General features: G+C 41.6%; 62 protein-coding genes and 1 other annotated feature (1 of these 63 only partly in view). Of the genes, 52 read left to right on the forward strand and 10 right to left on the reverse strand.

The features are described 5' to 3' along the window. The first annotated feature begins 164 nt into the window (after positions 1–164). The 3 genes from JX304_RS02700 to JX304_RS02710 all read left to right on the forward strand — a co-directional run bounded on the left by JX304_RS02700 (position 165) and on the right by JX304_RS02710 (position 5,582). Entirely contained in the window at positions 165–2,705 is a 2,541-nt protein-coding gene (locus JX304_RS02700) for a TIR domain-containing protein (RefSeq protein WP_205011153.1), read from the forward strand. Between the two features lie 4 nt (positions 2,706–2,709). Continuing rightward, complete coding sequence (locus JX304_RS02705; RefSeq protein ID WP_205011154.1) at positions 2,710–3,930, forward strand: DNA cytosine methyltransferase; 1,221 nt, start codon at positions 2,710–2,712, stop codon at positions 3,928–3,930. A gap of 77 nt (positions 3,931–4,007) precedes the next feature. Continuing rightward, positions 4,008–5,582, forward strand: coding sequence for a hypothetical protein (locus JX304_RS02710; RefSeq protein WP_205011155.1), 1,575 nt, complete (start codon positions 4,008–4,010; stop codon positions 5,580–5,582). Between the two features lie 69 nt (positions 5,583–5,651). On the opposite strand, the gene JX304_RS02715 is transcribed toward JX304_RS02710, so the two are convergent. Then, positions 5,652–6,266, reverse strand: coding sequence for a TVP38/TMEM64 family protein (locus JX304_RS02715; RefSeq protein WP_205011156.1), 615 nt, complete (start codon positions 6,264–6,266; stop codon positions 5,652–5,654). A gap of 182 nt (positions 6,267–6,448) precedes the next feature. On the opposite strand from JX304_RS02715, the gene JX304_RS02720 reads away from it, so the two are divergent. The 12 genes from JX304_RS02720 to JX304_RS02775 all read left to right on the forward strand — a co-directional run bounded on the left by JX304_RS02720 (position 6,449) and on the right by JX304_RS02775 (position 14,398). Next, positions 6,449–6,976, forward strand: a complete 528-nt coding sequence (locus JX304_RS02720; RefSeq protein WP_045759146.1) for a YqeG family HAD IIIA-type phosphatase — start codon at positions 6,449–6,451, stop codon at positions 6,974–6,976. Positions 6,977–6,978: 2 nt separating this feature from the next. Next, positions 6,979–8,085, forward strand: coding sequence for a ribosome biogenesis GTPase YqeH (yqeH, locus tag JX304_RS02725; RefSeq protein WP_205011157.1), 1,107 nt, complete (start codon positions 6,979–6,981; stop codon positions 8,083–8,085). 224 nt (positions 8,086–8,309) lie between these two features. Further along, positions 8,310–8,621, forward strand: coding sequence for a ribosome assembly RNA-binding protein YhbY (yhbY, locus tag JX304_RS02730; protein WP_205011158.1), 312 nt, complete (start codon positions 8,310–8,312; stop codon positions 8,619–8,621). Between the two features lie 21 nt (positions 8,622–8,642). Continuing rightward, positions 8,643–9,275, forward strand: a complete 633-nt coding sequence (locus JX304_RS02735; RefSeq protein WP_200772166.1) for a nicotinate-nucleotide adenylyltransferase — start codon at positions 8,643–8,645, stop codon at positions 9,273–9,275. Continuing rightward, entirely contained in the window at positions 9,272–9,868 is a 597-nt protein-coding gene (gene yqeK / locus JX304_RS02740; RefSeq protein WP_205011159.1) for a bis(5'-nucleosyl)-tetraphosphatase (symmetrical) YqeK, read from the forward strand. Before JX304_RS02735 ends, yqeK begins: the two co-directional genes overlap by 4 nt. Continuing rightward, positions 9,869–10,369, forward strand: coding sequence for a cysteine hydrolase family protein (locus tag JX304_RS02745; RefSeq protein WP_205011160.1), 501 nt, complete (start codon positions 9,869–9,871; stop codon positions 10,367–10,369). A gap of 14 nt (positions 10,370–10,383) precedes the next feature. Then, a complete protein-coding gene (rsfS, locus tag JX304_RS02750; RefSeq protein ID WP_049472980.1) occupies positions 10,384–10,737 on the forward strand; it encodes a ribosome silencing factor in 354 nt (117 codons plus the stop codon). Positions 10,738–10,933: 196 nt separating this feature from the next. Then, positions 10,934–11,674 (forward strand): class I SAM-dependent DNA methyltransferase, encoded by a 741-nt coding sequence (locus tag JX304_RS02755; protein WP_345770906.1) that lies wholly within the window; start codon positions 10,934–10,936, stop codon positions 11,672–11,674. Positions 11,675–11,680: 6 nt separating this feature from the next. Continuing rightward, complete coding sequence (locus JX304_RS02760; RefSeq protein ID WP_205011162.1) at positions 11,681–12,775, forward strand: nucleotidyltransferase; 1,095 nt, start codon at positions 11,681–11,683, stop codon at positions 12,773–12,775. A gap of 218 nt (positions 12,776–12,993) precedes the next feature. Then, positions 12,994–13,248: a type II toxin-antitoxin system Phd/YefM family antitoxin gene (locus JX304_RS02765; protein WP_205011427.1), complete on the forward strand. Its 255-nt coding sequence runs from the start codon at positions 12,994–12,996 to the stop codon at positions 13,246–13,248. 3 nt (positions 13,249–13,251) lie between these two features. Continuing rightward, positions 13,252–13,506 carry a Txe/YoeB family addiction module toxin gene (locus JX304_RS02770; protein WP_205011163.1) on the forward strand — a complete coding sequence of 85 codons (255 nt, stop codon included), beginning with the start codon at positions 13,252–13,254 and terminating at the stop codon, positions 13,504–13,506. Between the two features lie 175 nt (positions 13,507–13,681). Then, complete coding sequence (locus tag JX304_RS02775) at positions 13,682–14,398, forward strand: YebC/PmpR family DNA-binding transcriptional regulator (protein WP_187540796.1); 717 nt, start codon at positions 13,682–13,684, stop codon at positions 14,396–14,398. Positions 14,399–14,450: 52 nt separating this feature from the next. Here the strand turns inward: JX304_RS02775 and JX304_RS02780 are convergent, their stop codons facing one another. The 4 genes from JX304_RS02780 to JX304_RS02795 are packed head-to-tail and all read right to left on the reverse strand — an operon-like array spanning position 14,451 to position 17,194. Continuing rightward, the gene (locus JX304_RS02780) at positions 14,451–14,753 is read right to left on the reverse strand and encodes a DUF5960 family protein (RefSeq protein ID WP_200772171.1); all 303 of its coding nucleotides are present in this window, start codon (positions 14,751–14,753) and stop codon (positions 14,451–14,453) included. After that, positions 14,734–15,105 carry a hypothetical protein gene (locus tag JX304_RS02785; RefSeq protein ID WP_205011164.1) on the reverse strand — a complete coding sequence of 124 codons (372 nt, stop codon included), beginning with the start codon at positions 15,103–15,105 and terminating at the stop codon, positions 14,734–14,736. The genes JX304_RS02780 and JX304_RS02785 overlap by 20 nt, the downstream gene beginning before the upstream one ends. Then, positions 15,102–16,514, reverse strand: a complete 1,413-nt coding sequence (locus JX304_RS02790; RefSeq protein ID WP_205011165.1) for a Y-family DNA polymerase — start codon at positions 16,512–16,514, stop codon at positions 15,102–15,104. Before JX304_RS02790 ends, JX304_RS02785 begins: the two co-directional genes overlap by 4 nt. Positions 16,515–16,516: 2 nt before the next feature. Then, complete coding sequence (locus JX304_RS02795) at positions 16,517–17,194, reverse strand: XRE family transcriptional regulator (protein WP_205011166.1); 678 nt, start codon at positions 17,192–17,194, stop codon at positions 16,517–16,519. A gap of 159 nt (positions 17,195–17,353) precedes the next feature. Here JX304_RS02795 and asnA point away from each other — a divergent pair, with 159 nt between their 5' ends. The 16 genes from asnA to trpB all read left to right on the forward strand — a co-directional run bounded on the left by asnA (position 17,354) and on the right by trpB (position 31,601). Next, on the forward strand, positions 17,354–18,346 hold the full coding sequence (asnA, locus tag JX304_RS02800; protein ID WP_187540801.1) for an aspartate--ammonia ligase: 993 nt from the start codon (positions 17,354–17,356) through the stop codon (positions 18,344–18,346). Positions 18,347–18,433: 87 nt separating this feature from the next. Next, a complete protein-coding gene (gene rsmD, locus JX304_RS02805) occupies positions 18,434–18,982 on the forward strand; it encodes a 16S rRNA (guanine(966)-N(2))-methyltransferase RsmD (RefSeq protein ID WP_314654058.1) in 549 nt (182 codons plus the stop codon). Then, the gene (coaD, locus tag JX304_RS02810) at positions 18,972–19,460 is read left to right on the forward strand and encodes a pantetheine-phosphate adenylyltransferase (RefSeq protein WP_205011167.1); all 489 of its coding nucleotides are present in this window, start codon (positions 18,972–18,974) and stop codon (positions 19,458–19,460) included. The genes rsmD and coaD overlap by 11 nt, the downstream gene beginning before the upstream one ends. Further along, positions 19,444–20,526: a SepM family pheromone-processing serine protease gene (locus JX304_RS02815; RefSeq protein ID WP_205011168.1), complete on the forward strand. Its 1,083-nt coding sequence runs from the start codon at positions 19,444–19,446 to the stop codon at positions 20,524–20,526. Before coaD ends, JX304_RS02815 begins: the two co-directional genes overlap by 17 nt. A 62-nt stretch (positions 20,527–20,588) precedes the next feature. Next, complete coding sequence (locus tag JX304_RS02820; RefSeq protein WP_239649397.1) at positions 20,589–20,978, forward strand: insulin activator factor; 390 nt, start codon at positions 20,589–20,591, stop codon at positions 20,976–20,978. A gap of 56 nt (positions 20,979–21,034) precedes the next feature. Beyond that, positions 21,035–21,985: a hypothetical protein gene (locus JX304_RS02825; protein WP_205011169.1), complete on the forward strand. Its 951-nt coding sequence runs from the start codon at positions 21,035–21,037 to the stop codon at positions 21,983–21,985. 99 nt (positions 21,986–22,084) lie between these two features. Next, positions 22,085–22,795, forward strand: coding sequence for a thiol-disulfide oxidoreductase-associated membrane protein CcdA2 (ccdA2, locus tag JX304_RS02830; protein ID WP_205011170.1), 711 nt, complete (start codon positions 22,085–22,087; stop codon positions 22,793–22,795). Between the two features lie 26 nt (positions 22,796–22,821). After that, entirely contained in the window at positions 22,822–23,142 is a 321-nt protein-coding gene (locus JX304_RS02835) for a hypothetical protein (protein WP_205011171.1), read from the forward strand. A 335-nt stretch (positions 23,143–23,477) separates the two neighbouring features. Continuing rightward, positions 23,478–24,038, forward strand: a complete 561-nt coding sequence (locus JX304_RS02840; RefSeq protein ID WP_205011428.1) for a redoxin family protein — start codon at positions 23,478–23,480, stop codon at positions 24,036–24,038. 11 nt (positions 24,039–24,049) lie between these two features. Beyond that, positions 24,050–25,171 carry a peptide-methionine (R)-S-oxide reductase MsrB gene (gene msrB / locus JX304_RS02845; protein ID WP_205011172.1) on the forward strand — a complete coding sequence of 374 codons (1,122 nt, stop codon included), beginning with the start codon at positions 24,050–24,052 and terminating at the stop codon, positions 25,169–25,171. 58 nt (positions 25,172–25,229) lie between these two features. Then, positions 25,230–25,964: a response regulator transcription factor gene (locus JX304_RS02850; protein ID WP_205011173.1), complete on the forward strand. Its 735-nt coding sequence runs from the start codon at positions 25,230–25,232 to the stop codon at positions 25,962–25,964. Beyond that, on the forward strand, positions 25,961–27,673 hold the full coding sequence (locus JX304_RS02855; RefSeq protein ID WP_205011174.1) for a cache domain-containing sensor histidine kinase: 1,713 nt from the start codon (positions 25,961–25,963) through the stop codon (positions 27,671–27,673). Before JX304_RS02850 ends, JX304_RS02855 begins: the two co-directional genes overlap by 4 nt. Positions 27,674–27,808: 135 nt before the next feature. Continuing rightward, the gene (locus JX304_RS02860) at positions 27,809–28,384 is read left to right on the forward strand and encodes a YutD family protein (RefSeq protein ID WP_205011175.1); all 576 of its coding nucleotides are present in this window, start codon (positions 27,809–27,811) and stop codon (positions 28,382–28,384) included. A gap of 3 nt (positions 28,385–28,387) precedes the next feature. Then, positions 28,388–29,476 (forward strand): 23S rRNA (adenine(2503)-C(2))-methyltransferase RlmN, encoded by a 1,089-nt coding sequence (gene rlmN / locus JX304_RS02865; protein WP_205011176.1) that lies wholly within the window; start codon positions 28,388–28,390, stop codon positions 29,474–29,476. After that, complete coding sequence (locus tag JX304_RS02870; RefSeq protein WP_205011429.1) at positions 29,463–29,990, forward strand: VanZ family protein; 528 nt, start codon at positions 29,463–29,465, stop codon at positions 29,988–29,990. Before rlmN ends, JX304_RS02870 begins: the two co-directional genes overlap by 14 nt. Before the next feature lie 67 nt (positions 29,991–30,057). Further along, positions 30,058–30,292 (forward strand) — a binding site (T-box leader). A gap of 121 nt (positions 30,293–30,413) precedes the next feature. Then, a complete protein-coding gene (gene trpB / locus JX304_RS02875) occupies positions 30,414–31,601 on the forward strand; it encodes a tryptophan synthase subunit beta (RefSeq protein ID WP_205011177.1) in 1,188 nt (395 codons plus the stop codon). 6 nt (positions 31,602–31,607) lie between these two features. Here trpB and JX304_RS02880 read toward each other — a convergent pair whose 3' ends face one another. Then, positions 31,608–32,267 (reverse strand): prepilin peptidase, encoded by a 660-nt coding sequence (locus tag JX304_RS02880; RefSeq protein WP_205011178.1) that lies wholly within the window; start codon positions 32,265–32,267, stop codon positions 31,608–31,610. Positions 32,268–32,354: 87 nt separating this feature from the next. Between JX304_RS02880 and JX304_RS02885 the strand changes: the two genes are divergently transcribed. From JX304_RS02885 to JX304_RS02895, 3 genes are all read left to right on the forward strand, one after another. After that, positions 32,355–32,573 carry a YqgQ family protein gene (locus JX304_RS02885; protein ID WP_037599246.1) on the forward strand — a complete coding sequence of 73 codons (219 nt, stop codon included), beginning with the start codon at positions 32,355–32,357 and terminating at the stop codon, positions 32,571–32,573. Further along, positions 32,573–32,953: a rhodanese-like domain-containing protein gene (locus JX304_RS02890; protein ID WP_205011179.1), complete on the forward strand. Its 381-nt coding sequence runs from the start codon at positions 32,573–32,575 to the stop codon at positions 32,951–32,953. The genes JX304_RS02885 and JX304_RS02890 overlap by 1 nt, the downstream gene beginning before the upstream one ends. 81 nt (positions 32,954–33,034) lie before the next feature. Continuing rightward, positions 33,035–33,268, forward strand: a complete 234-nt coding sequence (locus JX304_RS02895) for a hypothetical protein (protein ID WP_205011180.1) — start codon at positions 33,035–33,037, stop codon at positions 33,266–33,268. A gap of 135 nt (positions 33,269–33,403) precedes the next feature. Here JX304_RS02895 and JX304_RS02900 read toward each other — a convergent pair whose 3' ends face one another. Further along, positions 33,404–34,129 (reverse strand): pseudouridine synthase, encoded by a 726-nt coding sequence (locus tag JX304_RS02900; protein WP_205011181.1) that lies wholly within the window; start codon positions 34,127–34,129, stop codon positions 33,404–33,406. Between the two features lie 160 nt (positions 34,130–34,289). On the opposite strand from JX304_RS02900, the gene typA reads away from it, so the two are divergent. From typA to JX304_RS02970, 14 genes are all read left to right on the forward strand, one after another. Then, positions 34,290–36,137, forward strand: coding sequence for a translational GTPase TypA (gene typA / locus JX304_RS02905; protein ID WP_003011633.1), 1,848 nt, complete (start codon positions 34,290–34,292; stop codon positions 36,135–36,137). Positions 36,138–36,160: 23 nt separating this feature from the next. After that, positions 36,161–36,409, forward strand: a complete 249-nt coding sequence (locus tag JX304_RS02910; protein ID WP_205011182.1) for a DUF3165 family protein — start codon at positions 36,161–36,163, stop codon at positions 36,407–36,409. A 90-nt stretch (positions 36,410–36,499) separates the two neighbouring features. Then, positions 36,500–37,849, forward strand: a complete 1,350-nt coding sequence (murD, locus tag JX304_RS02915) for a UDP-N-acetylmuramoyl-L-alanine--D-glutamate ligase (protein WP_205011183.1) — start codon at positions 36,500–36,502, stop codon at positions 37,847–37,849. A gap of 1 nt (position 37,850) precedes the next feature. Further along, the gene (locus JX304_RS02920; RefSeq protein WP_205011184.1) at positions 37,851–38,930 is read left to right on the forward strand and encodes a UDP-N-acetylglucosamine--N-acetylmuramyl-(pentapeptide) pyrophosphoryl-undecaprenol N-acetylglucosamine transferase; all 1,080 of its coding nucleotides are present in this window, start codon (positions 37,851–37,853) and stop codon (positions 38,928–38,930) included. After that, a complete protein-coding gene (locus tag JX304_RS02925) occupies positions 38,917–40,137 on the forward strand; it encodes a cell division protein FtsQ/DivIB (RefSeq protein WP_205011185.1) in 1,221 nt (406 codons plus the stop codon). Before JX304_RS02920 ends, JX304_RS02925 begins: the two co-directional genes overlap by 14 nt. 133 nt (positions 40,138–40,270) lie before the next feature. Next, entirely contained in the window at positions 40,271–41,659 is a 1,389-nt protein-coding gene (gene ftsA, locus JX304_RS02930; protein WP_205011186.1) for a cell division protein FtsA, read from the forward strand. A 15-nt stretch (positions 41,660–41,674) separates the two neighbouring features. Further along, a complete protein-coding gene (ftsZ, locus tag JX304_RS02935; RefSeq protein WP_205011187.1) occupies positions 41,675–42,940 on the forward strand; it encodes a cell division protein FtsZ in 1,266 nt (421 codons plus the stop codon). A 2-nt stretch (positions 42,941–42,942) separates the two neighbouring features. Beyond that, complete coding sequence (locus tag JX304_RS02940) at positions 42,943–43,611, forward strand: YggS family pyridoxal phosphate-dependent enzyme (RefSeq protein WP_205011188.1); 669 nt, start codon at positions 42,943–42,945, stop codon at positions 43,609–43,611. 9 nt (positions 43,612–43,620) lie between these two features. After that, complete coding sequence (locus JX304_RS02945; protein ID WP_205011189.1) at positions 43,621–44,250, forward strand: cell division protein SepF; 630 nt, start codon at positions 43,621–43,623, stop codon at positions 44,248–44,250. Positions 44,251–44,268: 18 nt separating this feature from the next. Then, a complete protein-coding gene (locus tag JX304_RS02950) occupies positions 44,269–44,505 on the forward strand; it encodes a YggT family protein (RefSeq protein WP_205011430.1) in 237 nt (78 codons plus the stop codon). 6 nt (positions 44,506–44,511) lie between these two features. Beyond that, positions 44,512–45,303: an RNA-binding protein gene (locus JX304_RS02955; RefSeq protein ID WP_205011190.1), complete on the forward strand. Its 792-nt coding sequence runs from the start codon at positions 44,512–44,514 to the stop codon at positions 45,301–45,303. A gap of 9 nt (positions 45,304–45,312) precedes the next feature. Then, a complete protein-coding gene (locus JX304_RS02960; RefSeq protein ID WP_205011191.1) occupies positions 45,313–46,140 on the forward strand; it encodes a DivIVA domain-containing protein in 828 nt (275 codons plus the stop codon). A 249-nt stretch (positions 46,141–46,389) separates the two neighbouring features. Next, positions 46,390–49,182: an isoleucine--tRNA ligase gene (gene ileS / locus JX304_RS02965; RefSeq protein WP_205011192.1), complete on the forward strand. Its 2,793-nt coding sequence runs from the start codon at positions 46,390–46,392 to the stop codon at positions 49,180–49,182. 200 nt (positions 49,183–49,382) lie between these two features. Beyond that, positions 49,383–49,817 (forward strand): GNAT family N-acetyltransferase, encoded by a 435-nt coding sequence (locus tag JX304_RS02970; protein WP_205011193.1) that lies wholly within the window; start codon positions 49,383–49,385, stop codon positions 49,815–49,817. Positions 49,818–49,898: 81 nt separating this feature from the next. Here the strand turns inward: JX304_RS02970 and JX304_RS02975 are convergent, their stop codons facing one another. The 3 genes from JX304_RS02975 to JX304_RS02985 all read right to left on the reverse strand — a co-directional run bounded on the left by JX304_RS02975 (position 49,899) and on the right by JX304_RS02985 (position 53,236). After that, positions 49,899–50,201 carry a DUF1827 family protein gene (locus tag JX304_RS02975; protein ID WP_205011194.1) on the reverse strand — a complete coding sequence of 101 codons (303 nt, stop codon included), beginning with the start codon at positions 50,199–50,201 and terminating at the stop codon, positions 49,899–49,901. 70 nt (positions 50,202–50,271) lie between these two features. After that, positions 50,272–50,721 (reverse strand): NUDIX hydrolase, encoded by a 450-nt coding sequence (locus tag JX304_RS02980; RefSeq protein ID WP_205011195.1) that lies wholly within the window; start codon positions 50,719–50,721, stop codon positions 50,272–50,274. Between the two features lie 256 nt (positions 50,722–50,977). Further along, entirely contained in the window at positions 50,978–53,236 is a 2,259-nt protein-coding gene (locus JX304_RS02985) for an ATP-dependent Clp protease ATP-binding subunit (protein WP_205011196.1), read from the reverse strand. A gap of 251 nt (positions 53,237–53,487) precedes the next feature. Here JX304_RS02985 and JX304_RS02990 point away from each other — a divergent pair, with 251 nt between their 5' ends. The 4 genes from JX304_RS02990 to JX304_RS03005 all read left to right on the forward strand — a co-directional run. Continuing rightward, positions 53,488–53,718, forward strand: coding sequence for a DUF1797 family protein (locus JX304_RS02990; RefSeq protein ID WP_187540835.1), 231 nt, complete (start codon positions 53,488–53,490; stop codon positions 53,716–53,718). A 167-nt stretch (positions 53,719–53,885) separates the two neighbouring features. Continuing rightward, positions 53,886–54,737 (forward strand): bifunctional methylenetetrahydrofolate dehydrogenase/methenyltetrahydrofolate cyclohydrolase, encoded by an 852-nt coding sequence (locus JX304_RS02995; protein ID WP_205011197.1) that lies wholly within the window; start codon positions 53,886–53,888, stop codon positions 54,735–54,737. A 16-nt stretch (positions 54,738–54,753) separates the two neighbouring features. Further along, complete coding sequence (locus tag JX304_RS03000) at positions 54,754–55,527, forward strand: HAD hydrolase family protein (protein ID WP_205011198.1); 774 nt, start codon at positions 54,754–54,756, stop codon at positions 55,525–55,527. A 52-nt stretch (positions 55,528–55,579) separates the two neighbouring features. Continuing rightward, positions 55,580–55,995, forward strand: partial view of an NAD(P)H-hydrate dehydratase gene (locus tag JX304_RS03005; RefSeq protein ID WP_205011199.1) — the 5' portion only. The gene runs 430 nt beyond the window's last position; only the first 416 of its 846 coding nucleotides appear in the window; its start codon is at positions 55,580–55,582; its stop codon lies off the right edge, out of view.

A 55,995-nucleotide genomic window follows, 5' to 3' on the forward strand; every position in this document is an offset into this window, starting at 1 on the left:
CCTTGCTTTCTCAATTCATATATTTGAACTTTATCTTCATAAGTTAATTTCATTATAAAACACCCCAAAAGTTAGATTTTTTCTGTCTAACTTTTGGGGTGCAGTTCAGAATGCCGTGTTTTTTTGGTATAATGAAAGTAGATTATAAATTATAGGTGGAAAAAATGGTTAAAATTTTTATTGCACATGCTTGGTCAAATGATGAAAATTACAATCAGAAACAATTAGATTTTATACGAAAATTGGAACTTGAATTACAAGACAATAATTTAGAAGTTATTTATGATGGGAATAATGTAGATAAAAAAGGTCTAAATTCATTTATGAGAGAAAACATTAAGAATTGTGACGTTATTTTAGCTATTTGTGATGAAATTTACTTACAAAAATCTGATAATGAAAATACTGGAGTTTACTATGAACTACAGGAAATAACCGAACACAATTTTTTAGATAAAGTAATACCTATAAAAATTGCACAATGTGGACTACCATATCCTTTTGGTTCTCTAGAATATGAATCTTTTCAAAATGAATTTGATAATATGGTAATTGATTCTACTGATGCTCTTAAGAAATTATTTGTTCGGTTATCAAAAAAACTTTCAATGCCTACTCTATGTCCAAATGATTCCTTAAAACCAGATGTAATGGCTAAGATGAACTCTCTGGATTTAATAGCGAATATTTTAAGCGCGGATTCAAAACTGTCAGATTTTTATACCTATCCTGAGTTCAGAATAGATGAAACTAATGGTTTGAAATATGAATCATCAAAAAAATTAATAAAAGAACAGTTCTATTTAAATAAAATTTATATTATTGGTGATAGACAAAGTGGAAAAACTTCATTTGCTAAAAAATTATTTGGTGATATCTATAACAATGACTTTCAACCAGTTCTCTTAGAAAAGAAGGATATTAACTCTCAAAATATTGATAAAGCTGTGAGGAATAAATATATCGATACTTATACTACCACTCACAAAAATGAAAAGAAGAATATAGTCTTAATTGTTGATGATTTTCATAAGATTCCTCAGAGATTTCAAGTAGCGATAAAAAATACTGAAGGCTACGCAGGAGTAGTTTTAATTGTTGATGATATATATGATATTACTTCAAGAGATTTTGCGTTCTCAAGATTTACAATAATGCCATTGAAACCAACGTTAAGGAATGAACTAATAGGTAAAATAATTGATTCTCAACCTGATTCTAAATCCCTAACTAAAAATGATAGATTGAAGAAAATTGATGAAAGTTCTAATTTAATCAATGTTAGTTTAGGTTTAGATAGAGGTTATAGAAATGGTATAATGCCAGCATTTCCTTTGTATATTTTAATCATTTTAGGAGCACATACAAATTCTAGTAGTAGACTCGACTCGCCGATGTCTTCATATGGACATTGTTATCAATTACTAATAGGCTTGGCATTCCAAAGTTGTGGAATTAACAACGATCGTATCGAATCGTATATGAATTTCCTTTCATATTTTTCTATGTATCTATTTAGAAATAAAACGTTCCAGGTTTCAACAAAAGAATTTGAACAATTCTTGAAAGAGTATCAAGCTGACTATACGATTTTTGATTTGGACCAATACATAAATCAATTGAGGGAGACCGGAATAATAAGAAAAAATAACTCATCAAATTATGGTTTTTGCTATGAATATCTATACTACTTCTTTTTGGGTAAATTTTTATCTGAGCATTTTGATGAGTATAAAGAAGAAATTAACTATATCATATCTAATTTGGATATGGAAGAAAATGGTCATATTAGTATTTTTCTTGCACACCATAGTAAAGATTATCGCTTAATTCAGATGTTGGATAGCAGATTGGAATGCACTTTTAGTAATTTTAAAGAAGCTAAATTAAATTCTGAAGAATTAGGAGATTTTGATAAACAAGTTAGAAAGTTGTCAGATAATATAGAGTTCAAAATAGGGAATCACAATGAAGAAAGAAGAAGTCAGTTAGAACGCCAGGATAAATTTGAGGCTAGTTCTTATCAGGAAATAGAGGAAGTACATAAGAATGCGAAAAAAGAAGAATCAAGACAAAACGAAGTAAGATGTGCAATTCAGACTGTAGAAGTTATCGGTGTAATATTAAAAAATAGATATGGCTCAATAAAAAATAAAGATTTTGATAAAATTTTAAAAAATACAGTTGATGCTAATTTGAGACTCCTTACTTCATTTATCAAAATTGTATCAGACCAGGAATTTATATCTTTACTAGAGGAGTTTATCTCAAATGAAATAACTTCTGAAAATGTTGATAGTGTAAAACTAAAAAAAGAAATACATGATATGCTTGTAAGCATGAATTTCGCAACCATATATGCAATTATTCTAAAAACCATTTCCTCAATTGGTTCTGAATATATTTCTCGCTATTTTTCAAAATTATCTAATAATAGTACTCCAAATCCGAGCTATATATTAATTAAGAGGGGATTAGAAATGCAATATGAAAAACAATTTGCAGAAGATGATATTTTAGAAGAATTAAGAGATACAGAAATGTCACACTTAGCTCGAACCATTTTAAATTTATTGGTCGTTAATCATATATCTACTCATTACTTCAATTATAAAGAGAAATCTCGGATAGAAAAAAAGTTTGGATTTCGTCCTAATACGATACTAAAACGAGAACAACAGATAAAATCGTTAGAAAGCAGGTAACTACATGACAAATTCTGTAAGTTCGAACCGACCTGAGAAGTACAACATTGCAGCTTTCTTCTCAGGTGTTGGGGGAATTGAGTTGGGATTTGAACAGACCAACGAGTTCAGAGTGGTGTATGCCAATGAGTTTGATAAGTATGCGCGTCAGACTTATCAGTTAAATCATCCAGATACCTATTTGGATGGTCGCGATATTCACGACGTTCGGCCGGAGGATATTCCGGCTGAGCGCGTGGATGTGATTATGGGAGGTTTCCCTTGCCAGGCCTTTAGTATTGCAGGTTACCGTAAGGGCTTTGATGATGATCGCGGCGATCTTTTCTTTGAGTTGCTTCGCATGATTGAGGGATGCAAACCTCATGCTATCTTCATCGAAAACGTCAAGAATATGGTCGGTCATGACCACGGAAATACCTTTAAGGTTATTCGTGAAGCTTTGACTGAGAACAACTACTTTATCAAGTGGAAGGTTCTCAACGGGAAAGACTACGGAAATATCCCACAAAACCGTGAGAGGATTTACATTGTTGGTTTTGATAACAAAGAAGCCTACGACTTGTTTGAATTCCCAGAGGAAATCAAACTGACAACGACCTTGAGTGATGTTATTGATTTTGGTTCAAAGCCAGATGAGGCTTACTATTATCGAGAAGGCAAGCAAAATTTCTACGCTGATCTAAAGGTTAATGTGACCAGTCAAGATACGGTCTACCAGTGGCGTCGTCAATACGTTCGTGAGAATAAAAACGGTGTTGTCCCAACCTTAACAGCCAATATGGGAACAGGTGGACACAATGTTCCATTGATCCTGACGGATAGTGGTGAGATTCGTAAGTTAACTCCCAAAGAAACCTTTAATGTTCAAGGATATCCTAAATCCTTTAAAATCCCAGAAGAAGTTTCCAATGGTCAGCTCTACAAACAAGCTGGAAATAGCGTAGTTGTTCCTGTGATTAAACGCATTGCAGAGCGAATCGCCTTTGCTCTTAATGAGAGTAATGGACTGTCACAGCTTGATCGCTCCGGAAAATTCGCGATTATCTATACCAAGATGAATGGCCAGTTTGAAGGCCAGTCTTATGTGACAGATTTTGTCTCCACTTATGAGGAGGCGGAGAAGAAGATTGCGTCCTATGAGGATGGTCTTGCCATTTTATCAGATGAAGATTATTTCAGATTGGTAAAAAAACGTGGCAATTTGGAGTTTTACAGTATTATTTAACGAATTATATAAGTAAGAGGACTAGTGAAAATCTAGTCTTCTTTTGATATACTTAAATAAGAAGTGAGGAATGAACGATGTGGGAACACTTAAAAAAAGAACAAAAAGAGAAATATAAGACTCTCATTACCAATTTTGCTAGTCTGAGTGAGGCCTTTTCTCAAAAAGCAGAGGGTGAAGATTCTGATGATCGAGAAAGCTATGTTGCTCCGATTGTCAATTCAAAATTCCAAGAGACTGTTTTCCAAAAAGCTTTTCATGCGGTTGGTGAGGATATTGCTAATACCTCCTATGATGCTTCGGTTGTCGTTGATGAGCAACATAAGTATTTGGTTGGGATTAAATCCTTTGGTTTGGATTCAGGGGATCAAAAGATTGCTCAGTTTAAGAAAGATTCGCAGTCTTGGAATGAGCTGTTGAGTGAAATCCGATTTCAGGCTGATATTTCACCGGACAAGGAAACCGCTGATAATGAAAATCGTGCTCGCTATGAAAAACTGGCTCGTGAGATTGCGACTTTGCGAAATCAACGGATTGAATCCTCAAAAGCTCTCATTAAGGGATTTCATTCTGATTCTAGTCACGTAGAAGCCGTCTATCATGTTTTGATGCCGACTTCGAAAGGACACAAGCCTCAGATCCATGTAGGAGAGACAACTTATCTGCCCGTTGACCTAGACCATCTCAAGATTCTAGGATCTACGACTAAGAACAATCCGACAAATTTCCGTTTTACAGATGGCCAGCATGACTACAAATACACGGCTGCAGATAGTCAGCTCCATATGACCTTTAGGAATAAGGAGATTGTAGTTGACACCTGGGATGTGAATTATGTCGAAGATCCCTTTTATCTTTTTGAACACCTTCATTTACTAACCTCGGAAAAAAGTGATTCGGAGATTCTTGAGTCGGTGTCGTGGGTGATCACAGATAAGCACGGAAATGTAGAAGAAAATTCTGGCTTTAACGCTTTTAATGGTGGTTCAAAGTTAGCCAAGAAAGATCGCTTGCCACGGATTTTAAAGATTCAAGATAAATTTAAAGATCGTCTGGCTCCAGAAGAACTTGCTTTTGTAACCTTCTCTTTGGAAGAAATCCTCTTGAAAAAATGGTCTAGCAAGGAAGAAAAAGCTCATATGAAGTTCATTCGTGAGGACTTGATTTGCTTTGTACACGAGACAGGGAACGAAAAACTCATTAAAGAAATTGAACAGCTAGTCTATCGTCCAGTCAGTGAAGTGTATATCCCTCTTCCAGACTCCAAACATTTCCACGAGGAGCGTCCAGACTTTTTTGGTAAAGGGATCGGCCGGTTTGAGCCAGGTACTAGTAAGCTTGCGCTTCCCAAAGAGGAACGGACCTTTAAGCTACGATTTTTATCATCAGGTGATGTGATTACTGCCTATATCAACCAAGAAGCTGGGAAGGCCATTCAATCAACTGATAAGCAAGAAATCCTTGGCAATTGGATTCTTCGTGGAGTCTTTCAGTTAAAAGATAGAGAGATCCTAACAGGTAAGAAATTGTCTCAGCTAGAAATCAATGGTATCCGTCTTTTCAAATTCAAAAACGGTGAAATTGGCATTGACTTCATCTGGATCGATATGGACAATCCTCCTGCAGACGCGATTGGTTGGGTTGCGAAATAGAGAGTAACAGACTATTCATAGAAATACAAAACCACCACCTCCTAATTGACTAGGGGGTGGTGTCATGCTTTAGACCATTTTCCAGAAATAATCGATGATATAGGTCAGGCCGTAGGTGTAGATGACCAGGGTGATGGGTTTGCAGAGGATGATGATGGTCATGTAGCGTTTGAAGGTCATATTGGTCAGACCTGCCAACATACAGATGAAGTCAGCGGGACTAATGGGCCAGATCATCATAAAGATAAAGAAGCGATCGAACCGCTTGCCCTCATTGAGCCAGCCAACGTACTTGTCGTAGGTCTTCTGACTGACCATTGATTGCACGAACTTGGGTCCGTACATCCTGGAAAGGTAAAAGATAATGGCACAGCCAATCACGATCCCAATGTAATTGTAGATGGTCCCGATAATATGGCCGTAGATGAAGACACCTGCTACAGAGGTGAGGGCGCCTGGAATAATAGGGACCACTGTCTGAAGGATCTGAAGAAAGATAAAGAGAGGGGGGCCAAAGATGCCTGCTTGGAGAATAAAAGCTGACAAAGTTTCCTTGGATTGAAGAATGCCAGCAAAGTAGGCCCAGATACAAAAGGCCAAGGTCCCAAGAGCTCCAATGATGGAGGACCAATTAATGATGCGCTGGAGAAGAGGAGACACTTCTTTTAAGGTTGTTTGTTTCATAAAAAATTCCGAGTTCTTTTTCTTCTACTATATCATGTTTTTGGAACTTTGTAAGGATTTTGTCTATTTTTTGAGCAGTGAAATTGACCTGATAGGAGTCTGTCGTTGTTTTAGTCGTGAAGCGAGTGCAAAATGGGTCTTTTTATGCTACAATGAAAGGAGTATAAAAAATGGAGAAAAACGTGTCAATCGAAAATTACAAACCAGATTTTGCGGTGGAAGCGGCCTATGATCTCACCGTTGCAGACTTGAAAAAACAGGGGATTAAGGCGGTCCTTGTGGATTTGGATAATACCTTGATTGCTTGGAACAATCCGGATGGTACCCCTGAGATGCGCCAGTGGTTGCATGACCTTCGTGATGGGGGGATCCGGGTTATCGTGGTGTCTAATAATAGTCCCAAACGGGTCAAACGCGCGGTTGAGAAATTTGATATTGACTATGAAGCGTGGTCGCTCAAGCCTTTTACTTTTGGGATTGATCGAGCTCTCAAACGTTTCCACTATGAGAAAAATGAAGTGGTCATGGTCGGGGATCAATTGATGACGGATATCCGGGCTGCCCATCGTGCAGGCATTCGCTCGATTTTGGTCAAGCCTTTGGTTGAGCATGACTCCATCAAGACCCAGATCAACCGGGCGCGTGAACGCCGTGTGATGAAGCAAATGGCCGAAAAATATGGTCCAATTGTATATAAAAAAGGAATTTAAGAATGGAAGAATTATTCTGTATTGGCTGTGGAGCGCCCATTCAGACAGAAAACAAAGAGGGGCTAGGCTATACCCCCCAATCAGCTCTTGAAAAGGGCTTGGAAACAGGCGAAGTCTATTGCCAACGCTGTTTCCGTCTCCGTCACTATAATGAAATCACAGATGTGCATCTGACGGATGATGATTTCCTGAAATTGCTACACGAGGTAGGAGATAGTGACGCTCTCGTGGTCAATGTAGTCGATATTTTTGACTTTAATGGATCCGTCATTCCTGGCTTGCCTCGTTTTGTCGCAGGAAATGATGTGCTTTTGGTCGGAAATAAAAAAGACATCTTGCCCAAGTCTGTCAAGGATAGCAAGGTGACCCACTGGTTGATGGAGCGGGCCCACGAAGAAGGGATGCGTCCTGTCGATGTGGTCCTCACCTCTGCCCAAAACAAGAGTGCGATCAAGGACTTGATGGAAAAGATTGAACAGTATCGCAAAGGCCGTGACGTCTATGTGGTGGGGGTGACCAATGTTGGGAAATCAACCCTCATCAATGCCATCATCCAAGAAATCACTGGGAATAAGGATATCATCACGACTTCTCGCTTCCCAGGGACGACACTGGATAAGATTGAAATCCCACTGGATGATGGATCCTACATCTACGATACACCAGGGATTATCCATCGCCACCAGATGGCTCACTACTTGACGGCTAAAAACCTCAAGTATGTCAGCCCTAAAAAGGAAATCAAGCCCAAGACCTACCAACTCAATCCAGAGCAAACCCTCTTCTTGGGTGGCTTGGGACGCTTTGACTTTATCAAGGGAGAAAAGCAAGGTTTCACCGCCTTCTTTGATAACGAACTCAAGCTTCATCGGACCAAACTCGAAGGAGCGACCGCCTTTTATGATAAGCATGTCGGTGGCTTACTAACACCTCCTAACAGCAAGGAAAAAGAAGATTTTCCGTCTTTGGTTGAGCATGTATTCACGATTAAGGACAAGACAGATCTCGTCATCTCCGGACTCGGCTGGATCCGCGTCAATGGGGGAGCAAAAGTAGCTGTGTGGGCACCAGAAGGCGTCGCCGTCGTCACTCGCAAAGCTATTATTTAAAAATATGAAATAGAATGAATTGAAGAGCGAACGAAGTGAGCTCAAATAGGGATCGTTATTGCCGTGGTGTAGTTGCCAATCGATCGATTGGCAAGGGCAAAATGGAGACCAAGGCTCCATTTTGAGGTAAGGAAATCCATTTTTCAAAGATGAGATCTTTGAAAAATTAGTTCCGGCCGTCCCCACCACTTAAAATAACGATCAAAAAATAAGGAAGTAAAAACATGACATTAACATCCAAACAACGGGCTTTCCTCAATAGCCAAGCCCATAGCCTCAAACCCATTATCCAAATTGGGAAAAATGGGCTTAATGACCAAATCAAAACCAGTGTTCGTCAAGCGCTTGATGCTCGCGAACTGATCAAGGTCACCCTTCTTCAAAATACGGATGAGAATATCCATGAAGTAGCAGAAATCTTGGAAGAAGAAATCGGTGTGGAAACGGTCCAAAAGATTGGTCGGATTCTCATCTTGTATAAACAATCAAGCAAAAAAGAAAATCGGAAGATTTCAGCGAAGGTAAAAGAAATTTAAGACATCGAGGAGAGCAAACCTATGGCAATTGAACTATTGACTCCCTTTACCAAGGTAGAGTTAGAGCCAGAGATCAAAAACAAGAAACGCAAACAAGTTGGTATTTTGGGTGGGAATTTCAATCCGGTCCACAATGCCCATTTGGTCGTTGCGGATCAAGTGCGCCAACAATTAGGGTTAGATAAGGTGCTCTTGATGCCTGAGTATTTACCACCGCATGTCGATGCCAAGGGGACGATTGCAGAGCACCATCGCCTTAAGATGCTGGAATTAGCCATTGAAGGCATTGAAGGTCTGGAAATCGAGACGATCGAGCTAGAACGCAAAGGAATTTCCTATACCTACGACACCATGCTCTTGCTCAATGAACGCGATCCAGACACAGATTATTACTTTATTATTGGTGCAGATATGGTGGATTATTTACCCAAATGGCACCGCATCGATGAATTGGTGGAGATTGTGCAATTTGTCGGGGTACAGCGACCACGCTATAAGGCGGGGACTTCTTATCCGGTGATCTGGGTGGACGTTCCTCTAATGGACATCTCCTCTAGTATGGTGCGTGATTTTGTAGCCAAAGGCCGGACGCCGAATTTTATGTTGCCAAAACCAGTCTTGGACTACATCAAGAAAGAAGGATTGTATCAATGACCTATGAAAATTACCTCGGCTTTTCTCGTGAGGTCTTGCTTGAAAAAATGCACCAAATTCTGCCAGAAAAGCGGCTAACTCACTGTTTAGGGGTCGAGAAGGCTGCGCGTGACTTGGCCAAACGCTATGGGGCTGATGAAGAGCAGGCTGGCCTAGCAGGTCTCTTACATGACTATGCCAAGAAATTATCGGATCAGGAATTTCTAGACTTGATCGATCGTTATGAGTTGGATCCAGCATTAAAAAACTGGGGCAACAATGTCTGGCATGGGATGGTCGGGATTTACAAGATCCAAGAAGATCTCGGATTGACAGATCCAGCCATTCTTCGCAGTATTGAGATTCACACAGTGGGGAGTGGACAGATGTCAACCTTGGACAAGATTGTCTATGTGGCAGATTATATTGAACACAATCGGGATTTCCCAGGGGTAGATCAAGCGCGTGAAATCGCTCAAGTCTCCTTGGATCGTGCCGTGGCCTATGAGACGGCTCGTACAGTCGAACACCTGTCTCACCAAGGATTGCCGATTTATCCCCAAACCCTTGAAACCTACAATGCCTTTGTGAAGTATTTGAAAGAGGAGCAGTGAGTGAAAACAGCTTTAATCATTATTGATGTTCAAAATATCCTCGTGGAAACAGGTTTTGAGACAGAAAAACTCTTAGAGAAGATTGCTTATTTACAAGAACAGGCTAGAAAACAGCAGATTGAAATCATTTACATACAGCATATTGAAACGCCAGAGGCTTTAACTTCAGAAGATTGGCAGTTATCGCCCCTGTTGAAGAGACAGGCAGATGAGAAGGTGTTTCAGAAGCGATACAATAGCATGTTTAAAGAGACAGTATTAAAAGAATACTTGGATCAACAAGGGATTGAACAACTGGTTCTGTGTGGCATGCAGACAGAATATTGTGTCGATACATCCGTCAAAGTGGGATTTGAATACGGCTATCAGCTGGTCGTTCCAGAAGGAGCTGTCACAACCTTTGATGGAGAGGATATCCCAGCAGAAACGCTTAATGAATTTTATGAAAATATTTGGGCAGGACGTTTTGCGGATGTCTTAGATTACAAATCAATTTTTTAAGGAAAGAGGATTAAATGAAAGAAAAAGAACTACTTGAACTTGTTGTTAAAGCTGCTGATGAAAAGCGTGCAGAAGATATTGTGGCTTTGGATGTTCAAAGCTTGACCAGCGTGACAGATTACTTTGTCATCGCAAGCTCTATGAATAGCCGCCAATTGGAGGCGATCGCTGAAAACATTCGCGAGAAGGTCATCGAAGCTGGTGGCAATGCCAGCCACGTCGAAGGTGACTCAGCAGGAGGTTGGGTCCTTCTTGACTTAGGTGGTGTGGTGGTCCATGTCTTCTCAGAAGAAATGCGTGCCCACTATAACCTAGAAAAGCTATGGCACGAAGCAAGTGCTGTCGATCTTTCAGCAGCCTTAGCATAAGTAGGTAAACTCAGTTGGTAGCAACTGAGTTTTGTTGGTTAAATTGAAATTCTATGGAAAGAAAGGATAGGGCCTCGTGTTAAGTTAAGTTGGTAACGGAACACGAGCTAAAAGCTGTGAGAAAAAGAGTAACTTCCTTTGTATCTAGGAAGTTTCCTATTTTTTCTTTGCTTTTAACGCTCTTTGTATCATGAATATGGCGACTTATGAAACGTTTGCGGCGGTCTATGATGCGGTCATGGATGACAGTCTGTATGATTTGTGGACGGATTTTTCCCTCCGTCATCTCCCAAAGAAAAAAGATAAGAAAAAATTACTGGAATTGGCATGTGGGACAGGGATTCAGTCTGTCCGCTTTTCCCAAGCTGGCTTTGACGTAACAGGATTAGACTTGAGTGCTGATATGCTGAAAATTGCTGAAAAAAGAGCGGCTTCAGCCAAGCAAAAGATTGATTTTATCGAGGGCAATATGCTGGACTTGTCGCAAGCGGGTACCTACAATTTTGTGACCTGCTACTCTGATTCCATCTGCTATATGCAGGACGAGGTGGAAGTGGGAGATGTCTTCAAAGAAGTCTATAACGCTCTGAATGAAGATGGTATCTTTATTTTTGATGTCCATTCGACCTACCAGACGGATGGGGTTTTCCCAGGCTATTCTTACCATGAAAATGCAGAAGACTTTGCTATGCTCTGGGATACCTATGAGGATGCAGCCCCTCACTCGATCGTCCATGAGCTGACCTTCTTTGTCCAAGAAGAGGATGGCAGCTTTAGTCGGCACGATGAAGTCCATGAGGAGCGCACCTATGAAGTTTTAACCTATGACATTTTGCTGGAGCAGGCTGGTTTTAAATCTTTCAAATTGTACGCGGACTTTGAAGATAAAGAGCCAACAAAGACCAGCAAACGATGGTTTTTTGTAGCACAGAAGTAGGCCAGCATGACAGTTACAGGAATTATTGCAGAATTTAATCCTTTTCACAATGGGCACAAGTACCTATTGGAACAAGCAGAGGGCTTGAAGATTGTTGCCATGTCCGGCAATTTTGTCCAACGTGGCGAGCCTGCCATTGTAGACAAGTGGACACGGACCCAGATGGCTTTGGAAAATGGAGCAGACCTGGTGGTCGAACTCCCCTTTCTCGTGGCTGTTCAGTCGGCGGATCATTTTGCCAAGGGAGCGGTGGAGACCTTGGCTCGTCTGGGAATTGATCAATTGACCTTTGGGACAGAAGAGATCTTAGATTACCAAGCGATTGCGACTGTTTATTCGGATAAAGAAGCGGAAATGGCAGCTTTCCTGCGAAGTCTTCCTGACGATTTATCCTATCCACAAAAGACCCAAAAAATGTGGGAAACCTTTGCTGGAGTGGAGTTCACAGGGGATACTCCCAATCATATTCTAGGGCTGGCTTATGCCAAGGCTTGTGCTGGGAAGGGGATTGCGCTCAAGCCTATTCAACGTCAAGGTGCGGGCTACTATTCAGAAGAAAAAGAAGTGGCTTATGCTTCTGCGACTAGTCTACGGCTACACAAGGAAGATCAGGACTTTGTCGCTAAATTCATGCCCAATAGTCAACTCTTTCAGTCAGCTCCGCAGGTGTCTTGGGAAGATTATGACCAACTGCTTCGTTATCAAATCCTAACCCATCCGGATCTGACACAGATTTTTCAAGTCAATGAAGAGCTGGCTAATCGGCTAAAAGATGCAGTTCGAAGTGTTGGCTCTGTGGAAGACTTGGTGGAGAAAGTCGCAACCAAGCGCTATACCAAGGCGCGTGTGCGCCGCATTTTAACTTATATTTTAGTAAGTGCGAGAGAAGAAATCTTGCCGACCGCTATCCATGTCTTGGGTTTCACTGAAAAAGGACAGTCCCACCTCAAGTCACTAAAAGGTCAAGTGGACTTGGTAACGCGGATTGGTAAGGAACCTTGGGATGTTTTGAGCCAGCAAGCGGATCAGGTGTATCAGCTAGGCCATCCCCAATTGCCAGAGCAGATCTGGGGTCAGGTGCCCGTGAGAGTGGAAGAATAAATGGTCTTACGTAAAATTTTCTCTGCCTACATTCACGTAAGGCAAGAACGTTATGATGTACGGAAACAGTGTTTATCTACTGTCTAAAAAATCTTTTTAGACAGTAGATTTTTTTTTTTACGAATAATTAGGTGGAGAGGGATAAACTTGTACAAGTTCCTGACAAGTTTATCTTTTTCATGTATAATAAAAGAAAAGAGGTAGAATGAGGTATGGTAATGGAAGCAGTCGTTTATTCAACATTCCGCAATCATTTGAAGGATTATATGAAGAAGGTGAACGATGAGTTTGAGCCTTTGACGGTCGTGAATAAGAATCCAGATGAAGATATTGTGGTCATCTCTAAGAGCGAGTGGGATAGCATTCAAGAAACCCTGCGAGTAGCCCAGAACAAGGAATTGTCGGATAAGGTCTTGCGGGGCATGGCAGAAGTCCGAGTTGGCCAGGTTCAACTCCATGAGATTGAAGGGTAACGGATGTTACTCAAGTTTACAGAAGATGCTTGGAAGGATTATTGTTACTGGCAAAGTCTGGACAAAAAAACACTGAAGCGAATCAATAGCCTGATTAAGGAGATTCAAAGGGATCCATTTGCAGGGATTGGCAAACCTGAGCCCTTGAAATATGACTTCCAAGGAGCATGGTCAAGACGGATTGATGCAGAGAATCGCCTGATTTATATGCTAGATGAGTCAGGTATCGCTTTTCTCTCTTTTAAAGATCATTATTAAGTCTTTAAAAGAGGAGATTTTTGATGGTTAGAATAGCTATTTTAAAGTATCCCACTCATAGAAAATTCCCATAAATTCTCCCCATTAATAATAGAAAAATCTAGTCCAAGTCTTATGATTTGTGATATAATATAAAAGATTGAAAATAATTTGAAAAAATTTAAGGAGAATCCTCATGGGACGTAAATGGGCCAATATTGTTGCCAAAAAAACTGCCAAAGATGGTGCCAACTCAAAAGTATATGCTAAATTTGGTGTTGAGATCTATGTAGCTGCTAAAAAGGGTGAACCAGATCCAGAATCAAATACTGCTTTGAAATTTGTTATCGACCGTGCGAAACAAGCGCAAGTACCAAAACACGTGATTGACAAAGCGATCGATAAGGCAAAAGGGAACACCGATGAAACCTTTACAGAAGGGCGTTACGAAGGCTTCGGACCAAATGGTTCAATGTTGATCGTTGATACCTTGACGTCAAACGTCAACCGTACAGCTGCTAACGTAAGATCTGCTTTTGGTAAAAACGGCGGAAACATGGGCGCTTCAGGGTCTGTATCTTACCTATTTGATAACAAAGGTGTTATCGTCTTTGCTGGTGATGATGCCGACGCCATCTTTGAGCAGTTGCTAGAAGCTGATGTCGACGTGGATGATGTTGAAGCTGAAGAAGGAACCATCACAGTCTACACTGCTCCAACTGATCTTCACAAAGCCATCGTTGCTTTGCGTGAATCAGGTGTGGAAGAATTCCAAGTTACTGAACTGGCGATGATTCCTCAATCAGAAGTTGAGTTGTCAGGTGAAGATTTGGAAACTTTTGAAAAACTTTACAGCGTTCTTGAAGATGATGAGGACGTTCAAAAAATCTACACAAACGTGGATGGATTCTAATCACTCGTACGGACTGTAGTGAATAGAAAAAATTAAGAAAAAGGATAGCTTCTCAGATCAAGCTATCCTTTTTTTGTAAGAAATGTCCTGTATAAGTGTAAATACGGGTCAGGGGTGATTGGGAAAGAGTGGAAACCTTAAAGTAGAAATAATGGTCTCGATGATCTCGACTTTTAGTATGGTGAAGACGAAAATAGTTTCGCTGGCCTGCGGCCATAGAGTGGAGGATATCGTCTTCTAAAAAGACGAGTGGTGTAGAAGTAGCGGCCCACTTGTAAAAGTCCATCTCAAATTGGTGGTAATTCTCCGAAAAATAATCAAATTGTAATTCGTGTTTAGTCTGAATAGGTTTCATAGGCTGTTTCCTCAGCTTCAATAAAAATGATAGAGGTCAGAAAGAGTCGGTGGTAGTGGTCCTCGCTTTTGAGAAGAAGCTCAGAAGCAGATAAGGTGTGAATCGAACCTGTGTAGGTTGAAAATTGATTGCTTTCTAGAGTCGTGATCGAGATCGTCGTTTGTTGTTGGAAGGCCTGCTCAAGGAGCTGGATCTGCTCAGAAAGAGGAAGAACGTTGAGTTGATTGCGGTTGATTTCTTTTGTCTGAAGGGCAGTTGTGTGCTCAGATAAAAAGAAGCCGGCCCATTTGGCCATGCCACGGTCTTGAAATTCGCGTGCGGATTGATAAGGGAGATAAGAACGGTCGATCATGTTAATCCATCTAAGCCTCCTGCGGAATGTCCGCCTGTTAGTTTACTGCGTGCAATGGCGCGTGAGTTTTCTAGTAGTGAGGAGCCTTTCTGAAGAGAGGTAAAGCCAAATTGGTCCCGAATGCGACCAATTGTCTGCTGGAGTTTTTCCTCTTTTTCCAGGGCTACTGGGTCATCAAAGAGAGAAAAAAGTTGGAGGGACTCCTCGACCAATTCTCCATAAAAAACGCCAATCTGCCGAATGGCTCCGCCTTCATACTTGGAGCGAAAGAGTCGTAGAACCGTATCGGATAAAACCTTGGTAGATTGGGTAGGTTCAATCTTTTGCTGGCAATGAATGGACGGAAGCCCCTCAATTTTGGAGTAGGAGGCATGAATGGAGACTAGCTGGGTCTTCTTTTTTTTCCGTCGCAAGCGGATAGCCACCTGTTCAGCCATCTCTCGAAACACCAGTTCAATATCGGCTTGTAGATGGTAGTCATAGGGCAAGATTTGAGAGTTGCCAATGCCTCGTGATTTCGGACGATAAGGCTTGTGGACATTGCTTTCATCAATGCCATGAGCATGGAACCAAAGTTGAAGCCCCATGACTCCGAATTCTTTCTTTAAGAGATCGGGATGAGCCTGGGCCAGTTCAGCAATCGACGTGATCCCGATCCTTTGCAATCGTTTTTCAGTGCGACGTCCAATGCCCCAAAAATCAGTAAGATGGGGCAGTTTCCAAACCTTGCTTTCTACATCTTCATAAGACCAATTGGCCCTCATATTTCGGCAATGCTTGGCTTCATTGTCCAGGGCTAGCTTGGCAAGAAGGGGATTGGCGTTGCTGAGGCCAATGGTAGAATAGATTCCAGTTTCCTGCCAGATTCTTTTTTGGATTCTGGCAGAAAGAAGGTCTAGTTTTTCCTTTCGCGAGAGGGAGGAATCTGGAATAAAATAATTTAAGGAAGAAGTCAGATCGATAAAGCCTTCGTCAATCGAGTAAGGGAAAATATCATCCGGTGCCGCAAACTCTTGAAAAACCTTCTGAATTTCCATATTGACCTGAATGTAGGTATTCATGCGTGGCGGCACAATCAGGGTCCTCTTGGCCCAGGATTCAATGTAAGCAATAAAGCCTGGATCCATCGGCAATCCTTGTTTTTTTGCGACGTAGCTATTGAATTTTCTGGTCTTGAGATCAAAAGGCAGGTCGTAGCTCCGGCTCACATTCTTCTTGCCAAAGACTTGTTTGAAAACGGGAGAGCTGGCCAAAATCAGACCAGCAGAATTGTCGCTCCGGCTCATGACGCAAAGAGAAGTCGTCAAGGGGTTGAGCCCCAGACGGACACATTCACAACTAGCATAAAAACTTTTCATATCCACAAAAGCAATATCAGAATGAGGCTCACGTGAATAATCAAACAGCATACTTACACCTCAAGCGGTAGGAAATGCCCGACCACAATGCCGACAATTTTTGGCTCGTCCTCATAAGGAGCGAATAAATCATCGTAGTCAGGGTTAATGGATTCTAAGCGCAAGCCTTCAGCCTCCCGATAGACTTTCTTGATGTAAGTTTTTCCATTCCACATGAGGGCATAGACCGCCCCATCGTAGTCAAAACCGGTCTGCTTCATGAGGGCAACAGAGCCGTTAGGATAGAGAGGTTCCATCGAATTTCCAGATACCCAAGAGGCAAAGTCGTGTTGGATTTCTTGGTCGAAATAGACGGTTTCATAGTCGGTCTCATTGTCATAAAAGGTATGTCCCAAACCAGCCGCCAACTCAATCGAAAGAACCTTATAAGCCGTCAAGGAAACCACTTTTTGCTGCTGTTCCAATAACTGGCTGGCTAACTGGTCGACTTTCTTTTGGTGAGGTGGGGTTAATAAAGGGTAGGTGTAGAGTGCGGAGTCTTTGTTAACAAAGTAATCCTCTTTAACGGAGAGGCGCTTGGCCAACCTCCTGAGATTTTTTTCGTGTGGCTCCGCTAAGCCATTCTCCCAACTAGAGTAAGTCTTGCGAGAAATCTTGAGATCCTCATAGACATCAGCTTGGGTCAAGCTTTTTTCTAGGCGTCTTTCTTTTAGTTTTTTTGCATCAAACATGTCAGTTCTCCTATGTAACGTTTTAAAAGTTACATATAGTTTATCAAAAACGAAACCTTTTTGCAAGAGAAAAATTCAGTTGAAAACGAATGAAAAGACTTGATTTTGATTGAAAAAAGAGTATAATCAATTCTAAAATGTCTATAAATGAGGAACTATATGAAAAAAAGTTTTATCCATCAACAAAAAGAAATTTCGTTTGTTAAAACGACCTTTACACAATATTTAAAAGATAAATTGGACATCATTGAAGTCCAAGGGCCAATTTTGAGTAAGGTCGGAGACGGGATGCAGGATAACCTTTCTGGGATTGAACATCCGGTATCTGTAAAGGTCCTTCAAATTCCTGATGAGACTTATGAAGTCGTGCATTCACTTGCAAAATGGAAACGCCATACCTTGGCGCGTTTTGGTTTTGGAGAAGGCGAAGGCCTCTTCGTCCATATGAAGGCTCTTCGTCCAGATGAAGATTCACTAGACGCCATTCACTCCGTTTATGTGGATCAATGGGACTGGGAAAAAGTCATTCCAAATGGTCAACGCAACATCGCCTACCTCAAAGAAACGGTTGAAAAAATCTACAAGGCAATTCGCTTAACAGAACTAGCAGTAGAAGCGCGTTATGATATTGAATCAGTTCTTCCAAAACAAATTACCTTCGTTCACACAGAAGAATTGGTGGAACGCTATCCAGATTTAACTCCAAAAGAGCGTGAAAATGCCATTGCCAAAGAGTTTGGAGCTGTCTTTTTGATTGGGATTGGTGGAGAGCTTGCAGATGGCAAGCCACACGATGGACGTGCACCTGACTACGATGACTGGACAACCGAATCTGAAAATGGCTACAAGGGATTGAATGGTGATATTCTCGTCTGGAACGACGTTTTAGGTTCCGCCTTTGAGATATCTTCAATGGGAATCCGTGTCGATGAGGAAACCCTTCGTCGCCAAGTAGCCATCACAGGGGACGAGGATCGTCTTCAATTAGAGTGGCACAAAGCTTTATTAAATGGTCTCTTCCCACTTACGATCGGTGGAGGGATCGGACAATCTCGTTTGGCTATGTTCTTACTTCGTAAGAAACATATCGGTGAAGTCCAAACCAGTGTCTGGCCTCAATCTGTCCGCGATGAATATGAAAATATCCTATAAGCAAAGAATGAGTCGAGCAAAGCGCTCGGCTCTTTTATATGTCGCTTGACCATATTAAATCGCAATTTTCTGATTTTTTTTGGTATAATGGTCCCTATGAAAATAGTATCTGGAACCTATGGGGGACGTCCCCTCAAAACACTTGAAGGAAAAACAACCAGGCCGACTTCGGATAAGGTCAGAGGGGCCATGTTCAATATGATTGGTCCTTACTTTGATGGTGGAAGAGTGCTGGATCTCTATGCAGGCAGTGGTGGCCTTTCTATCGAGGCAGTCTCTCGAGGCATGTCAGAGGCCGTTCTAGTGGAAAGAGATCGTCGAGCGCAGGAAATTGTGGCAGCTAATATTGCCATGACCAAGGAAAAGGAACGGTTTCAACTGCTAAAAATGGAGGCCAAGCAAGCCTTGGGGCTTCTAACGGGCACCTTTGATTTGGTGTTTTTGGACCCTCCTTATGCCAAGGAAGAGATTGTCCGCGATATCGAAACCTTGTGCGAGCGTCAACTCTTGTCAGAGGATATCCTAATTGTGTGCGAAACCGATAAACATGTAGAACTTCCTGAGGAAATCGGACAAGTGGGAATCTGGAAAGAAAAAATCTATGGAATTAGTAAGGTAACAGTATATGTCAGATAGAACTGGATTGTTTACAGGATCGTTTGATCCGATTACCATTGGGCATGTGCAATTGATCGAGCGGGCTAGTCGCTTGTTTGACCGTGTCTATGTCGGAATTTTTTATAATTCGGAAAAAGTCGGGCTCTTTTCCATTGAGCAGCGCGTGCGCATGGTGAAAGGGGCCTTGGCTCATTTGGAAAATGTTGAAATTGTGACGTCAACTCAAGAATTGGCTGTGACAGTGGCGCGCAATCTTGGTGTCTTCACCTTGATCCGAGGCTTGCGCAATGCACAGGATTTGGTTTACGAAGCCAATATGGATTATTTTAATCACCAGTTGGCACCTGAATTGGAGACCATGTATCTCTATGCCCAGCCTCCTTATCAGGCCATTAGTTCCACCCGTATTCGAGAGTTGCTGGCTTTTCAGCAGGATATCTCACCGTATGTACCAGAGAGTGTAATGGAGGAAATCAAAGATGACGCAAGCGAATAAACCAAGCTTGACCCCTAAAAAGAAAAAAGGACGGTTAAAAGAATACCGATGGCCGATTGCAGGAGTTCTTTTCTTGCTCCTCTTGCTAGCTGCTTTTGTGATTCGCCTTCCCTATTATATTGAGATGCCGGGCACGGCCGAAGACATTCGGACAGTCATGACCGTCGATGGAAAAGCGGATACCAAGTCAGGAACCTATGATTTTGTGACCGTAGCAGTAAAAGAAGCAACTCCGGCTGATTTGATCTATGCTTGGGCGACACCTTTTACAGATATCTACTCTGCCAAGGATATGACCGGTGGTAGTTCGAGTCAAGAATTCACGCGAATCAACCAATTTTATATGGAAACCTCGCAAAATATGGCCATCTACCAAGGATTGAAGACAGCTGGCAAAGAAACCCAGATGGACTTTCTTGGTGTTTACGTCATGCAGGTGGCAGATGACTCGACCTTTAAAGGAGTCTTGAATATTGCGGATACCGTAACCGGAGTGAATGGCAAGACCTTTAAGAGTTCCAAAGAATTGATTGACTATGTTGGGTCTCAAAAAATTGGCGATCCTGTTTCGGTGACCTATATTGAGGATGGACAAACCAAGACCGCGGATGGGAAGATCATCAAATTAACCAACGGGAAAAACGGAATCGGGATTAGCCTGATCGACCGGACGGAAGCCAAAGGCGATGTTCCTGTCCAGTTTGCGACAGCTGGCATCGGTGGCCCAAGTGCCGGTATGATGTTTAGCCTAGCCATCTACACCCAAGTAGCGGATCCAGATCTTCGTCAGGGACGCCATATTGCAGGGACAGGAACCATTAACCAAGATGGAACGATTGGCGATATCGGTGGGATTGACAAGAAAGTCGTCGCAGCCGATAAAGAAGGAGCAGAAATTTTCTTTGCCCCTAATAACCCTGTTTCCAAAGAAGAAAAGAAAGCTAATCCAAAGGCTAAATCAAACTATGAAACCGCTAAAGATGCAGCGAAACAAATCCATTCGAAGATGAAAATCGTACCCGTCAAAACCCTTCAAGACGCTATTGATTATTTGAAGAAAAAGTAGAGTAGTCTACTGGACAAGTGATAAAGTGAGGGAGAATAAATTTCTCATTTTTATGAAGGATTATGGATCAAGAAAGTGATGAGTTTATGAAATCGTATAATATGTTGCTAATGAATGGGATTATTGGGATTTTAGGAGCGATCGTAATCAGCTATGCCTCTTTTCAACGGTGGGAGTGGACTTTCGTTCATGCTGTTCCTGAGCTGGTTGAGAAAGGCGATTGGGGATTGATAATCAATACAATCAGTCTCTTGTATCTTGTTATCTCTATACTTGCAATGGCCAACTATAATGAAAATCCAAAAGTAAATAAGAAAAGTCATAAAATTCTCTTCGTTGCTTCTATAGTTGGTTTCGTTCCTTTTGTATCGTCTTTAACTAGTGTGCTAGCAATCATTTCAAGTTTGTTATATCTATTCGATTATCAACAGTTATCAAATGAAAAGGAGTAGGCTTTGAAAAAGGTATTTGGTGATGTGAAGTAAAAGAAAAATAGGAGAAACGCATAATGCGAAATAAAAATAAGGCTAGGTTGCTCATATTCCTAATTATACTTGTTATTGGTAGTATAATATTTTTAAAATATAAAAATTCCTCAGAGAAAATTTATAGAAATGAAACTCCTTCAAAAATTAGGGAAATAAAATTATTGGACAATGATAAATTTGTTTTTGTAGCTGTAGATAACTATTTAGACGGTGTTATTTTATTTGGTCAGAATTATATTACAACTTTTTCTTCGCATACACTTGATACTACTAATTTTGAAAAAACTCCACCAATTGGTAATGAAGAATATTTTCAAATTAATAGTTATAGTGTACATGATAAAGAAAAAATTGTTAAATTTAATTTATATGAATTACTTGGGAAAAATAATTTATACCGTTCTGTTCATAATTTTCCTTATAGGTATTTACAAAATGACGATGATTACCTAACACTGGATTTGGAGAAACTAAATAGGTACGATATAACAGGTCATGATATTAGATCGGTATTAGTTTCTGCTAGCGGAAAGAAATATAAAGATATTTCTGAAAGTGAAATGGAGAAAATCGACAAAGAACAACGACTTTATTTTAGTCAAAAATATGATTGGGATAGGGGAGGAATATCTGAGCAAATTAATGATAATCTAGCAAAATATCATCTTTCACTATCTAAAAATTTTATATACCCGATGAATGATGAACCATCTAAAATTAATGTTAGTGGATCTAACTTTGCTAAATTATTTCCAGAAGTAGAAAAAAATATAAACTATCTAAATCGAATTTATTTCCGTCCGAAACAATACAATGAACGCGAATGGTTTGATAAAATCATTCATTGGTTTGCGCCGGAAGGTCAAGAAGTCATGGAATTGTATGCCACAGACGAAACAAGCGGAGAGAAAACACAAATTCACTCGTATGACGAGTTCGTAGCGTGGATAAAGGCCCATCCAAAGAATTAATCACCTTCTAATCAAATTCAAGTTTTTGCTTATCAATCTCTCTATTTTTAGAGGGATTTTTTCTTTATACTGGTATCAGAAAGAAAGGGAGGTAGTGAAATGATTCAAACCAGTTTGTTTTCCATTTCAGTATTCTTAGCGGGAGTTCTATCCTTTTTCTCCCCATGTATTTTGCCACTGATGCCAGTCTATGTAGGGATTCTATTGGATTCTGAACGTGTGAAAACTGTTCGGATTTTTGGAAGAGAAATTTCTTGGTATGGCTTGGTGAAGACTCTTTGTTTTATCGCAGGTCTATCAACTGTTTTCCTGATTCTAGGTTATGGTGCAGGTGCCCTTGGTCAGGTACTCTATGCTCCCTGGTTCCGTTACCTACTAGGAGGGATTGTGATCCTCTTAGGGATTCACCAAATGGAAGTGATCAATCTGAGACAACTCCAAAAGCAAAAGACCCTCCAACTCAAAAAGAATCGGGAGCGCAATGAATTCTTCAATGCTTTTCTGATAGGGGTCACCTTCAGTTTTGGTTGGACCCCTTGTGTCGGACCAGTTCTGAGTTCTGTTCTAGCCATTGCCGCTTCTGGAGGAGATGGTGCATTACAAGGCGCTTTCCTGATGCTGGTCTATACATTAGGCTTGGCGCTCCCCTTCTTAGTCTTGGCTCTGGCTTCTAGCTGGGTTCTACAACATTTTGCTAAACTCAAGCCCCACATGGGAACCTTGAAAAAAATTGGTGGTGCCCTCATCATCTTGATGGGTATCTTGCTGATGCTGGGAAATCTTAATAGCCTCGCATCCCTGTTTCACTAATCTTAAATGATTAAAGGAGAAAAATCATGAAAAAAATTCTTGCACTTTCCATTGCTACACTTAGCATCGTCACTTTAGCAGCTTGTTCTGGACAGAAATCAGATTCAGATATGAAAAAAATGGACAATAGTAGCATGATGAAGAAGGACGATATGAAGAAGGATGACATGAAGGATTCGTCCATGTCCGATGATAAAATGAAAAAAGAGGACAAGAAAGATTCATCTATGATGTCCGATAGCAGTTCTGAAATGAAAGACGATATGAAAAAAGATGAGATGAACTCTAGCGACTCTGGTATGAAGGAGGATAAGAGCAACTCATCGGAAATGAAATCAGACAACTAATGAAAGAAGAGAGAGGTCATCTGAGGATGACTCAGATTGAAGACAACGTCATCTTAGAAACTTTCCTTAGGTGAGGACGGACGTCAGCGAACTTCGAAGAAGTTCCATGACTTAGTTTTGGACCTGAAGTTCCAAAACTCCCGGGTGTTAGAAACATTTATGTTCCTAACACTTTTCTCACAGCGGAAAGTTTCAGTGTGTATTTCAATGTACCTAATATGCTTTCTCATTCTATGTTTATAGCACTACTTAGGTTGTTTTATGTTAAAAAACAGTTTGTCTGCATTATAAGTTATATGAGGATGACTTTCTCCTTGTTTAAAGAGGTGATAATGATGAAAAAATTAGCTTTAGTAGCTACTGGATTTGTATGCGCTGGACTTCTGGGCGCTTGTTCGAGCCAAGGAATGGCCACTTCCAATAAGGACATGAGCCAACAAACAGCCAAAGCTGGGGCTAGGCAACCATCTGGCAAGAAAGTGAAGGAGTTTAGCCTGCAAGGAGTGGATGGCAAGACCTACCGCTTATCTGATTACAAAGGGAAGAAAGTTTACCTCAAATTTTGGGCTTCCTGGTGCTCTATTTGCCTGTCGACATTAGAGGATACCAATGAGTTAGCAAAAGAAGAGGCAGGTAAGGATTACGTGGTTTTGTCCGTTGTAGCTCCAACCTTTAATGGTGAAAAATTAGCAGCAGATTTCAAAAACTGGTATCAGTCTTTGGATTACAAGGATTTCCCGGTCTTACTGGATAATAAAGGAGAGCTACTCAAAGAATATGGGATTCGGTCTTATCCATCGGCACTCTTTATCAATAGTGATGGGACTTTATCGAAGAGTCATATTGGCTATATGAATAAAGAGGATATCCTCAAGACCCTAGAGAACATGCAGTAAGGAGATAGACAATGGAAACAAAATGGAAAGTGTTTGCTATCCTTCTCATTGGCTTATTATCGATTGGTTTCTTTTTCTTTAGTAAGGGATCAAATGGAATGGATCAATCAGAAACAAGCACTGAGATGATTAAAAAAGCATCGATGAGTCAGACTCCAGTAGTCAAAAAGGAAACAAATGAAAAGGTTGATCCAAAGGATCAGCGCGAAATTTATTTGGCTGGTGGTTGCTTCTGGGGCGTAGAGGAATATTTCTCCCGTGTTCCAGGTGTGATTGATGCTGTATCAGGCTACGCCAATGGGAAGGGAGATACAACCAAGTATGAATTGGTCCCTCAAACAGGCCATGCTGAAACAGTTCACATCACTTACAATGTCAAGAAGGTATCTCTGAAAGAATTGCTCCTGCACTATTTCCGAATTATCGACCCCACATCGAAGAATCGTCAAGGAAATGATCAAGGGACTCAATACCGAACAGGTGTCTATTATGTCTCCCAAGAAGACCTTCCAACCATTAACCAAGTTTTTGAAGAAGAAGCAAAAAAATACGACAAACCGTTAGCAGTGGAAAAAGAGCCACTGACCAATTTCATTAAGGCTGAAGACTACCACCAGGATTATCTAAAGAAACATCCAAATGGGTACTGTCATATCGATATCAATCAAGCTTCTTATCCAGTGATTGATGCTAGTCGCTACTCTAAACCGAGTGATGAGGAGATCAAAAAGAAGTTATCTCCCGAAGAGTATGCAGTGACACAAAAAAATGATACCGAACGAGCCTTCTCCAATCGTTACTGGGATCAATTTGATGCTGGTATTTATGTAGATGTCGTGACCGGTGAGCCCCTCTTTTCCTCTAAGGATAAATTTGATTCTGGCTGTGGTTGGCCAAGTTTCAGTCGGCCAATTAGTCCTGATGTGGCGATTTATAAGGAGGATAAGAGTTTCAATATGACTCGGACAGAAGTTCGGAGCCGTGTGGGAAATTCTCATCTAGGCCATGTTTTTACCGATGGTCCCAAGGAAAAAGGAGGTCTTCGCTATTGTATCAATAGTTTGTCTATTACCTTCATTCCCAAAGCAGAAATGAAAGAAAAGGGCTACGGTTATTTATTGGACTATGTATGAGACAATTCAGTCTATAATTTGCTATAATAAGTATAGCAAAAACAAGTAGGTGAAAGACATGTATGCGATCATGATTGTGGAAGATGAAGAGTTGATTCGGCAGGGTCTGACTTCCTTAGTCGACTATGAACAGTTTGGAATGACCGTCATTAACCAGGCAGAAAATGGGCGTGAGGCTTGGGAGAAGTTTCAAGAGCAACCAGCTGACATCCTTCTAACCGATATCAATATGCCACAAATGAATGGCTTGGATCTGGCCCATCTCGTTAAAGAGCAATCTCCATCTTGTCATATCATTTTTTTGACAGGTTATGATGACTTTGAGTTTGCGAGGAAAGCCATCAAGTTAGGTGCAGATGATTATTTGCTGAAGCCTTTCTCAAAAGATGATATTGAAGAGATGTTAGCCAAGGTGAAAGGAAAGCTAGACAAAGAGCGAAGGAAGGTGCAAGTCGAAGATTTGGTCAGCCATGGTTATTCAACAGAGTTGGAAGAAGCCATTCATGCTCGTTTAGCAGATCCTCAGTTAACCCTAAAGGATTTAGCCTATCAACTTGGTTTCAGTGCCTCGTATCTAAGTGTATTGATCAAGAAAAAATTGGGACTTCCTTTTCAAGAGTATCTCATCCAAGAGCGAATGAAAAAGGCTCAACTCTTGCTTCTCACGACAGATCTAAAGATTTATGAGATCGCCGATCAGGTTGGTTTTGAAGATATGAACTATTTTTCTCAACGCTTTAAGCAGGTTGTCGGGGTGACGCCAAGACAGTACAAAAAAGGAGATCATGAATGAAACGATATCCCTTGCTGATCCAGCTGGTCCTCTACTTTTTTCTCTTCATTCTCTTGCTTTTTGGTCTCATCGGTAGTCTCTATTATCAAACGAGTTCAGGAACCATTCGCCAGCTAACGGAGCGGACGACCAGAAATAGTATCGATCAAAGTAGTCAGTTCATCACTTCCTATCTAAAAAAATTAAAGCAAACCACGACGGTTCTTAGTAAAGAAGAGGCTGTTCGCCAATTTGCCCAAGACAAGAGCGCGAATCAAGAAACGGTTCAGCACTTGATGCGAACGATGATTGAAACGGATCCGGACTTGGTCTCTGCGGTCTTGGTGACCAAGGATGGACGTCTGGTTGCGACGGATTCCAAAATCAGCATGCAGACTTCATCAGACATGATGAATGAAAGCTGGTATCAAGAGGCAATTAAGGAAAGAGCCATGCCAGTTTTGACGCCAGCTCGAAAGGAATCCTTGACCTCGGAAAAAGAAAAATGGGTGGTTTCTATTACCCAAGAAGTGGTCGATCAGGCTGGCCAAAATCTCGGAGTCGTACGCTTGGATATTGGCTATGATAGCCTTCAGGCTTATTTGGATCACCTTCAGCTAGGAAAACAAGGTTTTAGTTTTATCATCAATCAAAAGCATGAGTTTGTCTACCATCCTAAAAAAGCGGTCTATTCCTCCAGCCAAGAGATGCAGGCCATGCAGCCCTATATTGCTGTGACAGATGGCTATGCTAAAGGAGGACAGAATTTTATCTATCAGGTTCCGATTCCAGATAGTGATTGGACCTTGATTGGAGTAGCTTCACTTGAAGGACTTCAGATGCTTCAGTCGCAACTCCTATACTCTTTCATTGGTCTAGGATTACTGGCCTTGCTCATGTGCTTAATAGGGATCGGCTTTGTTTTGCGTTTGTGGATCAAACCCTTACGAGACCTTCAGACCATCATTTTGAGGATTGGAGCAGGAGATGCACACTTGAGGGCTACAGCCAAAGGATCTCCAGAATTAGTCGACCTCGCTCAAGCGTTTAATACCATGTTGGACCAAATCGATAACCTCATGCAACAGGTAAAGGAAGAGGAGCAGAACGCACGGCGTTACGAGCTGCGGGCACTTTCGGCTCAGATTAATCCGCATTTTCTCTACAATACCTTGGATACGATTGTCTGGATGGCGGAGTTTAATGATAGTCGGCGCGTGGTTAACATCACCAAGTCTCTGGCCCAATATTTTCGACTGGCTCTCAACCAAGGCCAGGAGCAAATCCTACTGAGAGATGAAATTGACCATGTCCGCCAGTATCTTTTTATTCAAAAACAACGTTATGGTGAAAAGCTCAATTATGAAATTATAGAAGATGAACGGTTGGGTGATTATCAGCTCCCCAAATTAGTGCTTCAACCCTTAGTGGAAAATGCGATTTACCATGGTATTAAAGAGATCGATCGGCCAGGTCTTATTCGAGTGACAACTGAAGTCAGTGGAGACTCTGCCTGCGTATCGATTTTTGACAATGGACAAGGCTTTGATTTATCCGGATCAACAGACCAAACCCTTCTTCGTTTAGGAGGTGTTGGCTTGAAAAATGTGGACCAACGATTGCGTCTCCAATTTGGTGAAGCCTATCATATGGAGATTGATTCTAAGGCCAATAGCTATACGAAAATCATACTTTATTTGCCCCTTTCATCTGGCGATGAATCTTCATAGAGACAAAGATTGCCTTCTTTGTCTCTTTTTGCTGTCAAAGGAATTTCAACTCTTTTCTAGTCAAATCTGACGCAAGTCATCAAATTTATGATAAAATAAAGTGTTACAGTAAATAGATTTTGATGAAGGAACACTATGCGAAAAGAGATTGACCCCGAATTATATAATTACAATAAATTTCCTGGACCTGTGTTTCGTCAGGTGGGAGACCAGATCCTTTCAGAAAACCTCACCTTTGAGCTCTTGCAAAATGAGAAGGAAGCATTTGATGCGACCGTTTTTGGTCAACGATTTTCTGAGATTTTAACCAAGTTCGATTATATTGTTGGTGATTGGAGTAACGAGCAATTACGTTTGCGTGGCTTCTATAAGGAAGATCGCGATGTCGCAACGATGGATAAGCTGAGTCGCCTAGACGATTATCTATTGGAATATTGTAGCTATGGTTGTGCTTATTTTGTCCTTGAAAATAAGGAGCCTCATCGTGCCTCCTTTGATAAAAAGTCACCAGGCAGAAAAACTCATACGGAAGAAAGAGAACCCAAAAAACGTTCGCGCAATCGTAAGCAACGAGATCGTTTCCAAAAACGAGAACGAGACAAGAGCCAGCCATCAAAGAATTCGAAAAAAACAAGATCATCTGGTGAAAACAAAAACTCTAGCAAGCCAGATACCAAACACCGTTTTGTGATTCGACAGAAAGAGGAGTAAAAAATGAAACCATCCATCTATAGCTTAACGCGCCAAGAAATGATTGACTGGGCGTTAGAAAACGGCGAAAAGAAATTCCGAGCAGCCCAAATCTGGGAATGGCTCTATCGCAAACGCGTCCAGTCTTTCGAAGAAATGACCAACCTTTCTAAGGACTTAATTACAAAGTTAAATGATCAATTCGTTGTCAACCCACTCAAGCAACGGATCGTACAAGAGTCAGCAGATGGTACGGTCAAGTATCTTTTTGAATTGCCAGATGGTATGCTGATTGAGACGGTCTTGATGCGCCAGCACTATGGTTTATCTGTCTGTGTGACCACACAGGTAGGTTGCAATATTGGTTGTACCTTCTGTGCTTCAGGTTTGATCAAAAAACAACGCGATTTGAACAATGGCGAAATCGTATCCCAAATCATGTTGGTCCAAAAATACTTTGACGAACGGGGCCAAGATGAACGGGTCAGCCATATCGTTGTCATGGGGATCGGAGAACCATTTGATAACTACAACAATGTCTTGAAATTTATCCGGACGGTTAATGATGACAAGGGACTAGCGATTGGAGCTCGTCATATTACCGTATCAACTTCTGGTTTGGCCCATAAAATTCGCGACTTTGCAAATGAAGGTGTGCAGGTCAATTTGGCAGTGTCTCTTCATGCGCCAAACAACGAACTTCGTTCAAGTATTATGAAAATCAACCGGGCTTTCCCAATTGAAAAATTGTTTGCGGCGATTGAATACTATATCGAGACCACCAACCGTCGGGTGACCTTTGAGTATATCATGCTCAATGAAGTCAACGATGGTGTGGAGCAAGCCTTGGAATTAGCAGAATTGCTCAAGAATATCAAAAAATTGTCTTATGTCAACTTGATTCCTTATAACCCAGTTACGGAACACGACCAATACAGTCGTAGTCCAAAAGAGCGGGTGATGGCCTTCTATGATACCTTGAAAAAACATGGTGTCAACTGTGTAGTCCGCCAAGAACACGGGACAGATATTGATGCGGCTTGTGGCCAATTGCGTTCCAATACGATGAAACGAGATCGGGAGAAAGCGATTGTTGAACATGCGCAACCTTAGACAAGGGCTAATGGATCATACAGAACCAACGAAAAGAGGAAGAAAACTGTTACTATGTGGCAGTTTCTTCTATTTTTTCCTCTTGTGTCTGATGTGTTTTTTGCCCCAACAGCCTGAGCCAGGTATGGAAACACCCGGTATTCAACGTTTTGGACGGATTGTCGTGTTATTGATTCCTCTTAATTCGCTGATGAATCTCGGCCAGATCACGAGTGTCCTCCAACTGATCAAGGTGATTCTCCAAAACGTAGCCAATGTCTTTTTGTTAAGCCCACTGGTCTTTCAACTTCTCTGGCTATGGCCCTGGTTGAGGAGTCGCAAACGGGTCTTGTTCTTCGGCTTTTTCATGAGCTTGTGGATTGAATGCAGCCAAGTGCTCTTAGATCTTTTGTTTGATGCCAATCGTGTCTTTGAGCTAGATGATTTGTGGACCAATACCTTAGGAGCTTACTTGGCTTATCTAGTATTTCAGTATTGCAGAGCACGATTGCTAGTAAAAAATGGGGAAATGTAAAATCCGAACATTTAAGTTGCTTTTTAAAATTTTTGTTGACAAAATCAGAAGCGGGAGCTATAATAGCTTCAAGACATCAGAAAAGTAGGGATTTTTCTCACTTCCAGGGAGCTTGTGGTGATTGCGAACAAGCAGTGGTGAATCTTGAAATGGGCTGATGCGTTTATGATGATGAATTTGAAACAATAAAAATTCGGTGAGCACACCTTATCGTGCACCCTGTTGTTAGACAGGTTAGAGATGTAGGAAAATAATAGCTTCCTACAATTGAGGTGGCACCGCGGTATCGAATCGTCCTCATACAGATTTTTCTGTGTGAGGTTTTTTGTATCTCAAAGGAACCCAGTGAGACTGCAGCTCAAAGGGTCAGCGAGAGAAAAAGATCATAAACAGGATTGAAGATATAGAAAAGAGGACACAATCATGACAGAAACAAAAGGCTATTTCGGACAATTTGGTGGATCTTTCGTACCAGAACCCATTCAAAACTTGCTGGATCAATTAGAAGCAACGTTTGAACAGTACAAAGATGATCCTGAATTTATCGCAGAATACAAACATTACCTAAAAGATTACTCTGGTCGTGAAACGCCCCTCTACTTTGCAGAAAGTTTGACAGACCATTTAGGTGGGGCAAAAATTTATTTGAAGCGCGAAGACTTGAATCACCTAGGTTCGCACAAATTGAATAACGTCTTGGGGCAAATCCTCTTGGCTAAACACATGGGCAAAACGCGCGTGATTGCTGAAACAGGAGCTGGTCAACATGGTGTGGCTACAGCAGCTGCCGCAGCTAAGTTCGGCATGGCCTGTGATGTCTACATGGGAGCAGAAGACGTGGAGCGTCAACGTCTCAATGTCTTCCGTATGGAAATGATGGGGGCAACCGTTCATGCGGTTGAAACAGGAACCAAGACCTTGAAAGACGCCGTTGATGCTGCTTTTGGAGCATGGATGGCAGACCTCGATGCCTTTTACGTTTTGGGTTCTGCTGTTGGACCTCACCCTTACCCAACTATTGTGCATGAATTCCAAAAAGTGATCAGTGAAGAGTCTAAACGCCAAATCTTGGAAAAAGAAGGACGTTTGCCAGACTATGTGATTGCCTGTGTCGGTGGTGGCTCCAATGCCATCGGTGCCTTTTCTGAATATGTCGCAGAAGAGGAAGTCGGTTTGATTGGGGTAGAAGCAGCTGGTCATGGCTTGGATACTGATCAGCACGCCGCTACCATGACCAAAGGGACTGTAGGAGTTGTCGATGGTATGAAGACTTATGCTGTCTTTGGAGAAGATGGAAAAGTAGCGCCAGTTTACTCGATTTCTGCTGGTTTGGACTACCCAGGGGTTGGTCCAGAGCATGCTTTCTTTAAAGATTCTGGTCGTGTTGAATATGTAGCAGCGACAGATGATGAAGCAGTAGAAGCTCTTCTTCTTCTCAGTAAGACAGAAGGGATCATCCCAGCCATCGAAAGTTCACACGCCATTGCAGAAGCTGTGAAACGTGCTCCACAATTGGATAAAGACAAGATCATCATCATCAACGTTTCCGGACGTGGAGACAAGGACGTGGCAGCTATTGCAGATTATTTAGAAGCCAAAGCTGCAAAATAAGAAGGCTTATTTGCTAAACATTGTAAACAGCAGTAGAGCATGATAACTGAGAAAGAGACAGGGAACAAAAGGAATCCGGTCTCTTTCTTTTTTGAGGGCAAAGAAGAGAATGCCTAAGATAGATGCGATCTGGATGAGAATGAGGATCTTGGCAGAAGAAAAGCTGAGTGAGAAGGTGGCGAGTAAGAGAAAATCCCCCGCTCCCATTCCAATAAAGAAAAAGTGGGCACCGATCGCAAGGAGTACAAAGACCAGCATGAGGAGATTACTACCGGATAAAAAGAGGACTAAGGCATGGAGACAACACCAGATGACCAAGGGGTATTCCATAAAGCGTAGGTCATAGATGGCTAAAACAGCAGATCCGAGTAATGTCAGAAGTTGAGGCAGAGAAAGAAAACCATTGGCACAGGCTAAGAAGATCAGGCCACTCCAGATCTCAAAAAGGCAGTACCAAAATGGGTAGGTCTGATGACAATAGCGACAGCGAAAACGATGCAGTAGTTGCGAGATAATGGGGATGAGATCCCAAACTCCAAGGACGTGCTGGCAGCGATCGCAATGACTGCGAGGAGTGAGAATGGATTGGTTTGGGAAACGATCGACCACTAGTCCCAAAAAAGAGGCGAAACAAGTACCGATGGTAAAAAAATAAAAGTTGATCATACTTATTTATTCGTAAACAAATCGAAAAATGTCATCATTTACTTGAAAATCTTGTAAAGCCTTTCTAAATTTGATACAATAATGAACATGAAAAACCTGTATGATGTTCAACAATTTTTAAAACGTTTTGGAATCATCATTTATGTGGGGAAGCGCCTCTATGACATCGAATTGATGAAAATTGAGCTTCAACGTCTTTATGATGCAGGCCTGATGGAGCGGCTCGATTATTTAGAAGCCGAAACAGTTTTAAGAAGAGAGCACAAGCAAGAATTAGAATTTTTGAAAAAGAGTGAGGTAGAGTGATGGGAAATATCATTGTTTGGTTGGCTATTTTAGGAGTAGTTGGATGGATGGCATTTAATTATTTCCGCATCCGTAAAGCTGCTAAATTTGTGGACAATTCCGCTTTTGAAGAGTTGATTCGTAAAGGGCAGTTGATTGACTTGCGAGAGCCAGCTGAGTTTCATGCAAAGCATATTTTAGGAGCGCGCAACATTCCTTCTACTCAGTTGAAGTTGAGCCTTGCGGCCTTGCGCAAAGACAAACCGATTTTGCTCTATGAGAATAGCCGTAGTTCGCGTGTAACCAATGCGGCTCTCTATCTCAAGAAAAAAGGTTATACAGACATTTATGTCTTATCTTATGGTCTTGATTCTTGGAATGGTAAGGTAAAGTCCAGTTAATAGGATGTAAAAAAGTTGCCATATAATAGTTCTATTTATAACTGACTTTTTATGGTATAAATTATAAGGGAGTTTGTGAACATGCAAGAAAAGAATAAAGCCTCACTTGTTTTGAGTATCCTATCTATCATGTTTGTCTTTGGATTTCCAGTGTTAAGTATTATTTGTGGTGTTTTAGGTTTGGCCTTGGCTAGTTTATATCAAAAAGAATCTGGACTAGACTATACGACAGAAATAATTCTCTCCATTATAGGGATTTTCCTTTCTGTAGTTTTCTGTATAGTATTTATCTCACAACTCTCAGGAATAAATTAAAATAAAAAGAGGCTGGGACAAAAGTCCCAGCCTCTTAATTGTTTTTGGATTGTCTAACAAGACGCAGTGGTTGAGTGGGGACGACGAAATCGAATTCTAACGAATTACCGATTTCTGTCCCACTCTCTTTTTATATTACCAATTGTATTCTAGATAGTTTTTAACAATCTGTAATTCATCTTGGTTCAAAGGCCGGTATTGACCCTCTGCTAGTTCTGCATCTAATGTAAAATCCCCGAACTGAATTCGCTTTAGGGCAGTGACCTTGACACCGACAGAGAGGAACATTTTCTTGACCTGATGAAACTTCCCTTCAGAGATGGTGATGGTGGCTCTGCTTAGACTGGGGCTTGAAACTTGAATCTCCAGTTGAGCAGGTTTACAGCTAGTTCCATCTAAAAAGATAATCCCATCTTTGAACTTTTGGATATGTTCTGATGAGAGCGGTCCATTGACTTCAACTTGATAAGTTTTATCCACATGATATTGAGGATGAAGAAGTTGAAAACCAAGGGGCCCATTATCTGTTAAGAGAAGAAGACCCGTCGTATCTCGATCCAGTCGACCAATTGCATAGAGTTGGTCTGACTGGAGATGTTGAGGTAGTATGTCCATGACTGTTAGCAGTTCCTTGTCCTTACTTGCTGTCACGACACCATTTGGCTTATGGAGCATGAGGTAGATGTGCTCATATCCTTCGATTATTCTATCTTTGAAAATTAGCTCTTGCAACCCTGTATCAACATTCTGTGCAAGGGAATAAGCTGGAAGTCCATCTACCAAAATTTCTTTTTTTAGAAGAGCCTGTTTCATGCCTTTTCGACTAACTTTTTCTTGGGCTAATATTTTATCTAATCGCATACCAGCTTATCTTATCATAAGTCGGTGCTTTTGAAAAGAAAAGGGAAGAAGTGGATTTTCTATTGAAAACATTTACAACTAGCTGAACTGTGTTTTTTAAACAGGACTGTGGTATAATTGTTCAGTTAGAAATATTATTTAAAATTATATAGAGGAAATCATGACAAAATTAAGAGAAGATATTCGTAACGTTGCGATCATTGCCCACGTTGACCATGGGAAAACAACCTTGGTAGACGAATTGTTGAAACAATCGCACACCTTGGATGAACGTAAAGAATTGCAAGAACGTGCAATGGACTCAAACGATCTTGAAAAAGAACGTGGGATCACTATCCTTGCTAAAAATACAGCCGTTGCTTATAACGGAACTCGAATCAATATCATGGACACACCAGGACACGCGGACTTCGGTGGAGAAGTGGAACGGATCATGAAAATGGTTGACGGTGTTGTTTTGGTCGTAGATGCTTACGAAGGGACTATGCCACAGACTCGTTTCGTATTGAAAAAAGCCTTGGAACAAGACCTTGTGCCAATCGTTGTTGTCAATAAAATCGACAAACCATCTGCTCGTCCAGAAGAAGTTGTAGATGAAGTTCTTGAACTGTTCATCGAATTGGGTGCGGATGACGACCAATTGGAATTCCCAGTTGTTTATGCATCAGCAATCAACGGAACTTCTTCACTTTCAGATGATCCAGCTGATCAAGAGCACACAATGGCACCGATCTTTGATACCATCATTGATCACATCCCAGCTCCAGTTGATAACTCAGATGAGCCTCTTCAATTCCAAGTATCCCTGCTTGATTACAACGACTTCGTTGGACGGATCGGTATCGGACGTGTCTTCCGTGGTACTGTAAAAGTTGGGGACCAAGTTACCCTTTCTAAATTGGATGGAACGACTAAGAACTTCCGTGTTACCAAACTCTTTGGTTTCTTTGGTTTGGAACGTCGTGAGATTCAAGAAGCGAAAGCTGGTGACTTGATTGCTATCTCTGGTATGGAAGATATCTTCGTTGGAGAAACGATCACACCGACAGATGCAGTTGAAGCTCTTCCAATCCTTCACATCGATGAACCCACACTTCAAATGACCTTCTTGGTGAATAACTCACCATTTGCTGGTCGCGAAGGAAAATGGGTAACCTCTCGTAAAGTCGAAGAACGCTTGCAAGCGGAATTGCAAACAGACGTCTCTCTTCGTGTTGACCCGACGGACTCACCTGATAAATGGACAGTTTCAGGACGTGGGGAATTGCACTTGTCTATCTTGATCGAAACCATGCGTCGTGAAGGATACGAATTGCAAGTGTCTCGTCCAGAAGTTATTATCAAGGAAATTGATGGTGTCAAATGTGAACCATTTGAGCGCGTGCAAATCGACACACCAGAAGAATACCAAGGATCAGTTATCCAAAGCCTTTCTGAACGTAAAGGTGAAATGTTAGATATGATCGCAACTGGTAACGGTCAAACTCGTTTGGTCTTCCTTGTTCCAGCGCGTGGGTTGATTGGATACTCAACAGAGTTCTTGTCAATGACACGTGGTTACGGAATCATGAACCACACCTTTGACCAATACTTGCCAGTGATTCCAGGAGAAATTGGTGGACGTCACCGTGGTGCTCTTGTTTCCATCGATAACGGAAAAGCAACGACATACTCGATCATGTCTATTGAAGAACGTGGTACGATCTTTGTCAATCCAGGTACAGAAGTTTACGAAGGAATGATCATTGGAGAAAACTCTCGTGAGAACGACTTGACTGTCAACATTACGAAAGCAAAACAAATGACCAACGTTCGTTCAGCTACCAAGGACCAAACAGCGGTTATCAAGACTCCTCGTATCTTGACCTTGGAAGAATCTCTTGAGTTCTTGAACGACGATGAGTACATGGAAGTAACACCTGAATCTATCCGTTTGCGTAAACAAATCTTGAACAAAGCAGAACGCGAAAAAGCAAATAAAAAGAAAAAATCAGCGGCTGCTGAATAATACGAAAAGAAAGGAGAAACAAAATGGTCTATTTTATCTTAGGGATTTTGATTCTCCTTTTTTACCTTTTTATGACCCCAATGAGTATTCGTGGTACCTTAAACAGTGTCACAATGGTGGTCTTGATCGTCTCCATTATCGTACTGACTTGTCTGGCCATTTTTCAGATATTCCAACTACCGTCTGAGTTTTTTGTCGGTGCCTTTCTTGCCTTTGTTGGCTACTTGGCTTTGGTGGATATTTCCAAAATGACGACCAAACAGAAAAAATAAACGGTGACGTGATTTTTAAAGCCCTTTGGGCTTTTTAATTTTGCTAAAAAAAGGTAAAATAGAGAGTGATAAAAATGGAGCGAAGAAATCATGAAATTTGTGAAACAATTTGAAAATAAAAAGGTTCTTGTATTAGGTTTGGCTAAGTCAGGTGAGTCAGCTGCCCGTTTGTTGGATCGCTTAGGAGCGATTGTGACCGTCAATGATGGCAAACCTTTTGAAGAAAATCCAGCAGCACAAAGTTTACTGGAAGAAGGGATTAAAGTTGTGACAGGAGGTCACCCTCTGGAGTTGTTGGATGAAGACTTTGCAGTTATGGTCAAAAATCCTGGAATTCCTTATACGAATCCGATGGTCGAAAAAGCACTTGAAAAGGGTATTCCAGTCCTTACTGAAGTGGAATTGGCCTATCTGATTTCGGATGCACCAATTATTGGGATTACAGGATCAAACGGAAAAACGACGACGACAACCATGATTGGAGAAGTTTTAACAGCAGCTGGTCAAGGTGGCTTATTGTCTGGAAATATTGGATTTCCAGCTAGTCAAGTTGCCCAAACGGCAACAGAAAAGGATGTTCTGGTCATGGAATTGTCTTCTTTCCAATTGATGGGCATTGAAGCCTTCCATCCAGAGATTGCGGTCATTACCAACCTCATGCCAACCCATATCGACTACCATGGTTCTTTTGAAAATTATGTAGCTGCCAAATGGAATCTTCAAAAGAATATGATAGAAAAAGATGTCATTGTATTAAACTTCAACCAAGACCTGGCTAAGGAATTGGCGACCAAAACCAAGGCAAGGGTCCTTCCATTTTCTACAATCGAAAAAGTGGACGGTGCTTATTTGGAAGATGGACTTCTCAAGTTTAAGGGAGAAGCTGTCATGCGTGCGGATGAACTGGGGGTTCCAGGAAGCCACAATGTAGAAAATGCCTTGGCAACGATTGCTGTTGCAAAAGTTCGGGGAGTAGAGAATGAAGTTATTAGAGAAACCTTGTCAGCCTTCGGGGGTGTCAAACACCGTCTTCAATATGTGGATGAGATTCAAGGTGTCAAATTCTACAATGACAGTAAATCGACCAATATTTTAGCGACACAAAAAGCTCTTTCTGGTTTTGATAACAGCAAGGTTATCTTGATTGCAGGGGGGCTCGATCGTGGCAATGAGTTTGACGACTTAGTGCCGGATATTACCGGCTTGAAGGAAATGGTGATTTTAGGCGAGTCGGCACCTCGAGTGAAACGGGCGGCTGATAAAGCGGGAGTGACTTATACTGATGCGACAAATGTGGCTGATGCCACAAAGAAAGCCTTCGAATTAGCGAGTCCTGGAGATGTTGTTCTCCTAAGTCCTGCCAATGCCAGCTGGGATATGTATCCGAATTTTGAAGTGCGTGGGGATGAATTCCTTGCTACAGTAAAAGGTTTGAAATAAGATGAAAAAAATAATGTTTACTGGTGGAGGTACGGTTGGGCATGTGACCCTTAACCTTCTCTTAATTCCAAAATTTATCGAAGATGGATGGGAAGTCCATTACATAGGCGACAAAAAAGGGATTGAATACCAAGAGATCAAAAAGTCTGGATTAGAGGTACGATTCCATTCGATTGCTACCGGGAAATTGCGTCGCTATTTCTCATTCCAAAATATGATGGATGTCTTCAAAGTGGCTTGGGGCACTCTCCAATCCATTGCGATTATGCTTCGTGTACGTCCACAAGTTCTTTTTTCCAAAGGAGGCTTTGTTTCCGTACCACCAGTAATTGCAGCTCGCCTTACTCGTGTCCCTGTTTATATCCATGAGTCCGATCTGTCTATGGGATTGGCCAATAAAATTGCTTATAAATTTGCTACCAAGATGTACACGACTTTTGAGCAAGCACATGGTTTGACAAAGAGTGAGCATATCGGTGCGGTAACCAAGGTCACAGATCATATTCCGGCAACTTCCCAAGTTTTAGAAGAAAAAACAAAAGGTTTCCGAAAAGAGTTGCCGACCCTTCTCTTTGTCGGAGGATCAGCCGGTGCGCGTGTCTTTAATGAATTTGTGACAGAGCATCAAGCAGAGCTCTTGCAGCACTACAATATCATCAATTTGACGGGCGATTCAACATTGAATCAGGCTGAGGGTGGCTTGTATCGAGTGGATTATGTAACCGATCAGTATTTGCCCATGCTCCAAAAGGCGGATTTAGTGGTGACAAGAGGCGGGGCCAATACCTTATTTGAACTCTTGGCTATGAATAAACTCCATTTGATTGTACCACTTGGAAAAGAAGCCAGTCGTGGCGATCAGATTGAAAATGCCCAATATTTTGTGGATAAAGGTTATGCAGAGCAATTGCAGGAAGATCAATTGACCCTCGAAACCTTTAATGAAACCATTCAAGAAATGTTGAAGCAGAGTCAAGTCTACCACCAAGCAATGGAAAAATCGACAGAACTCCTTTCACTAGACGATTTTTATGGCCTGCTTCAAAAAGATATCAGTAAGGGAAAAGATGACGGACGATAAAAAAACACCAACGGATGACAAAATTACAGAATTGTCAGCCTGGCAAAAAAGAAACAAAGAATATTTAGAAAAAAAGGCGCTTGAAAAAGCGGAAGAAGCTGAAACAGAGGAAACTGAAAGCAAAGAAGCACAAGAAGACGAAGATCTTTCAGAAAATGAATCGGCTTCTATCTCAGAGGAAGAATCTGAAGAAGAAATAGAAGATTCTGAAGAGGAAAATGAATCTGAGGTCGAAGAGGATCCAGATGCGGATGGAGAAAGTTCAGAAAGAGAAGAGAACGGTCCGGCTGTAGAGGAGCTAGATCCTTCAGAGAAGCAAGAGAAAAAGCCTTCGTTTTTTGAACGCTTAAAGACGAAAAAAATAAAGAAGGAACCAACAGTGGCAAAACGCCATATCTATCGTGCCCTTCCGGTTATCGGAATCAGCTCGATTGTCGCCCTTCTCTCGATCTATTTTTTAAGTCCCTTGTCTACACAGAAAGTGATTGAATTTTCAGGGAATAAAGCGGTTGACCAGCAAAAATTGTATGAAAAAAGCCGTATTAAAGAAGAAGATTATACTCTGACGACCTTCCTTCATAAGTCGGTCTATGAACAAAACATAAAAACAGCTAGTCCATGGATCAAAGAAGTGCACATGCATTATCAATTTCCAGTGACCTTTAAAGTTAATGTAGTGGAACACAAAGTGGTTGCTTATTATGTGACGGGAGAAGACCACTATCCAGTATTGGAAAATGGAGAAGTAGTTGAGACAGTAACGCCTGCTTCGGACTTACCATCCTCCTATATTAGCTTGAAATTCTCAAATAGGGAATTAGTCAGACAATTCGTCCAAGAAATGAAATCCATTTCGTCTTCTATTACGGATAAAATTGTTTCGGTTGATTTAACCCCAAGTAAAGTTACCAAGGATCTGGTCACTTTGACCATGAAAAATGGTAATAAAATCTTGGTCCCTGTTTCCCAAATTACCCGCAAGCTTCCTTATTATAAAGCTATTAGTAAGCAATTAGACGATGATTCCACCATTGATATGGAGGCTGGAGTCTTCAGCTATAGTGAACAATCCATCGCAGATGCCAAAGAGCAAGCTGAAAAAGAAAAGGCTGAAAGTACAGAAAAGCAAGAAGAACATTCTGAGGAAGCAAGCCAAGAACAGAATCCAGAAAGAGAAAATTCTTCTGGGAATGAGCAAAGCCCATAAATTATCTCAAATAATTGAAGAAAAAATGTCCATTTTAGGCTTCTTTGTGATATAATGAAGTTTGGATAGTTCCAACTAAAAGGGCTATAAATAGATGTAAAGTGAAAACAAATAAAGAGAGAGGACTGGTGTAATGGCTAGAGACGGCTTTTTTACAGGTTTAGATATCGGTACTAGTTCAATAAAAGTATTGGTGGCAGAACATGTCAATGGAGAAATGAATGTAATTGGAGTCAGCAATGCAAAAAGTGCTGGCGTCAAAGATGGAATTATAGTAGATATCGAAGCTGCTTCAAATGCAATTAAAACTGCAATCAGCCAAGCTGAAGAAAAAGCAGGGATTTCCATCAATCTAGTCAATGTTGGGTTGCCTGCAAACTTACTACAAATCGAAGCAACTCAAGGAATGATTCCAGTCACAAGTGATTCAAAAGAAATCACAGATGCAGATGTTGAAAATGTTGTCAAATCTGCACTCACAAAAAGCATGACACCGGATCGTGAAGTAATCACCTTCATTCCTGAAGAATTCACAGTAGATGGTTTCCAAGGAATCCGCGATCCACGTGGAATGATGGGAATTCGACTTGAAATGCGTGGCCTTCTTTATACAGGACCTCGTACAATCTTGCACAATTTGCGTAAAACAGTTGAACGTGCAGGCTTACAAGTAGAAAACATCATTATTTCCCCACTTGCGATGATCAAAACAGTCTTGAACGAAGGCGAACGTGAATTCGGAGCAACAGTCATTGATATGGGTGGTGGCCAAACAACGGTGGCATCTGTTCGTAGCCAAGAACTTCAATTTACAAATATCTATCAAGAAGGTGGCGATTACGTTACCAAAGATATTTCTAAAGTTTTGAAGACTTCTCAAAAATTGGCAGAAGGCTTGAAGTTCAACTACGGTGAAGCCTATGTGCCATCTGCTGGAAACGAAGTATTCCATGTAGAAGTTATTGGTGAAGTTGAGCCAGTTGAAGTGACTGAGAAGTACTTAGCTGAAATCATTTCAGCACGCATCAAACACATCTTTGAGCAAATTAAGCAAGACCTTGAGAGAAGACATTTGTTGGATCTTCCTGGTGGTATTGTGATTATCGGTGGAGGCGCAATCCTTCCTGGTGTTGAAGAATTGGCTCAAGAAGTCTTTGGTGTAAATGTGAAATTGTTTGTGCCAAATCAAATTGGAATTCGCAATCCAGCTTTTGCCCATGTGATTAGTTTGTCTGAATATGCAGGCAATTTGACAGACGTGGATATTATTGCTCAAGCTGCGGTTCATGGAGACGAAGTCTTGCGTCAACAACCGATTCAATTTGATCGTCCTGTGCAACCACAAGTACAACCACAACCTGCTGCTCCAGCACAACCGGTAGTACCTGCATACAATGCTGAGAAGATTGAATCTCCAGTGGATGCACAAGAAATTCCAGCAGCAAGCAATGATCACAAACAAGAACCAAAAACTACATTCACAGACCGAATGAAAAATTTGATCGGTAATATGTTTGATTAAGGAGTGTAAGTATTTATGACATTTTCATTTGACACAGCAGCCGCACAAGGTGCAGTAATTAAAGTAATCGGTGTCGGTGGCGGTGGTGGTAACGCCATCAATCGTATGATTGACGAAGGCGTTGCCGGTGTAGAATTCATCGCAGCTAATACAGATGTTCAAGCACTTTCAAGTGCAAAAGCTGAAACAGTTATCCAATTGGGTCCAAAATTGACTCGTGGATTGGGTGCTGGAGGTCAACCTGAAGTTGGTCGTAAGGCAGCTGAAGAAAGCGAAGAAGTGTTAACAGAAGCTTTGCAAGGTGCAGACATGGTCTTCATCACTGCAGGGATGGGTGGAGGATCTGGTACAGGTGCTGCACCAGTCATCGCTCGTATTGCTAAAGCAGTTGGTGCTTTGACAGTAGCAGTTGTTACTCGTCCATTCGGGTTTGAAGGTTCAAAACGTGGGAACTTCGCTATTGAAGGGATCAATGAACTTCGCGAACATGTAGATACATTGTTGATTATTTCTAATAACAACTTGCTTGAAATTGTGGACAAGAAGACACCGCTTCTTGAAGCGTTGAGTGAAGCTGACAACGTTCTTCGTCAAGGTGTTCAAGGGATCACTGACTTGATCACAAGTCCTGGATTGATCAACCTTGACTTTGCAGACGTGAAGACTGTTATGGAAAACAAAGGAAATGCCCTCATGGGTATTGGTGTTGGTAGCGGTGAAGAACGCGTTATCGAAGCAGCTCGTAAAGCAATTTACTCTCCACTTCTTGAAACTACCATTGACGGTGCAGAAGACGTGATCGTCAACGTAACAGGTGGTTTGGATATGACTTTGATCGAAGCTGAAGAAGCTTCAGAAATTGTGAACCAAGCTGCAGGTCACGGAGTGAACATCTGGTTGGGTACATCTATTGATGAATCTCTTAAAGATGAAATCCGCGTGACAGTTGTTGCAACTGGTGTCCGTCAAGACAAGGTAGAACGCGTCAGCGGAATTGCTTCCTCACACCGTCCTTATAAAACAGGACCACGTGAACAACGCCCTCAAGCTGCACCATTTGACCGTGAATTTGATTTGAAACAAGATGTTGAATTGCCAACAACTCCAAGTCGTCCAGCGGTAGAACCAAACCGTGGCTCAGCCTTTGGTGATTGGGATATTCGTCGTGAGAATATCGTTCGCCAAACTGAACCAACATCAACACATCAAGTTGATCGTTACGTAGATTCATCTTCAGATGATGATGAATTGGAAACACCACCATTCTTCCGGAATCGTTAATCATGAATCTGGAACAGAATGCTGATCTTGTACGGCAACAAGTAGAAACAGCAAGAAACAAAGCTAACCGTCAAGATCAAGTTAATGTGATAGCTGTCACTAAGTATGTAGATGTTGCAACAACAGAAGCACTGGTGAAAACAGGTATCCAACATATTGGTGAAAATCGTGTTGAAAAATTCCTAGAAAAGTATCAAGCTCTAAAAGACTATGATCTCACTTGGCACTTGATTGGGAGCCTCCAACGGCGGAAAGTAAAAGACGTGATCAATCTCGTCGATTACTTTCATGCCTTGGATTCGGTGAAGCTAGCTCAGGAAATTCAAAAGCGAGCAGAACACCCGATCAAGTGTTTCCTCCAAGTGAACATTTCTGGTGAAGAAAGTAAGCATGGATTTGCATCCGATGAAGTGGATGATGTTTTAGCAGAAATCGCACAGCTGGACAAAATTGAAATTGTTGGTTTAATGACGATGGCTCCTTTTGAGGCTAGTCAAGAAGAGTTGCAGGATATTTTTTCAAAAACTCACCAACTTCAGAAACAACTAGAAAAGAAACAATTAAAAAATATGCCTTTTTCAGAACTGAGTATGGGTATGAGTCGTGACTTTGCAGTAGCCGTTGCGAACGGAGCGACTTATGTTAGAATTGGGACATCATTTTTTAAATAGGAAAGAACTATGTCATTAAAAGATAAATTTAACAACTTTATTGACTACTTCACAGAAGACGGTGAAGAAGTAGAAGTTCGCGAAGCAAAAGCAGCTGGGGCGGAAACACAACCAGTTCCACAGCCACAGCCAACTCCTCAAGTGACTTCTCCACGTCCACAGATTAGTCAAAAAGAACCGGTAAAACCAAAACCGACTCCTGTCGCACCTGTTACAACACCTGTATCTACAGTTGCTGTGAAGGAACCTGTTTCAACAACGAAAAATACATCTGAAAATATTACTCGCTTGCATGAACGTCAACGTGAATTGGCTGCTAATCGTGCAAATACAGATGAAAAGATTACCATTGATGTACGCTATCCCCGTAAATATGAGGAAGCGACTGAAATTGTCGATCTATTACTATCTAATGAGAGTATCTTGATTGATTTCCAATATATGACGGAGGTACAAGCCCGTCGTTGTTTGGATTATTTGGATGGGGCTCGTTATGTTTTGGCAGGAAATCTTCGCCGTGTTGCAAGTACCATGTACTTGTTGACTCCAATTAATGTAGTCGTTAATGTGGAAGATATTCGCCTTCCAAATGATGTGGAAGTGACAGAATTCGACTATGATATGAAACGTAATCGCTAAGATGATTATCTTTCAAATATCATTCAAATCTATTCCATCATTCTTGTCATCTATGCCTTACTTTCTTGGTTCCCTGGGGCACCTCAGAGTACTCTTGGACAAATGGTTCACCGCCTAGTTGAACCATTTTTGAGCCTTTTTAGAAAGTTACCTTTGCAGGTTGGAAGCTTGGATTTTACGGTTCTTGTAGCACTCTTGGTCTTGAACCTAATGAATCAGCTATTGGCCCGGTTGTTTCTATTTTTGATTGGTTAGAATACGATGGGACAAAAAGAGATTTATCAACATTTCAATCGAGAAGATCACGAATTTATTGATCGATGTATTGAATTGTCAGAAAGAGTAATTGAACGCTATTCTGTTGAAGTGACGGGTTTTTTAAACCCTCATCAGGTCGCTATTTTACGAAATGTTGCGGCAAGCTACCAATTACAGGTCTTTGCTTCCAGTGATGAACAGAAAATGGAGTATGCCAAGGTCATTGTGGCTCCGGATTATTATCAATTGGATCCAAGTGACTTTGATCTGGCCTTAATAGAGATGGGCTATGCTTCCAAATTTCATCACTTGACCCATTCCCAGGTTCTGGGGACCATTGTTCACCAATTAGGAGTGGAGCGCAAGTCTTTTGGAGATATTCTAACGAGTGAAGGAAGGATCCAAGTATTTGTTGAACAGCGTTTTGTTCCCTATTTCATGGATCACATCCAGAAAATTTCTCGTGTCCCTGTTAAGCTGAGGGAAGTTCCTCTATCTGAACAGGTTGTTGTAGAGGAAGAAATCCATCAAAGAGATATTCTAGTGTCAAGTTTTCGTTTAGACAAGGTGATTGCTGGGACCTTCAAGCTTTCGCGCTCACAAGCCAGTCAGTTGATTAGTTCTGGCTTGGTGAAAGTCAATTATGCGACAACTTCCAATGTTAGCTATACTGTAGGTTTGAATGATTTAGTCAGTGTTCGACGCTTTGGGCGTCTTAAAATTGTTTCTGAAAATGGTATTTCAAAGAGTGGAAAATATAAAGTAACTGTTGAAGTACTCTTAAGTAAAAAATGAGGAGGAGTTATGGCTCTTACTGCTTTAGAAATTAAAGATAAAACTTTTGGCGTTAAATTTAGAGGGTATGATGCGAACGAAGTAGAGGAATTTCTAGATATCGTTGTTCGCGATTATGAAGATCTTGTTCGTTTAAATCATGATCAAGAAGCAAAAATTCAAGCTCTTGAAGAACGCTTAAACTATTTTGATGAAATGAAAGATTCATTGAGTCAATCTGTTTTGATTGCACAAGATACTGCTGAACGTGTGAAACAAGCCGCTAACGAACGTTCTGAAAATATTGTTCGTCAAGCTGAACAAGATGCACAACATTTAGTAGATGAAGCAAAACAAAAAGCAAATGAAATCCTTCGTCATGCAACGGATAATGCCAAGAAGGTTGCTGTTGAAACAGAGGAGTTGAAGAACAAGACACGCGTCTTCCATCAACGTTTGAAATCAACAATCGAAAGCCAATTGAGCATTATCGATACGCCTGAATGGGATGAAATTCTTCGCCCAACAGCTATGTATATTCAAACCAGTGATGAAGCTTTCCGTGAAATTGTTGAGAAAGCTTTGGGGGAATCTGTTCACCATCATCAAGCAGAAGATGATAACATTGACTTAACGCGTCAATTCTCTCCAGCTGAAATCGAAGAATTGCAAAAACGCATTGAAGCAGCTAACTTAGAATTGGGTGCGACACAAGCGTTTGAAGGTTTGAATGAAAAAGTTCAATCCGCTTTAGAAGAAGCAGAGCACGCTCGTCATGAAAATGAGGAAGTCGTTGAGGTTGAGGAAACTGTTCAACCTGAAGATGATGCAAATCGTGAATCTGTCAATATTTTATAATTTTGTAAAAACAGGTCCATTAATGATAGGTCTAGCGAGCAGATGATGGTGGAAGATCTGCACTCCCTCTTAATGGATGATCCTTTTACAGTATTCGTTCTGAACTCTTAAGTAAGAACGGACGTTTCCCTCGTTACGGGATGAGAGGAGAAGATCGCACGCGACTTCTCAAACAAAGGTGGTACCACGAGCAATCGTCCTTTTTTGGATGCTCGTGTTTTTTTATTTTTAACGTAATAAGGAGAGAAAATGAAACTCAAAGAAACATTGAATCTAGGAAAGACAGCCTTCCCAATGCGGGCTGGACTTCCAACCAAAGAGCCTGTTTGGCAAAAGGAATGGGAAGATGCAAAATTGTATCAACGTCGTCAAGAATTAAATGAAGGAAAACCGCATTTTACACTTCATGATGGCCCTCCATACGCAAACGGAAATATCCACGTAGGACATGCTATGAACAAGATTTCAAAAGATATCATTGTTCGTTCTAAGTCTATGTCAGGCTTTTACGCTCCTTATATTCCAGGTTGGGATACCCATGGTTTGCCAATTGAGCAAGTCTTGGCGAAACAAGGCGTGAAACGCAAAGAAATTGAACGCTCTGAATACCTTAAAATGTGTCGGGAGTACGCTCTTTCTCAAGTCGATAAACAAAGGGAAGACTTTAAACGCTTGGGTGTTTCAGGGGATTGGGACCATCCATATGTCACCTTAACACCTGATTATGAAGCGGCTCAAATTCGTGTCTTTGGACAAATGGCCAACAAAGGCTATATTTACCGTGGTGCGAAACCTGTATACTGGTCTTGGTCTTCTGAATCCGCTCTTGCTGAAGCAGAAATTGAATACCACGATTTGGTTTCCACTTCTCTTTACTATGGGAATAAAGTTAAGGACGGGAGAGGTGTTCTAGATACAGATACTTACATCGTTGTCTGGACAACCACCCCATTTACCATCACAGCTTCTCGTGGTTTGACAGTAGGTGCTGATTTTGACTATGTTGTCGTGAAACCTGCTGGTTCTGATCGTAAATACGTAGTGGCTTCTGAGTTATTGCCAAGCTTGTCTGAGAAATTTGGTTGGGAAGGTCCAGAAGTTCTTGCAACCTACCAAGGGAAAGAATTAAACCAGATCGTAACCGAACACCCATGGGATGCAGCAGTTGACGAATTGGTGATTCTTGGAGACCACGTTACCCTTGATTCAGGTACTGGTATTGTCCATACAGCTCCTGGTTTTGGTGAGGATGACTACAATGTCGGTATCGCAAATGGTCTTGAAGTTGCTGTTACGGTCAATGAACGTGGGATCATGATGGAGAATGCTGGCCCTGACTTTGCTGGTCAGTTCTATGACAAAGTTGTTCCGACAGTTATTGAAAAACTTGGAGACCTCCTTCTTGCCAAAGAAGACATTTCTCACTCCTACCCATTTGACTGGCGAACTAAGAAGCCAATTATCTGGCGTGCGGTTCCACAGTGGTTTGCCTCTGTATCGAAATTCCGTCAAGAAATTTTGGATGAAATTGAAAAAGTGAAATTCCATTCAGAATGGGGGAAAGTCCGTCTATACAACATGATTCGTGACCGTGGTGACTGGGTCATCTCTCGTCAACGTGCTTGGGGTGTTCCACTCCCAATCTTCTACGCAGAAGACGGGACACCGATCATGACAGCTGAAACCATCGAACATGTGGCTCAGCTCTTTGAAGAGTATGGATCGGTTATCTGGTGGGAACGGGATGCCAAGGATCTTCTTCCAGAAGGCTTCACTCATCCAGGTTCACCAAATGGAGAATTCACAAAAGAAACAGACATCATGGACGTCTGGTTTGACTCTGGTTCATCATGGAATGGAGTAGTGGTTAATCGTCCAGAACTTAAATACCCAGCAGATCTTTACCTTGAAGGTTCTGACCAATACCGTGGTTGGTTCAACTCATCTTTGATCACTTCTGTAGCCAACCATGGTGTAGCGCCTTACAAGCAAATCTTGTCTCAAGGTTTTGCCTTGGATGGGAAAGGTGAGAAGATGTCGAAATCTCTTGGAAATACGATTGCTCCAAGTGATGTTGAAAAGCAATTTGGTGCTGAAATCTTGCGTCTCTGGGTTACTAGTGTTGATTCGACAAACGATGTTCGTATTTCCATGGATATCTTAAGCCAAGTGTCTGAAACTTACCGGAAGATTCGGAATACCCTTCGTTTCTTGATTGCCAACACTTCTGACTTTAATCCAGCTGAGGATACAGTCACTTATGATGAGCTTCGTTCAGTGGATAAATACATGACGATTCGCTTCAATCAACTTGTGAAAACGATTCGTGATGCCTATGAAAACTTTGAGTTCTTGACCATCTACAAGGCCCTTGTAAACTTTATCAATGTGGACTTGTCAGCCTTCTACCTTGATTTTGCCAAAGATGTGGTCTATATTGAGAGTGCGAAATCTCTAGAACGCCGTCAAATGCAGACAGTCTTCTATGATATTTTGGTGAAAATCACCAAACTCTTGACACCAATTCTACCGCATACTGCTGAAGAAATCTGGTCTTATCTTGAGTTTGAAGCAGAAGACTATGTGCAATTGTCAGAATTACCAGAAGCAGAAACGTTTGCGAATCAAGAAGAAATCTTAGATACTTGGTCAGCCTTCATGACCTTCCGTGGACAAGCTCAAAAAGCCTTGGAAGAAGCGCGTAATGAAAAAGTCATCGGTAAATCTCTTGAAGCTCACTTGACAGTTTATCCAAATGAAGTTGTGAAAACACTTCTAGGGGCTGTTGATAGCAATGTTGCTCAACTCTTGATTGTTTCTGAATTGACCATCGCAGAAGGACCAGCTCCAGAAGGTGCAGTGACCTTTGAAGATGTTGCCTTCACAGTCGAACGTGCAGCTGGTGAAGTGTGTGACCGTTGCCGTCGCATCGATCCAACTACAGCAGAACGTCACTACCACGCAACAATCTGCGACCACTGTGCAAGCATCGTCGAAGAGAACTTTGCGGACGCAGTCGCAGAAGGATTTGAAGCGAAATAATAAGAAGTGAAAAATCGAGAGTGGGACAGAAATCGGTAATTCATTAGAATTCGATTTCGTCGTCCCACCTCCGCACAGTTGAGTAGGGCTCTAAAAGCTGATGAAATCAGCGTAGTAGAGCCCACTCAACCACTGCGTCTTACTCGACAATCCAAAGACAATTGAGAGTCTCCTTGCGACTTTTCAATAAAGAGGAAGTTATGTGGTACCAGAAAGAATTTAAGGAACTAGAACTGAAAGAGTTTTACGAGATCGTTCAGCTGCGATTAGAGACCTTTGTCGTGGAACAAACTAGGATCTACAATGATCTCGATGATGTTGATTATCGATCTATCCATCTTTTTCATCAAGATGAGGAAGGACGCGTAGATGCCTATGCACGTATCTTTGAGACAGGGGCTACGATTCATTTTGGTCGAGTGGCTGTAGCCAAAGACAGTCGTGGCCAAGGACTGGGAAAAGACATGGTAGAGCAGATTTTGGACCTGTGTGAACAGAGATTTCCTGGACGGTCCATTGAAATTGAGGCTCAAGAACAGGTGGTTGGCTTGTACGAAAAATTAGGTTTTCAAACGGTGAGCGAGCCCTTTATCTTGGCTTCTACCCCTCACGTAAAAATGATCTTTCAGAAATAAAGAATCCTTTCATCTCATAATCGAGGTGAAAGGATTTTTTTTGGAAAAAGATACTAAAGAAAAAAGTAAGGCAAATTGGCCTTACTTAGTAATTGGAAAGGAAATTTCAATGAGTTTATCGGTGTAGAGGGTCTTGATAGCGGATTGATCAATGACTTTGAGATCAATTTTGCGTTTTAAAAAGAACTCACGAATTTTTTCAACTTCTGTTTCACGGATAGCACGGTGTTTGTTGCTGATCAACAATTCATAATGGGTTGGGGCCTGAGTAAACACAACATCGGTATTGCCCGCGGAATAAACCTCAACGAGCAAGGCATCCGTGCTGGCAAGTTGGCTTTTCACCAATGCAGCATGACTATTTGTGGTATTAATGAGCTTCATATGAGTTCCTCCTAACCTCTATCTTCATTTATTATAGCACTTTTTTATGGTTTACGAAAGAAGAAGTTTCTTAGTTTTTGTGGGAAATTTTCCATTGCTTGATGCCCCATTTATGACTGCCACGTTTGAGTTTTTCCATCGCTTCATCAATTGGAAACCAAGAGAGATTGTTAAAATCTTCCAGGGGTTTTTGAGCTTCTGTATAATCTACCACTTCATAAATATAGGCTGGATTGTAGTAGTAGGTATCTCGGTGACTTGAATAGAAATACTCGTCCGCTTGGCCATAATACTTCCCTAAAACAGCAGTAAAACCTAGCTCTTCGATCAGTTCTCGCTTCAGAGCCTCTAGGTGGTTTTCGCCGGCTTCAATCTCTCCACCTGGTAAGAACCAAGCACCATTTGGGGCTTGAACGAGGATGATCTGATCCTTGTTCTTATTGGGGATAACAGCGTAGACACCGTAACGATTGACGTAGGTTACATCTTCTTTTTTTTCACCAAAACTTGGTATGGTCATGGTTTTCTCTTTTCTTCATTTTTTATCATTATAACATATTTTTAAGCAAAAATCTGGAGGAAGGAAAAAAAGAGAGTGGGACAGAAATCGGTCATTCGTTAGAATTCGATTTCGTCGTCCCACCTCCTCACAGTTGAGTAGGGCTGTAAAAGCTGATGAAATCAGCCTATTAGAAGCCACTCAACCACTGCGTCTTGCTCGACAATCCAAAGACGATTGAGAGGCTAGGACTTTTGTCCCAGCCTCCTTTTCCTGATTAGGATTCTGATGCTTTTTCGGTCGTTTTATGAACGGCTTTGATACTGATATGCCCATTGCTGGTCATAACGGCCTTTAGTTGTTTTTCATTTGGATTTTCAAGGTAGTAGTCGGTAATCGCATCTTCGATATAGTCTTGAATGGTACGACGGAGTGGGCGTGCACCCATTTTTGGATCGTATCCAAGGTCAACCAGTTTTTCCTTGACCTTTTCTGTGACATCCAGATGAATCTCGTTTTGCGCGAGACGATGATTGACTTCGTCTAGCATAAGGGTAACAATTTGAAGAAGGTTTTCTTTTGATAGAGCTTGGAATTCAATGATGCCATCAAAACGGTTCATAAATTCAGGGCTAAAGAAGTTACCGAGTTCTCCAAGCACAGAGTTGGTGCGCCCTTCGCGAGCAGCACCGAAGCCGACATTTGCCTCTACCTTTCCTGTACCAGCATTTGAGGTCATAATGATAATGGTATCTTTAAAGCTGACAGTGCGACCTTGACCATCTGTCAAACGGCCGTCATCCAGAACTTGGAGGAACATATGCATGACATCTGGATGGGCTTTTTCGATTTCATCTAACAAGACGAGCGAGTAGGGGTTTCGCCGCACTTTCTCAGTCAATTGTCCAGCTTCATCATAGCCAACGTATCCTGGAGGGGCTCCGACGAGTTTGGCAACGCTGTGTTTTTCCATGTATTCACTCATATCAAAACGAATCATGCTGTCAGCAGAACCAAAGAGTTCAATAGCTAGTTGCTTCGAAAGTTCGGTCTTCCCGACACCTGTCGGACCAACAAAGAGGAAACTACCAATTGGACGGTTAGGAGATCCGAGACCGACACGGTTCCGACGGATCGCCTTGGCAATCTTATCCACTGCATCATCTTGTCCAATAACATGAGACTTGAGATCTTCTGCTAGGTGGATGAGTTGGGATTGTTCCTTTTCTTTCAAATCACCAACGGGTATATTGGTTTTTTGCTCAATGATATGCTCAATGGTTTTTTCACTGATAATAGGAGTATCTTGATCCGTTACCTTGGTCTTTTGCATTTCCTTGTACTTAGCAATCTGGTCACGGAAGTAGGCTGCTTTTTCAAAATCTTCGTCGCGAGTTGCTTGCGCTTTGAGATTTTCAGCCTCAATCAAGCGTTGATCAATGACCTTAGGATCTACAAAGGTCAAGGTTAAGTTCATCTTAGAGCCAGCTTCATCTAGCAAGTCAATAGCCTTGTCTGGTAGGAAGCGGTCTTGGATATAACGGTTGGAAAGAGTAGCCGCAGCTTCGATGGCTCCGTCAGTATAGTGAACGTGGTGATAATCTTCATATCTTTTTTGGATCCCTTTAAGAATGGTAATGGTTTCCTCTACCGTTGGCTCATCGACCTTAACAGGCTGCATCCGACGTTCCAGGGCAGCATCCTTTTCAATGATCCGATACTCATTAAGAGTAGTAGCACCGACCAGTTGCAATTCACCACGAGCGAGGGCAGGTTTGAGGATATTTCCGGCATCCATATTGCCATCACCGGCAGAACCAGCTCCGACAATCTCATGGATTTCATCAATGAAGAGAATGACATCCTGACGTTGACGAATTTCTTCCATCAATTTTTGCATGCGTTCTTCAAACTGGCCTCGGATCCCTGTACCTTGGACAAGGCTGACAACATCTAATCGAATGACTTCTTTTCCTTGCAGTTTATCAGGGACGTCTCCATCCACAATTTTTTGAGCCAATCCTTCAACAACGGCTGTTTTACCAACACCTGGTTCCCCAATGAGGACAGGGTTGTTCTTGGTTCGACGGTTGAGGATTTCAATGACACGGATGATTTCTTCGTCGCGCCCAATGACTGGGTCAACATTGCCGTTACGTGCAATCTCTGTGACATTGATGCCGAATTCCTCTAAAAGACCTTTTGGTTTTTGAGGGCGTACTTGTCGTGGATCTGGAGCACTTTCACGATGGTTGTTTTGACCGTAGCCACCATTTCCATAGCCTCCTCCAGATTGGGTTGGAGGTGTAGGTGGTTCTTGAGGGCCCTGGAAGTTTCCAAGGTTATTGAAAAAATCTTCGAAGGGATCTCCAGTGAGTTGGCTCCGTTGGGTCATTCCTTTCAAGAAGCTGTTATTAGGGTCTGTTTTCATAATTTTATAGCAATTTTGACAGAGGTCCACTTGCTGCTGGCGACCATTTACATTGGTGTATAAATGGATAGTGGATTCATTTATTTTACAATTTTGACAAAGCATAAACATACCTCACAATAGGTTTTCGATGGCTTTGAGCCAAGATAATCGCACTATTTTGATAATGGTCAAAAATAGTCAAAGTTTTTCTAGTTTTATTATATCAGTATTCTAAAAGTTTGCAAGAATTTGCTACGGAATGTCAAGGATTGGGGGTGGAGACCGTAAATCAAGGGAAAAATGTGAATTTTTATTGGAAGAGCTTTCTCTTTTATGATAAAATAGGAGAGTAGAAAGTAAAGAGGAGAAATAAAATGGAATCACATTTAGTACGGATTATCAACCGTTTGGAAACAATGACCAAAGATGGTGGAAACTTAAAACGTAATTTTGAACGTGATGGTGTTGTTGTTGCTGAAGTAGCCTACAACCACAACGAGGAAGAAGGTTCAACCTTTACTCTTCGCGATGTAGAAGCACGTGAAACCTATACATTTGATAGCATTGATTTGATTGCAATCGAAATTTACGAATTGCTTTATTAATACAGCACAGTGGATGAGTTTGGGGTGGTCTCAAGCTCGTTTTTTGTCCATCTAGCTATAGTTTTCGTCTATAGGAAATTCTAAGAAGGAACAGTTAGGTTTGAGAGCAGAAATCTGCTATAATGGGAAAGAATTATTTTCATTAAATAACTAGAAAGAGAATGGATATGGCGATACTGATTGATGGAAAGGCATTGGCTGCAAAATTACAGGGAAAATTGGCTGAAAAAACAGCACGACTAAAAGAAGAGACCGGAGTTGTTCCGGGACTCGTTGTGATCGTGGTGGGAGACAATCCAGCTAGTCAGGTTTATGTCCGTAATAAAGAACGTTCTGCAATCGCTGCAGGATTTCACAGTAAAGTCGTGCGACTCCCTGAGACGATTCAAGAAAATGAGTTATTAGAGTTGATCGAACAATACAATCAAGACCCTCTGTGGCATGGGATTTTGGTGCAATTGCCCCTTCCCAAGCATATCGATGATGAGGCAGTCCTATTAGCGATTGATCCTGCTAAAGACGTGGATGGCTTTCATCCCTTAAATATGGGACGCTTATGGGCTGGAAATCCCATCATGGTCCCTTCGACTCCGGCTGGGATCATGGAGATGTTCAAAGAGTATAGGATTGATATAGAAGGGAAGCGTGCAGTCGTGATTGGTCGTTCCAATATCGTAGGAAAACCTATGGCGCAGTTGCTCCTCGCCAAAAATGCCACGGTAACCTTGACACATTCCCGAACCCATCATCTGCCTAAAATCGCTAAAAGAGCGGATATCCTGGTTGTGGCGATCGGTCGTGCAAAATTTGTAACAGCAGACTTCGTGAAAGAAGGCGCCGTCGTCATTGACGTCGGGATGAATCGCGATGAGAATGGCAAATTGTGTGGGGATGTCGATTTTGACTCCGTTGCCCCTTTGGCCAGTCATATTACTCCGGTACCAGGAGGGGTTGGTCCTATGACCGTTACCATGCTGATGGAGCAGACCTACGAAGCAGCTGTTCGTAGCGTAAAATAATGAAAGTGTGAGCAAGATGAAGTTTGTTTTTGATTTAGATGGAACCCTGTCGTTCGATGGTGTCACAATCGATGATGAAATCAAACAGGTCTTAGTAAGAGCAGAAGAATTTGGCCATGAAGTTGCCTTTGCTTCTGCGCGTTCCTATCGGGATTGCTTGGGGCTTTTAGGTGATGAGTTGTGCCAAAAGCTTGTGATTGGCTTAAATGGCGGTGTGGCCTATCATCAAGGCCAATTGGTTCATGCGGACTACTTGGACCCGGATGTGTACCGGCAAGTCCTTGGTTTTTGTCGCCATTACAATCTGCCGTTTTTTGTGGATGATACATTTGATTATAGTGGACAGATTTTAGAAAAAATTCCCTTCTATACGGGTGTCGATCCTCTCAATAAAGCTCAGTATCGTTCTTTAGAAGAGCTGACAGATCCGATCAAAGTCGTGATCTATATGGGGGGCCATGAGGAATTGGTTGATGAGATTGTTGAGCGAATCGAAAAGACAAACAAGGCCCACATTCGCTATCACGCGCATGAAAAATGCATCTACCTCAACCCGGCAGATACCCATAAAGCTTCAACGGTAGAAGAGTTATGCGGTGAGAACTTTGTAGCTTTTGGTAATGATCAAAACGATATTGAATTCTTTGAAAAAGCTCTTTATGCGGTTCAAATTGGTGATTTTCCGGCTCTTTCTCCCTATGCAGATGATCAATTAATAGCCAAACAAAATCAACCACAAGCTGTGGCTGCTAAGATCTTGCAAGTCTTCGCAGAATTTAGAGGAAAATAAAAGAAGGAGGGGGAGTCGTGGCTTCTCCTTTTTCGCTAGAAATGAGGAAGGTATGAGAACAGTTCAGAAAGACGAGATTCAGCGGGTTATTATCAAGCGAGAGGCCAAGTCATATAAGGGCGATTTTGGTCGCCTGCTCCTGATCGGAGGAACCTATCCCTATGGGGGAGCCATCATTATGGCGGCACTCGCTGCGGTTCATAGTGGTGCAGGTCTGGTCACTGTCGCAACAGATCCTGACAATCTGACGGCTCTTCATAGCCATCTTCCTGAAGCCATGGGCTTTGATCTGGCAGATCAGTATCTTCTTCGAGAGCAGATTCAAAAAGCCAGTGTCATTCTTGTCGGTCCGGGATTAAAAGAATCGCATGAAAACCTAGCAGTCTTGCAAATGATTTTTGAGCAAGTCTCTAGCCAGCAAGTCCTGATCTTAGATGGGGGGGCTATTAGTCTTTTCTCAAGCTCTCA

It is taken from the genome of Streptococcus parasanguinis (genome assembly GCF_901875555.1).
GTDB lineage: Bacteria > Bacillota > Bacilli > Lactobacillales > Streptococcaceae > Streptococcus > Streptococcus parasanguinis_H.

Excerpts from the sequence above, each read along its gene's own strand:
- JX304_RS02700 (WP_205011153.1), top strand. The coding sequence starts at position 165 with ATGGTTAAAATTTTTATTGCACATGCTTGGTCAAATGATGAAAATTAC.
- JX304_RS02705 (WP_205011154.1), top strand. The coding sequence starts at position 2,710 with ATGACAAATTCTGTAAGTTCGAACCGACCTGAGAAGTACAACATTGCA.
- JX304_RS02710 (WP_205011155.1), top strand. The coding sequence starts at position 4,008 with ATGTGGGAACACTTAAAAAAAGAACAAAAAGAGAAATATAAGACTCTC.
- JX304_RS02715 (WP_205011156.1), bottom strand. The coding sequence starts at position 6,266 with ATGAAACAAACAACCTTAAAAGAAGTGTCTCCTCTTCTCCAGCGCATC.
- yqeH (WP_205011157.1), top strand. The coding sequence starts at position 6,979 with ATGGAAGAATTATTCTGTATTGGCTGTGGAGCGCCCATTCAGACAGAA.
- yhbY (WP_205011158.1), top strand. The coding sequence starts at position 8,310 with ATGACATTAACATCCAAACAACGGGCTTTCCTCAATAGCCAAGCCCAT.
- JX304_RS02735 (WP_200772166.1), top strand. The coding sequence starts at position 8,643 with ATGGCAATTGAACTATTGACTCCCTTTACCAAGGTAGAGTTAGAGCCA.
- yqeK (WP_205011159.1), top strand. The coding sequence starts at position 9,272 with ATGACCTATGAAAATTACCTCGGCTTTTCTCGTGAGGTCTTGCTTGAA.
- rsfS (WP_049472980.1), top strand. The coding sequence starts at position 10,384 with ATGAAAGAAAAAGAACTACTTGAACTTGTTGTTAAAGCTGCTGATGAA.
- JX304_RS02755 (WP_345770906.1), top strand. The coding sequence starts at position 10,934 with ATGGCGACTTATGAAACGTTTGCGGCGGTCTATGATGCGGTCATGGAT.
- JX304_RS02760 (WP_205011162.1), top strand. The coding sequence starts at position 11,681 with ATGACAGTTACAGGAATTATTGCAGAATTTAATCCTTTTCACAATGGG.
- JX304_RS02765 (WP_205011427.1), top strand. The coding sequence starts at position 12,994 with ATGGAAGCAGTCGTTTATTCAACATTCCGCAATCATTTGAAGGATTAT.
- JX304_RS02770 (WP_205011163.1), top strand. The coding sequence starts at position 13,252 with ATGTTACTCAAGTTTACAGAAGATGCTTGGAAGGATTATTGTTACTGG.
- JX304_RS02775 (WP_187540796.1), top strand. The coding sequence starts at position 13,682 with ATGGGACGTAAATGGGCCAATATTGTTGCCAAAAAAACTGCCAAAGAT.
- JX304_RS02780 (WP_200772171.1), bottom strand. The coding sequence starts at position 14,753 with ATGAAACCTATTCAGACTAAACACGAATTACAATTTGATTATTTTTCG.
- JX304_RS02785 (WP_205011164.1), bottom strand. The coding sequence starts at position 15,105 with ATGATCGACCGTTCTTATCTCCCTTATCAATCCGCACGCGAATTTCAA.
- JX304_RS02790 (WP_205011165.1), bottom strand. The coding sequence starts at position 16,514 with ATGCTGTTTGATTATTCACGTGAGCCTCATTCTGATATTGCTTTTGTG.
- JX304_RS02795 (WP_205011166.1), bottom strand. The coding sequence starts at position 17,194 with ATGTTTGATGCAAAAAAACTAAAAGAAAGACGCCTAGAAAAAAGCTTG.
- asnA (WP_187540801.1), top strand. The coding sequence starts at position 17,354 with ATGAAAAAAAGTTTTATCCATCAACAAAAAGAAATTTCGTTTGTTAAA.
- rsmD (WP_314654058.1), top strand. The coding sequence starts at position 18,434 with ATGGTCCCTATGAAAATAGTATCTGGAACCTATGGGGGACGTCCCCTC.
- coaD (WP_205011167.1), top strand. The coding sequence starts at position 18,972 with ATGTCAGATAGAACTGGATTGTTTACAGGATCGTTTGATCCGATTACC.
- JX304_RS02815 (WP_205011168.1), top strand. The coding sequence starts at position 19,444 with ATGACGCAAGCGAATAAACCAAGCTTGACCCCTAAAAAGAAAAAAGGA.
- JX304_RS02820 (WP_239649397.1), top strand. The coding sequence starts at position 20,589 with ATGGATCAAGAAAGTGATGAGTTTATGAAATCGTATAATATGTTGCTA.
- JX304_RS02825 (WP_205011169.1), top strand. The coding sequence starts at position 21,035 with ATGCGAAATAAAAATAAGGCTAGGTTGCTCATATTCCTAATTATACTT.
- ccdA2 (WP_205011170.1), top strand. The coding sequence starts at position 22,085 with ATGATTCAAACCAGTTTGTTTTCCATTTCAGTATTCTTAGCGGGAGTT.
- JX304_RS02835 (WP_205011171.1), top strand. The coding sequence starts at position 22,822 with ATGAAAAAAATTCTTGCACTTTCCATTGCTACACTTAGCATCGTCACT.
- JX304_RS02840 (WP_205011428.1), top strand. The coding sequence starts at position 23,478 with ATGAAAAAATTAGCTTTAGTAGCTACTGGATTTGTATGCGCTGGACTT.
- msrB (WP_205011172.1), top strand. The coding sequence starts at position 24,050 with ATGGAAACAAAATGGAAAGTGTTTGCTATCCTTCTCATTGGCTTATTA.
- JX304_RS02850 (WP_205011173.1), top strand. The coding sequence starts at position 25,230 with ATGTATGCGATCATGATTGTGGAAGATGAAGAGTTGATTCGGCAGGGT.
- JX304_RS02855 (WP_205011174.1), top strand. The coding sequence starts at position 25,961 with ATGAAACGATATCCCTTGCTGATCCAGCTGGTCCTCTACTTTTTTCTC.
- JX304_RS02860 (WP_205011175.1), top strand. The coding sequence starts at position 27,809 with ATGCGAAAAGAGATTGACCCCGAATTATATAATTACAATAAATTTCCT.
- rlmN (WP_205011176.1), top strand. The coding sequence starts at position 28,388 with ATGAAACCATCCATCTATAGCTTAACGCGCCAAGAAATGATTGACTGG.
- JX304_RS02870 (WP_205011429.1), top strand. The coding sequence starts at position 29,463 with ATGCGCAACCTTAGACAAGGGCTAATGGATCATACAGAACCAACGAAA.
- trpB (WP_205011177.1), top strand. The coding sequence starts at position 30,414 with ATGACAGAAACAAAAGGCTATTTCGGACAATTTGGTGGATCTTTCGTA.
- JX304_RS02880 (WP_205011178.1), bottom strand. The coding sequence starts at position 32,267 with ATGATCAACTTTTATTTTTTTACCATCGGTACTTGTTTCGCCTCTTTT.
- JX304_RS02885 (WP_037599246.1), top strand. The coding sequence starts at position 32,355 with ATGAAAAACCTGTATGATGTTCAACAATTTTTAAAACGTTTTGGAATC.
- JX304_RS02890 (WP_205011179.1), top strand. The coding sequence starts at position 32,573 with ATGGGAAATATCATTGTTTGGTTGGCTATTTTAGGAGTAGTTGGATGG.
- JX304_RS02895 (WP_205011180.1), top strand. The coding sequence starts at position 33,035 with ATGCAAGAAAAGAATAAAGCCTCACTTGTTTTGAGTATCCTATCTATC.
- JX304_RS02900 (WP_205011181.1), bottom strand. The coding sequence starts at position 34,129 with ATGCGATTAGATAAAATATTAGCCCAAGAAAAAGTTAGTCGAAAAGGC.
- typA (WP_003011633.1), top strand. The coding sequence starts at position 34,290 with ATGACAAAATTAAGAGAAGATATTCGTAACGTTGCGATCATTGCCCAC.
- JX304_RS02910 (WP_205011182.1), top strand. The coding sequence starts at position 36,161 with ATGGTCTATTTTATCTTAGGGATTTTGATTCTCCTTTTTTACCTTTTT.
- murD (WP_205011183.1), top strand. The coding sequence starts at position 36,500 with ATGAAATTTGTGAAACAATTTGAAAATAAAAAGGTTCTTGTATTAGGT.
- JX304_RS02920 (WP_205011184.1), top strand. The coding sequence starts at position 37,851 with ATGAAAAAAATAATGTTTACTGGTGGAGGTACGGTTGGGCATGTGACC.
- JX304_RS02925 (WP_205011185.1), top strand. The coding sequence starts at position 38,917 with ATGACGGACGATAAAAAAACACCAACGGATGACAAAATTACAGAATTG.
- ftsA (WP_205011186.1), top strand. The coding sequence starts at position 40,271 with ATGGCTAGAGACGGCTTTTTTACAGGTTTAGATATCGGTACTAGTTCA.
- ftsZ (WP_205011187.1), top strand. The coding sequence starts at position 41,675 with ATGACATTTTCATTTGACACAGCAGCCGCACAAGGTGCAGTAATTAAA.
- JX304_RS02940 (WP_205011188.1), top strand. The coding sequence starts at position 42,943 with ATGAATCTGGAACAGAATGCTGATCTTGTACGGCAACAAGTAGAAACA.
- JX304_RS02945 (WP_205011189.1), top strand. The coding sequence starts at position 43,621 with ATGTCATTAAAAGATAAATTTAACAACTTTATTGACTACTTCACAGAA.
- JX304_RS02955 (WP_205011190.1), top strand. The coding sequence starts at position 44,512 with ATGGGACAAAAAGAGATTTATCAACATTTCAATCGAGAAGATCACGAA.
- JX304_RS02960 (WP_205011191.1), top strand. The coding sequence starts at position 45,313 with ATGGCTCTTACTGCTTTAGAAATTAAAGATAAAACTTTTGGCGTTAAA.
- ileS (WP_205011192.1), top strand. The coding sequence starts at position 46,390 with ATGAAACTCAAAGAAACATTGAATCTAGGAAAGACAGCCTTCCCAATG.
- JX304_RS02970 (WP_205011193.1), top strand. The coding sequence starts at position 49,383 with ATGTGGTACCAGAAAGAATTTAAGGAACTAGAACTGAAAGAGTTTTAC.
- JX304_RS02975 (WP_205011194.1), bottom strand. The coding sequence starts at position 50,201 with ATGAAGCTCATTAATACCACAAATAGTCATGCTGCATTGGTGAAAAGC.
- JX304_RS02980 (WP_205011195.1), bottom strand. The coding sequence starts at position 50,721 with ATGACCATACCAAGTTTTGGTGAAAAAAAAGAAGATGTAACCTACGTC.
- JX304_RS02985 (WP_205011196.1), bottom strand. The coding sequence starts at position 53,236 with ATGCTTTGTCAAAATTGTAAAATAAATGAATCCACTATCCATTTATAC.
- JX304_RS02990 (WP_187540835.1), top strand. The coding sequence starts at position 53,488 with ATGGAATCACATTTAGTACGGATTATCAACCGTTTGGAAACAATGACC.
- JX304_RS02995 (WP_205011197.1), top strand. The coding sequence starts at position 53,886 with ATGGCGATACTGATTGATGGAAAGGCATTGGCTGCAAAATTACAGGGA.
- JX304_RS03000 (WP_205011198.1), top strand. The coding sequence starts at position 54,754 with ATGAAGTTTGTTTTTGATTTAGATGGAACCCTGTCGTTCGATGGTGTC.